This window comes from Mycobacterium sp. 852002-30065_SCH5024008 (assembly GCF_001665645.1).
Taxonomy (GTDB): Bacteria; Actinomycetota; Actinomycetes; order Mycobacteriales; family Mycobacteriaceae; genus Mycobacterium; species Mycobacterium paraffinicum.
Genome location: NZ_LZSZ01000022.1, coordinates 1 through 57,671 on the forward strand (window position 1 = coordinate 1; position 57,671 = coordinate 57,671).

31 protein-coding genes, 1 pseudogene and 1 riboswitch (1 of these 33 running past the window's edge) are annotated in these 57,671 nt (G+C 64.6%); of the genes and pseudogenes, 12 read left to right on the forward strand and 20 right to left on the reverse strand.

The window, feature by feature from the left end:
- The 8 genes and pseudogenes from A5781_RS02320 to A5781_RS02355 form a co-directional block, all read right to left on the reverse strand.
- Positions 1 to 533, reverse strand: a pseudogene (locus A5781_RS02320) (hypothetical protein); the annotation flags it as partial.
- A gap of 129 nt (positions 534 to 662) precedes the next feature.
- The gene (gene ileS, locus A5781_RS02325; protein WP_156624315.1) at positions 663 to 3,785 is read right to left on the reverse strand and encodes an isoleucine--tRNA ligase; all 3,123 of its coding nucleotides are present in this window, start codon (positions 3,783 to 3,785) and stop codon (positions 663 to 665) included.
- 339 nt (positions 3,786 to 4,124) lie between these two features.
- Positions 4,125 to 4,361: an Rv1535 family protein gene (locus A5781_RS02330; protein ID WP_067200575.1), complete on the reverse strand. Its 237-nt coding sequence runs from the start codon at positions 4,359 to 4,361 to the stop codon at positions 4,125 to 4,127.
- Positions 4,362 to 4,650: 289 nt separating this feature from the next.
- Positions 4,651 to 4,820: riboswitch (M-box (ykoK) riboswitch) on the reverse strand.
- A 214-nt stretch (positions 4,821 to 5,034) separates the two neighbouring features.
- Positions 5,035 to 6,159: a nitronate monooxygenase family protein gene (locus A5781_RS02335; protein WP_067200578.1), complete on the reverse strand. Its 1,125-nt coding sequence runs from the start codon at positions 6,157 to 6,159 to the stop codon at positions 5,035 to 5,037.
- Between the two features lie 32 nt (positions 6,160 to 6,191).
- Positions 6,192 to 6,773: a carboxymuconolactone decarboxylase family protein gene (locus A5781_RS02340; protein ID WP_067200682.1), complete on the reverse strand. Its 582-nt coding sequence runs from the start codon at positions 6,771 to 6,773 to the stop codon at positions 6,192 to 6,194.
- 83 nt (positions 6,774 to 6,856) lie between these two features.
- Positions 6,857 to 14,503 (reverse strand): non-ribosomal peptide synthetase, encoded by a 7,647-nt coding sequence (locus A5781_RS02345; protein ID WP_067200582.1) that lies wholly within the window; start codon positions 14,501 to 14,503, stop codon positions 6,857 to 6,859.
- A complete protein-coding gene (locus A5781_RS02350) occupies positions 14,500 to 24,747 on the reverse strand; it encodes a non-ribosomal peptide synthetase (protein ID WP_067200585.1) in 10,248 nt (3,415 codons plus the stop codon). Before A5781_RS02350 ends, A5781_RS02345 begins: the two co-directional genes overlap by 4 nt.
- A gap of 40 nt (positions 24,748 to 24,787) precedes the next feature.
- Entirely contained in the window at positions 24,788 to 25,018 is a 231-nt protein-coding gene (locus A5781_RS02355) for an MbtH family protein (protein WP_066950804.1), read from the reverse strand.
- Positions 25,019 to 26,038: 1,020 nt separating this feature from the next.
- On the opposite strand from A5781_RS02355, the gene A5781_RS02360 reads away from it, so the two are divergent.
- From A5781_RS02360 to A5781_RS02400, 9 genes are all read left to right on the forward strand, one after another.
- Positions 26,039 to 26,458, forward strand: coding sequence for an MmpS family protein (locus tag A5781_RS02360; RefSeq protein WP_067200685.1), 420 nt, complete (start codon positions 26,039 to 26,041; stop codon positions 26,456 to 26,458).
- Positions 26,455 to 29,346, forward strand: a complete 2,892-nt coding sequence (locus A5781_RS02365) for an RND family transporter (protein WP_067200589.1) — start codon at positions 26,455 to 26,457, stop codon at positions 29,344 to 29,346. Before A5781_RS02360 ends, A5781_RS02365 begins: the two co-directional genes overlap by 4 nt.
- Before the next feature lie 68 nt (positions 29,347 to 29,414).
- Complete coding sequence (locus tag A5781_RS02370; RefSeq protein WP_067200592.1) at positions 29,415 to 32,330, forward strand: RND family transporter; 2,916 nt, start codon at positions 29,415 to 29,417, stop codon at positions 32,328 to 32,330.
- A 59-nt stretch (positions 32,331 to 32,389) separates the two neighbouring features.
- Positions 32,390 to 33,664 (forward strand): glycosyltransferase, encoded by a 1,275-nt coding sequence (locus A5781_RS02375; protein ID WP_067200596.1) that lies wholly within the window; start codon positions 32,390 to 32,392, stop codon positions 33,662 to 33,664.
- Between the two features lie 258 nt (positions 33,665 to 33,922).
- Complete coding sequence (locus A5781_RS02380; RefSeq protein ID WP_067200599.1) at positions 33,923 to 35,146, forward strand: class I SAM-dependent methyltransferase; 1,224 nt, start codon at positions 33,923 to 33,925, stop codon at positions 35,144 to 35,146.
- A gap of 156 nt (positions 35,147 to 35,302) precedes the next feature.
- On the forward strand, positions 35,303 to 36,406 hold the full coding sequence (locus A5781_RS02385; RefSeq protein ID WP_067200603.1) for an NAD(P)-dependent oxidoreductase: 1,104 nt from the start codon (positions 35,303 to 35,305) through the stop codon (positions 36,404 to 36,406).
- A gap of 356 nt (positions 36,407 to 36,762) precedes the next feature.
- Positions 36,763 to 37,596 carry a TylF/MycF/NovP-related O-methyltransferase gene (locus A5781_RS02390; protein ID WP_197503657.1) on the forward strand — a complete coding sequence of 278 codons (834 nt, stop codon included), beginning with the start codon at positions 36,763 to 36,765 and terminating at the stop codon, positions 37,594 to 37,596.
- 143 nt (positions 37,597 to 37,739) lie between these two features.
- On the forward strand, positions 37,740 to 39,008 hold the full coding sequence (locus A5781_RS02395) for a glycosyltransferase (RefSeq protein ID WP_067200610.1): 1,269 nt from the start codon (positions 37,740 to 37,742) through the stop codon (positions 39,006 to 39,008).
- 160 nt (positions 39,009 to 39,168) lie between these two features.
- Complete coding sequence (locus A5781_RS02400) at positions 39,169 to 40,071, forward strand: class I SAM-dependent methyltransferase (protein WP_082939187.1); 903 nt, start codon at positions 39,169 to 39,171, stop codon at positions 40,069 to 40,071.
- A 213-nt stretch (positions 40,072 to 40,284) separates the two neighbouring features.
- Here A5781_RS02400 and A5781_RS02405 read toward each other — a convergent pair whose 3' ends face one another.
- Entirely contained in the window at positions 40,285 to 41,367 is a 1,083-nt protein-coding gene (locus A5781_RS02405; RefSeq protein ID WP_067200617.1) for an acyltransferase, read from the reverse strand.
- A gap of 235 nt (positions 41,368 to 41,602) precedes the next feature.
- On the opposite strand from A5781_RS02405, the gene A5781_RS02410 reads away from it, so the two are divergent.
- Entirely contained in the window at positions 41,603 to 43,243 is a 1,641-nt protein-coding gene (locus A5781_RS02410; RefSeq protein WP_067200620.1) for a GMC oxidoreductase, read from the forward strand.
- A gap of 45 nt (positions 43,244 to 43,288) precedes the next feature.
- Here the strand turns inward: A5781_RS02410 and A5781_RS02415 are convergent, their stop codons facing one another.
- Together A5781_RS02415 and A5781_RS02420 are read right to left on the reverse strand one after the other, a co-directional pair.
- On the reverse strand, positions 43,289 to 44,299 hold the full coding sequence (locus A5781_RS02415; RefSeq protein WP_369817668.1) for a Gfo/Idh/MocA family protein: 1,011 nt from the start codon (positions 44,297 to 44,299) through the stop codon (positions 43,289 to 43,291).
- A 59-nt stretch (positions 44,300 to 44,358) separates the two neighbouring features.
- On the reverse strand, positions 44,359 to 45,066 hold the full coding sequence (locus A5781_RS02420; protein ID WP_082939188.1) for a class I SAM-dependent methyltransferase: 708 nt from the start codon (positions 45,064 to 45,066) through the stop codon (positions 44,359 to 44,361).
- A gap of 380 nt (positions 45,067 to 45,446) precedes the next feature.
- On the opposite strand from A5781_RS02420, the gene A5781_RS02425 reads away from it, so the two are divergent.
- The gene (locus tag A5781_RS02425; RefSeq protein ID WP_067200631.1) at positions 45,447 to 46,730 is read left to right on the forward strand and encodes a glycosyltransferase; all 1,284 of its coding nucleotides are present in this window, start codon (positions 45,447 to 45,449) and stop codon (positions 46,728 to 46,730) included.
- 119 nt (positions 46,731 to 46,849) lie between these two features.
- Here A5781_RS02425 and A5781_RS02430 read toward each other — a convergent pair whose 3' ends face one another.
- The 5 genes from A5781_RS02430 to A5781_RS02450 form a co-directional block, all read right to left on the reverse strand.
- Positions 46,850 to 47,881 carry a sulfotransferase family protein gene (locus A5781_RS02430; RefSeq protein ID WP_369817667.1) on the reverse strand — a complete coding sequence of 344 codons (1,032 nt, stop codon included), beginning with the start codon at positions 47,879 to 47,881 and terminating at the stop codon, positions 46,850 to 46,852.
- A gap of 262 nt (positions 47,882 to 48,143) precedes the next feature.
- Positions 48,144 to 49,256 carry a glycosyltransferase family 1 protein gene (locus A5781_RS02435; RefSeq protein ID WP_067200637.1) on the reverse strand — a complete coding sequence of 371 codons (1,113 nt, stop codon included), beginning with the start codon at positions 49,254 to 49,256 and terminating at the stop codon, positions 48,144 to 48,146.
- A complete protein-coding gene (locus A5781_RS02440; protein ID WP_082939189.1) occupies positions 49,253 to 50,218 on the reverse strand; it encodes a GDP-mannose 4,6-dehydratase in 966 nt (321 codons plus the stop codon). Before A5781_RS02440 ends, A5781_RS02435 begins: the two co-directional genes overlap by 4 nt.
- 135 nt (positions 50,219 to 50,353) lie before the next feature.
- Positions 50,354 to 51,340 (reverse strand): class I SAM-dependent methyltransferase, encoded by a 987-nt coding sequence (locus A5781_RS02445; protein WP_231990565.1) that lies wholly within the window; start codon positions 51,338 to 51,340, stop codon positions 50,354 to 50,356.
- Between the two features lie 365 nt (positions 51,341 to 51,705).
- Entirely contained in the window at positions 51,706 to 52,812 is a 1,107-nt protein-coding gene (locus tag A5781_RS02450) for a glycosyltransferase family 1 protein (protein WP_067200645.1), read from the reverse strand.
- A 207-nt stretch (positions 52,813 to 53,019) separates the two neighbouring features.
- Here A5781_RS02450 and gmd point away from each other — a divergent pair, with 207 nt between their 5' ends.
- Positions 53,020 to 54,042, forward strand: coding sequence for a GDP-mannose 4,6-dehydratase (gene gmd, locus A5781_RS02455; RefSeq protein WP_067200648.1), 1,023 nt, complete (start codon positions 53,020 to 53,022; stop codon positions 54,040 to 54,042).
- A 487-nt stretch (positions 54,043 to 54,529) separates the two neighbouring features.
- Here the strand turns inward: gmd and A5781_RS02460 are convergent, their stop codons facing one another.
- From A5781_RS02460 to A5781_RS24740, 4 genes are all read right to left on the reverse strand, one after another.
- Positions 54,530 to 55,321 (reverse strand): ABC transporter permease, encoded by a 792-nt coding sequence (locus A5781_RS02460; RefSeq protein WP_231990566.1) that lies wholly within the window; start codon positions 55,319 to 55,321, stop codon positions 54,530 to 54,532.
- Positions 55,321 to 56,061 carry an ABC transporter permease gene (locus tag A5781_RS02465; RefSeq protein ID WP_067200651.1) on the reverse strand — a complete coding sequence of 247 codons (741 nt, stop codon included), beginning with the start codon at positions 56,059 to 56,061 and terminating at the stop codon, positions 55,321 to 55,323. The genes A5781_RS02460 and A5781_RS02465 overlap by 1 nt, the downstream gene beginning before the upstream one ends.
- Positions 56,058 to 57,005: a daunorubicin/doxorubicin resistance ABC transporter ATP-binding protein DrrA gene (locus A5781_RS02470; RefSeq protein ID WP_067200653.1), complete on the reverse strand. Its 948-nt coding sequence runs from the start codon at positions 57,003 to 57,005 to the stop codon at positions 56,058 to 56,060. Before A5781_RS02470 ends, A5781_RS02465 begins: the two co-directional genes overlap by 4 nt.
- A 207-nt stretch (positions 57,006 to 57,212) precedes the next feature.
- On the reverse strand, positions 57,213 to 57,671 hold the 3' portion of the coding sequence (locus A5781_RS24740; RefSeq protein WP_082939190.1) for a glycosyltransferase family 2 protein. It continues 1,272 nt past the right edge of the window; 459 of the gene's 1,731 nt are visible here — the last part of the coding sequence; its start codon lies off the right edge, out of view — the gene reads right to left on this strand; the stop codon is at positions 57,213 to 57,215.

A 57,671-nucleotide genomic window follows, 5' to 3' on the forward strand; every position in this document is an offset into this window, starting at 1 on the left:
GATGTGTATAAGAGACAGACGCCCGGATCGGCCGGGGCAGGGGGTGCGGCCGGGGCCGCCGGCGCCGGTGCGGGCACGATCACGACGGGCGCATCCCCACGGCTGACGGGTCCGGGCGAGACCTGAGCGGCGTCAGCAGGGGCGGCCGCCGACGGCGGGGCCGGCGCCACGGGCGGCGGCGCAACCGCGCTGGGGGCCTGGGGCGTCACCGAGCCGACGCTGGAATTCGGAACCACGACGGCGGGCTTGTGCTCCTTGGAGCCCGGCCCGTCGACGAGCAGCAGGCCGAGCCCGGCGACCGCTCCGAGCGCCGCGACCACGGCCCCGGCGAGCAGGGCGTTCGTCCCCCTCGAGCGCGGCTTCGCGATCACGGTCGTGGCCGGAGAATCCTCAGACTCGACGGGTTGGACAAGGGAATCGTCCTCGATCGTGGGGTCGCCCAGCGGGCTCGACGCCCACGCCTCGGCGACGGTCAGATCTTCGTACGGGAGGGCGGCGAAGGTCGTCGACCGGAAGTCTTCGATGGTGCTCATGGCGTGTTCCTTAACTGTGGTCGCGACCCCCGGTGGGCCGCCGTCACAGGTACGAGCAGCCAGCCCGGATGCCTCGGACACTTTTTTCGGAACTTTTTTCGAAAACCCACGACCGGGGTTCTGAGCCCGCTACACCTTGGCGATGCTCACCCGCACGCCGTCACCGATGTCGGCGCCGCCGGCCGGCTCGCCGAATTCGAAGCTGGTGGCCAGGATCTCACCGGCGATCAGCTCGCGGTGCGTGCGCGCCCAGTCCGCCCGCTCGGCCGGCACCGACATCACCACGGAGATCCGATCGGACACGTCCAGGCCGGTGGACTTGCGCAGCTCCTGCAGCTCGCGGATGCGGTCCTTGGCCCAACCCTCGGCCTCCAGCTCCGGGGTGACGGTGCCGTCCAGCACCACCAGCCCCGCCCCGTCGGGCAGCGCCGCGGTGAACTCGGGGTCTGCGGCGACCAGCCGCGAGCTGTACTCCTCGGGTTGCAGCACCGCGGGGCCCGCCGTCAGCGTGCCGTCGGGGTTGACGACGCCCTCCCCCGCCTTCACGGCCTTGATGGCGGCCTGCACCTCCTTGCCCAGCCGCGGCCCGGCCACCCGGGCGTTGACGGTGAGCTCGAACCGCCCGTAGGTGTCGATGGCGTCGGTCAACTCGACGCTCTTGACGTTGAGTTCGTCGGCGATCAGGTCGGCGAACGGCGCCAGCCGCTGCGGATCATCCACCGCCACAGTCAGTTTCGGTAGCGGCAGGCGCACCCGCAGCTTCTTGGCCTTGCGCAGGGACGACGCCGCCGAGCACACCTCGCGGACCTGATCCATCGCGGCGACCAGGTCGGGGTCCGCGGGCACCACACCTTCTTGCGGCCAGTCGGTCAGGTGCACCGAGCGCCCGCCGGTGAGACCGCGCCAGATGATCTCGGTGACCGACGGAAGCAGCGGCGCGGCTAGCCGGGCCGTCACCTCGAGCACGGTGTGCAGGGTATCGATGGCGTCGGCATCTTCCTCCCAGAACCGTGAACGCGACCGCCGCACATACCAATTCGTCAACGCCTCGGTGAACTGCCGCAGCTGCTCGCAGGCCCGGGAGATGTCGCAGGTGTCCATTTCCCGGGTGAGGTTGTCACGCAGTTCAGCGAGCTTGGCCAGGATGTAGCGGTCCAGGACCTGCCGCGAATCGGCGCGCCAGGTGCCGACTTTGGGCGCGTAGAGGGCCAGGAAGCTGTAGGCGTTCCACAACGGCAGCAGGACCTGGCGCACACCCTCGCGGATGCCCTGCTCGGTGACGATCAGGTTGCCCCCGCGCAGGATCGGCGAGGCCATCAGGAACCACCGCATGGCGTCGGAGCCGTCGCGGTCGAACACCTCGGACACGTCCGGGTAGTTGCGCAGCGACTTGCTCATCTTCTGCCCGTCGGAGCCCAGCACAATCCCATGCGCCACACAGGTTTTGAATGATGGCCGGTCGAAGAGCGCGGTGGCCAGCACGTGCAGCGTGTAGAACCAGCCGCGGGTCTGGCCGATGTATTCGACGATGAAGTCGCCCGGGTAGTGGGTGTCGAACCAGTCGCGGTTCTCGAACGGGTAATGCACCTGGGCATACGGCATCGAGCCCGAGTCGAACCACACGTCAAGCACGTCGGGGATGCGCCGCATGGTGCTGCGGCCGGTCGGGTCGTCGGGATTGGGACGAGTCAGCTCGTCGATGTAGGGCCGGTGCAGGTTGGTGGGCCGCACCCCGAAGTCGCGCTCCAGCTCGTCGAGGCTGCCGTAGACGTCGATGCGCGGGTAGGCCGGGTCATCGGACTTCCACACCGGAATCGGACTGCCCCAGTAGCGATTTCGGGAGATCGACCAGTCGCGGGCGCCCTGCAGCCACTTGCCGAACTGGCCGTCCTTGACGTGTTCGGGGTACCAGGTGATCTGCTGGTTGAGTTCGACCATCCGGTCGCGGAAGGCCGTGACGGTGACGAACCAGGACGAGACGGCCCGGTAGATCAGCGGATTGCGGCAGCGCCAGCAGTGCGGATAGGGGTGCTCGTAGGTCTCGTGGCGCAGCAGCACCGCGCCGTTGGCCGCCGCCGGGCCGGTGCCGTTCTTCAGGTCGCGGATGATGTGCGGGTTGGCATCAAAGACGTGCTGCCCCTGGTAATCCGGCACGGTGGCGTCGAAGCGGCCCTTGGAATCGACCGGGGTGACGGGCACGATGCCGACCTTGTCGGTGGTCGCCATGTCGTCCTCGCCGTAGGCCGGGGCCATGTGCACGATGCCGGTGCCGTCCTCGGTGGTGACGAACTCCCCGGGCAGCACCTGAAAAGCCTTGGGGCTGTCCATGAAATACGGGAAGGGTGGCACATAGCGCGTACCGAGCAGCTCCGCCCCGGAGCGGGCGCTCAGGATCTCGGGTTCTTCGCCGAGCTCGCGGGCGTAGGCGGCCAGCCTCGGCTCGGCCAGCACGAAACGCTGATCGCCGGCCCGGACCTCGACGTAGCTGACCTCGGGGTTGACCGCGACCGCCAGGTTCGACGGCAGGGTCCACGGCGTCGTCGTCCACACCAGCAGGTGCGCGCCGTCCAGCGCACCGCCGACCACTTTGAATCCCACGGTGAGCGCCGGGTCTTGGCGGCTCTGGTAGACGTCGTCGTCCATGCGCAATTCGTGGTTGGACAGCGGGGTTTCGTCGCGCCAGCAGTAGGGCAGGACGCGGTAGCCCTCGTAGGCCAGGCCCTTGTCCCAGAGTTGCTTGAACGCCCAGATCACCGACTCCATGTAGGACAGGTCGAGCGTCTTGTAGTCGTTGTCGAAGTCGACCCAGCGGGCCTGGCGGGTGACATAGGCCTGCCACTCGTCGGTGTAGCGCAACACCGATTCCCGGCACGCGTCGTTGAACGCGGCGATCCCCATGTCGTCGATCTGCGATTTGTCGTTGATGCCCAGCTGGCGCTCGACCTCGAGTTCGGCGGGCAACCCGTGGGTGTCCCAGCCGAAACGACGCTCCACCTTGTAGCCGCGCATGGTGCGGTACCGCGGAACGATGTCCTTCACGTAGCCGGTGAGCAGGTGCCCGTAGTGCGGCAGCCCGTTGGCGAAGGGCGGGCCGTCGTAGAAGACGTATTCCGGGGCGCCCTCGCGGTGGGCGATGCTGGCCCGGAAGGTGTCGTCGCGGGCCCAGTAGTCGAGGACCTCGAGTTCGAGGGCCGGGAAGTCGGGCGCGCCGCCGGCCAGTTTCGGATAGGCCTTGACGTCAGCGTTCTCGATCACGTGGTGCGTCGTCTCCTGTGCCTCAGTGCCGTTGGGCACTGGTAGCGCCTGTTGGGGACGACGACGCGCTGCCTGCGCGAGCGCCGCGGTACCACCCCGCTTGCCACGCTGCCGCGTGGCCGCTCGTTGGAGGCTGTGACGGGCCCACCCGTTCGGTTCTACTGAGCTGGCCAGAGAAAGAAGCCGGCTGTTCTTCCGAAGGCTCCCCGGTGATGCCGGATCAACGCCAGTGGGTCGATTCTACTCAGGCGGAGCACCCCAAGGGGCTACCTGGCCTCAGGAAACACCTGCGGCCGGGTAGCCCCTTGGAGCCACGGTTGGTCGCTGTTCATCGGATCAGGCCTGCACCTCGAGCACACCGACGCGCCACAGGGCCGCGTAGACGTGCCGCAGGGGCACGCTCAACAGGCGGGTGGCGCCCTCCACCAGCGGGTCGCCGGCGACAACGGGCTGCTTGTTGACCTGGCGGGTGGCCTTCTTGGCCGGGGCCTGAGCCGTGTCAGCATCGCGCACCACCGTCAGTGTGCGGGCGGGCGCTTGGGTTACCACTTCGTCGTAGAGAGCTGCGGTCATGGTCGCCTCCTGGAGGGGATTTCTAACGGGGACTAACTGGACTGACGCGTCCCGTCCCGTCGCGGTTCCGATCCCAGAACGCTTGGCCGATAAGCCACTTAGCGTTACGACGCTCAGCTGAGAACGTCGTGCCGGAGACCGGATCGGGACGAGACGGAGTTCGGACTTCGGTCCGGACTGTCGCTGGAACTCATGTGTCCCTCACCTCCTCGCGGTCACGAACGCGTGCGGTTTTCCGCACGCGAATTGCGCGCAGCATGAGGAGCGAAAACCCGACGATCGCCGGAGATCCGCACCCCTCTCGTCAGAGCTTCGGCACCACACGACGTGTCCGGTATTCCGGAAGCCACCTGGGCTCAACCCTTAAGCCGGGAGGAGCTGTCCTGACCCGGGGCGTCTTTCGACGTTCGGGGTCAGTGGCCTGTATTCGTGTAGACGCCTCACCTAACGAGGTGCTTACCCGACCGATAATGCACGACGGGTCCGACCGGGTCAAACTCCTCGGGGCCACGTTTCGCGATCTTTACGTTTTTCCGGGGCGGCTCCACAGGATTCGGCCAGGTTCGAGCTTTTGACCTGCGGGTATGACGCGGCCGGTCGGCACCGATTGTTCATCTTTTGTTTGCCGGCCCCGGCCGGAAGGGGTGTCAAAACCCTTGCGGGGAAAGCCCTGTCACTTCTCGACGAGGCCCTCGAGCCGCCCGATGGTGTCGATGAACTCCTCGACCATGTCGAGCACCACCGTTCGCGTGGGGCGAACCCGGTCGAGCGCCCCGACCACCTGTCCGACGAAGTAGGTGGCCAGCTCGCGCGCCTTGGCGCCGGAATGCGCGGCCGCGGAGTTGATGCGCATCTGCGGCTCGGTGACCAGCGCGGTCTGCAACGGCATGCCGAGCGGGTCGGGCTTTTCCGGGCGCTCCCATTCCTCGGTCCAGGCCGTCCGCAGCATCCGCGCCGGCTTGCCCGTCATCGACCGCGAGCGCACCGTGTCCGAGGAGGTGGCGGCCAGGAACTTGTCCTTGACCACCGGCGGCGTCTCGGCCTCTTCGGTGGTCAGCCACACCGACCCACACCACACGCCTTCGGCGCCGAGGGCCAGCGCCGCCGCGATCTGGCGGCCGCGGGCGATGCCGCCGGCGGCGAGAACGGGGACCGGCGACACGGCATCGACGACCTCGGGAACCAGGACCATGGTGGCGACCTCGCCGGTGTGTCCCCCGGCCTCGGTGCCCTGCGCGACGATCAGGTCAACCCCCGCGGCCGCGTGCCGTTGCGCGTGACGCGTGGTGCCGGCCAGCGCGGCCACCAGCACCTCGCGGTCGTGGGCGCGTTCGACGAGGTCCGCCGGGGGCGGGCCGAGCGCGCTGGCGATCAGCCGGATGTCGTGGGCGAACGCCACCTCCAGCAGCGGCTCGTAGCCCTTGGGCGAGATGTTGAGGCCGCCGGCGGAGGCGCGCGCCTCCTGGGCCGGCGCCGTGATTCCGTAGCGGGCGAGGATGTCGTCGACGAACGCGCGGTGCTCCTCGGGGAGCAGCGCCCGCGCCTGTTTGGCGTCGATGCCGCCTTCGTCCGCGCCGACGTATTTGGGCGGCAGCAGCAGGTCCACCCCGAACGGCTTGCCCCCCGTCTGCTCCTCGATCCAGGTCAGTTCGTTCTGCAGCCGCTGGGGGCTGTGCGCCACCGCGCCGAGGATGCCGAACCCGCCCGCATTGGTCACCGCGGCCACCACATCGCGGCAGTGGCTGAAGGCGCAGATGGGGAACTCGACGCCGAGCATTTCGGCGACTCTGGTACGCATTGCCCGACGCTAGATAGCTATCGATCGATATGTCAATCGACGACGGTGTCCGCGGGCGACCGGCCGTCCGGCGGCCAGCTCGCCACGCCCTCCTCAAGCGGGACCTGGAGGCTGTGCAGGAGCGACGCGACCATCCGCCACGCGCCGATCGCGGTGACGAGCTCGATGAGAACCGTTGTGTCGCCTTGCAATTCACGCTCGCAGGCCGCCCAGCTCGCGGCGCTCACCGCGCCGTCGCGGACCACGTCGTCGGTGGCGGCCAGCACGGCGCGCTCGGTGGGCCCGAACCCGTCGTGTGCCTGCCAGTCGCGCACGCCGAGCAGGTCGTCGGGGGCCACGCCCAGCCTCGAGGCGACGCGCCAGTGCTGCGTCCATTCGTAGTCGCATGCGGTGAGCCAGCCGATCCGCATGATCACCAGCTCGCGCAACCGCGGCTCGAGCGCACCGTGCCAGAGCATGGTGGCGAGCAGGTCGTTGATGGCGCGTGCCAGCGGCGGGTGGTTGAGCAGCACCTGGAAGATGCTCAGTTCGGCCATGTAATTCGGCACGGCCGCTTCGTCGGCGGCGGCCGTGGCTTCGTCGAGCGGCAACCTGGGCACGCGAGCTGTTGTCATGGTGAGCACTTGAGTGTACTGGCGGGCACCGTCCCGATCATCGGCCTGAAAGCCGTTGCCGCAGCCGTGTTTACGAGCAACGCTCAGAGCAGACCGAGCAGCTGCAGGTCGGTGACGTATTTGACGATCACCTGCGGCGAGACGTGCGGGATGTCGTTGTCGGCGCCGATCTTGGCTTCCTGCACCGCGGCCCGGAAACGGTCGGCCGGGGCGAAGGACCCGCTGGCGGGCTCCGGCGCCTGCAGCTGGTTGTAGCCCGGCACCTGCAACATCTGCAGCACCGAGTGCTTCCGCTGCCGCTCCGGCAGCTCGCGCAGCGCGGCCTCGAATCGCTGGAGCCACTCCCCGAAGTCGTCGATCCGCTCGATCGGATAGCCGGCGTCGATCAGCCAGTCGACATACTCGTCGATGCCGATGCCGTCGTCGTGCGGGTTCATCACGTGATACGTCTCGAACCCGTCCATCACCTGGGTGCCCAGCGTGGTGACCGCCTCGGCGACGAACTCCACCGGCAGCGCATCGAAGTGCGCGCGTTGCCGGTTGCCCTCGTCGTCCAACTGGTAGAACGAGCGCGGCGCGATGCCGGTAGCCACCAGGCTCAACACCATCCGGGTGAACATGTCCGACAGGTTGAACTGGCCGGCGTAGCTGGTGTCGGACAGGATCATGTCGGAGCGGAACACCGAGACCGGCAGCCCGCACAGGTCGTGGGCCTCGCGCAGCAACACCTCGCCGGCCCACTTGCTGTTGCCGTAGCCGTTGGCGTAGCTGCCGTCGATCTTGCGGATCGGGCTGATGACCCGGATGTCGGCGTCCTCGGTGAACACCGCCGGGTCGATCTGGCGGCCCACATCGGAGGTCGACACATACGCGTACGGCTTCAGCTTGGTGGTCAGCGCCACCCGGATCAGCTCCGCCGTGCCCACCACGTTGGGCCCGAACAGCTCGCTGTACGGCAGCACGCCGTTGACCAGGGCCGCCGAGTCGACGATCAGGTCGACGGTGTCCGCAAGCCGCTGCCAGGTCTGCTCGTCAAGGCCGAGGTTCGCCGCGTCCTTGTCACCGGCGATGACCTCCAAGTGGTCGGCCGCCAGCCCCTGGAAATACTGCAACAACTGCGGGTCGCCGCTATCGAACGTCTTCTCCAGCCGCTGCCACGCCTCCTCGTCCGAGCCGGCGCGCACCAGGCAGATCAGCTTGCCGTCCACCAGCTCCAGCTGCTCGAGCCACTGCAGCGCCAGGTACCGGCCCAGGAAGCCCGTCGCCCCGGTCAGCAGGACCGTCCGCACCTCCGCGCTCGGGCCGGGCAGCGACGGCGCGCTGCTCAGCGTCGTGGCGTCGATGAACTTGTCCAGCGTCAGATCGCTGGCGTAGACCTGGGTCGCGTCGCGACCGTGCACGGACGCAAAGCTGGAACCGCCGCCCTCGACGTCGTCCACACCGCTGGCATCGCGTTCCGCCCGCTGGCCGAGGCGTCGCACCGACGGCGCCTCGAACAGGGTGCGCACCGAGAGGTTCGCGTCGAGAGCCGTGTTGATCTCGGCGATCACCCGCATCGCGGAAAGCGAATCGCCGCCGAGGTCGAAGAAGGAATCTTCGACCGAAACCCGCTGCAGCCCAAGGACTCCTGCGAAGATCTCGGCCAAGGCCTCTTCGATGGGGGTGGCCGGGGCCCGGTACTCACCACCGGCCTTCTGGTACTCCGGGGCGGGCAGGGCGCGCTTGTCGAGCTTGCCGTTGACGGTCAACGGCAGCGCGTCCAGCACTACCACCGCGACCGGCACCATGTAGGCCGGCAGCCGCTCGCCCAACCGGCCCCGGATCGCGGCCGGATCCGCGGACCCGGTGATGTAGCCGACCAGCCGCTTGTCGCCGGGTCGGTCTTCACGGGCGATCACCGCCGCCTGCTCGACCCCGTCCAGAGCGGCCAGGGCCGCCTGGATTTCGCCGAGCTCGATGCGGTAGCCGCGGATCTTGACCTGCTCGTCGACGCGCCCAAGGTATTGCAGCTGGCCGTCGGCGCCCCAGCGCACCAGGTCGCCCGTGCGATACATGCGCGCACCGGGCGCCCCGAACGGGCATGCCACGAACCGCGAGGCGGTCAGACCCGCCCGGCGCGCATAGCCGGAGGCCACACCGCGGCCTGCGATGTAGAGCTCGCCGACGACGCCTTCGGGCGCCGGCCGCAGCCACTTGTCCAGAACGAACAGCGCCGCCCCCGGGACCGGGGAACCGATCGGCGCTCCCGTGTCGGCGCTCAACGGCGCGCTCATCGCCGCGTACACCGTGCCTTCGGTCGGGCCGTAGGCGTTGATCATCACCCGGCCAGGCGCCCACCGGTCCACCACCTCGGGCGGGCAGGCCTCACCGGCGACAACCAGGGCCGTCGCTTCCAGGCCCTCCGGCGAGAGCATTCCCACCGCCGACGGGGTCTGGCTGAGCACGGTGACGTTCTCCGCGACCAGCAATTCGTGCAGGTCCTTCGGCGAACCGGCCACGGATTCGGGCACCACGACCAGCCGGCCGCCGTGCAACAGTGCGCCGAATATCTCGTGCACCGACACGTCGAAGACGAGCGAGTGCCACTGCGCCCACACGCCCGGGTCCGGCAGGTCGGCGTGCAGTTTCTCCAGCAGCTGGGTGGCGTTGTGGTGGGTGACCGCCACGCCCTTCGGGACACCCGTGGTGCCGGACGTGTAGATCAGGTACGCGATGTCCTCCGGCGACGGCACCGGCAACGCCGTGGCGGGCTGGGTGTCCACCGGCGCGTCGTTGACATCGATGACCAACAGGTCGGAGCCGTCCACCCGGGGCCGCAATTCGGCGGTGGTGACCACGGCGACCGGTGCGGCGTCGGCAAGCACGAACTCGATCCGCGGCGCCGGGACCGCAGGGTCGATCGGCAAGTACGCCGCCCCGGTCTTCAGCACCGCCAGGATCGACACGATCGCCTCGGCCGACCGGGAGAACAGCAGCGCCACGCTTTCGCCCGGGCCCGCGCCGTGCTCGGCGAGCAGGTGGGCCAGCCGGTTCGCGGCCTCGTCGAGTTCCCGATAGGTCAGCGTGCGGCCCTCGAACGTCAGCGCCGGGGCCTCCGGAACACGGGCCACCTGCTCGGCGAACAGCGCCGGGATCGACGCCGTAGCGCCCACCGGCGCGGTCAGCACCGCCCGGTTGCCCCACTCGTCGAGGCGGGCGCGCTCGCCGGCATCCAACACGTCCATCGACGACAGCCGCTGGCTCGAGTCGGCGGTCATCGCCCCCAGCACCCGCTGGAACCGCTCGATCATCGACTCGATCGCGGCGGTATCGAACACGCTGGTGTCGAACTCGACGCGTAGGCCCAGTTCCCGCCCCGGAAGCGCCATGACCGACAGCGGGTAGTGGTTGTATTCGCGGTTGGTGACGTCGGTGATCGCCAGCTCGTGGAAACCCAACGGCACGCTGGTGTCGATCGGGTAGTTCTCGTACAGGAACAGCGTGTCGAACAGCTGGTCGTGACCGGTGACGCGGTGGATCTCGTTCAGCGCCAGGTGCTCGTGCTCGATCGTGTCGTTGTGGGCCCGCTGCAGCTGCTGCAGCAGCTCGGACACCGTGGTGCCCGCGGTGACGTGGGCGCGTACCGGCACGGTGTTGATCAACAAGCCCACCATCGACTCGGCGCCGGCCAGATCCGCAGGCCGACCGGAGACCGCGGTGCCGAAGGCCACGTCATGCTGGCCGGTCAGCCACATCAGCAACTGCGCCCAGGCGCTCTGCAGCACGGTGTTGATCGTGGTGTGGCACGAGCGGGCGAGCTCGCCCAGCGCGCGCGTGGTCTCCGCGGGCAGCCGATACGACTCGACCCCTCGCCGCCCGAGGCCCAATCGGGCTGGCGGACCGACCAGGGTGGGGGCATCGAACCCGGCCAGCACCTCGGCCCACGCCGCGCGGGCGGCCGTGCGGTCCTGAGCCGCGAGCCACGTCAGGTAGCTGCGGTAGGACGCGGGCGCGGGCAACCTGTCCCCGTAGTAGCTGGTGAGGATCTCGCGCAGCATGATCGGCAGCGACCAGCCATCCATCACGATGTGGTGGTTGGTGAGCACGAACCGGTGCCGGTTGTCGGCGGTGCGGATCAACGCGGCCCGGAAGGCCGGCCGGTTGGCGAGGTCGCTGACCGCGCCGCGCTCGGCGGCGCAGAGCTGTTCGATCTTCTCCTCGGGGTCCAGGTCTTCCGCGCCGAGCTGGATGTACCGCCACGCCATGACGGGGTCGGCCGGGACGACCTGCACCGGCTCGCCGAACTGCGGGCAGAAGCGGGCCGCCAGGTTGGGATGCCGGTTGACGACGGTGTGGACGGCCTCGCGCAACCGATGCGGGTCGAGGTCACCGGTGACGGTGATGCCGAGCTGCACCGCATAGACGTCGTCGCCGAGGTCGTGCGCAAAGCTGGCGTGGAAGAGCAGCCCCTGCTGCAACGGGGTCAGCGGCAAGACGTCGGCGACCGCGTATTGCTGGCAGAGGTCGTCGAGCTGCTGCTGGTTCAGGCGAGCGGGGGCGATGTCCGACGGGGTCAGACCGCCACCGCCGCTGCGCACGTGCGCGCAGATGCCGGCCAATGCCTCGAACCACAGCTGGCTCAACCGGCTGACCTGCTCGTGGTCCAGCGCCGAGGGCGCCCACGTCCAGTTGGCCTGCAGGTGCGGGCCGGCCTCGGTGTCCATGGTCCCGGCGTTGAGGTCGACGGTGTGCATCAACGGCATGGGCAGCGCCGCGCTGGCAGCGCCGGTGAACGACAGGCTGTCCTGGCTGATCCGCCACATCTCGCCGGGCAGATCCGCCGCCGCGCCCAGTCGTCCCAGGTAGTTGAACCCGATCACGGGGTCCGACCCGTCCAGGTCCACCTCGTCGTTCATGTACCGCAGCAACCCGTAGGTCAGCGGGTCCGGGAGCGCGCGCAGCTGCTCCTTGGCCTTCTTGACCAGGACCCCGAGCGCGGGGTCACCGGCCATCACCTGCGCCCAGTCCAGTTCGCCGACAGTCAGCGCGACGGGGTACTTGGTGGTGAACCAGCCCACCGTGCGGGACAGGTGGACGTGCGGGCCCAGTTCCTCGTGGCGGCCGTGGCCCTCGACGTCGATGCCGATCGGGGCGCCGGTGCCCACGAACCGCGCCCAGGCCAGCCCGAACGCGATCAACAGGATGTCCTGCACGCCGGCGCGGAACGCCGAGGGCACCTCACCCAGCAGCTGCCGGGTGGTCTCCACATCCAGCGACACCGACAGCTGCTTGGCCGTCTCGTAGGTGTCCACGTCTGGACGCACCGCCGGCAACAGCGCCGGGGTCGCCGCGACCTGCCGCCACGCCTCGGCCTGCTCGATCACCTCGGGGCGCTGGGCGTGCTCCTCCAGCATCGCGGTCCACCTGGCGAACGACGTCCCGGCGGTCGGCAGCGCCACCGGCTGGCCACTGTGGTGCTGGGCCCACGCAATGTTCAAGTCTTCCAACAGGATTCGCCACGACACCCCGTCAACGGCCAGGTGGTGAATGATCAACGCCAGCTGGGCCGTGGATTCCGCCCACACGGCGCGCAGCATGGTCCCCGCCGCGGGGTTGAGCTGCGAGCGCGCCGCCACCAGCGTCGCGTCGGACAGCGCGTGGACGGTGTCCATGCAGGCACCGGCATCGACCGCGCCGACCTCGGGCACCTGCATCGACCAGCCTCCGGCGCCGTCGTCGTCGACGCGCATCCGCAGCGTGGCGTGCCGGTCCAGCAGTGATTGCAGCACCACCCGCACGTCATCGCCGGTGACGCCGGCCGGGGCCTGGACCACCATGGTCTGGTTGAACTGGTCGGTCGGGCCGTCGACTTGCTGCAGCCAGCGCATGATCGGGGTTCCGACCACCGGGCCGATGCCCTCGTCGACGACGTCGTCGTCGGAGGCCACGCCGGCCACCCGGGCCAGCCGGGCCACGGTCTGCTCGACGAAAACGTCGCGCGGGCGGCACACCACGCCGGCCGCGCGGGCGCGTGCCACCACCTGCATCGACAGGATGCTGTCGCCGCCAAGGTCGAAGAACGAGTCGTCGACGCCGACCCGCTCCAGCCCGAGCACCTGGGCGTAGATGGCGGTCAGCGTCTCTTCGACGGCCGTGGACGGCGCGCGGTAATCGCCGTTGGTCTTCTGGTACTCGGGCGCCGGCAACGCCCGCTTGTCGAGTTTGCCGTTGACCGTCAGCGGCAGCGCGTCCAGCACCACGACGGCGGCCGGAACCATGTAGCTGGGCAGCCGCTCGCCCAGCTGGGTGCGAATCTCGGCCGGGTCGGCGGTCCCGGTGATGTAACCGACCAGACGCTTGTCGCCGGGGCGGTCCTCGCGGGCGATCACCGCCGCCTGGTCAACGCCGTCCAGCCCCGCGAGGGCGGTCTGGATTTCGCCCAGCTCGATGCGGTAGCCGCGGATCTTGACCTGCTCGTCGGCGCGGCCGAGGTACTGCAGCTGGCCGTCGATGCCCCAGCGCACCAGGTCGCCCGTGCGATACATCCGCGTCCCCGGCGCCCCGAACGGGCACGCCACAAACCGCGAGGCCGTCAAACCCGCCCGGCGCACATAGCCGGAGGCCACACCGCGGCCGGCGATGTAGAGCTCGCCGACGACGCCCTCCGGCGCCGGGCGCAACCACTTGTCGAGCACGAACAGCGCGGCGCCCGGTACGGGCGAGCCGATCGTCGGCGCCCCCGACTCGGCGCTCAGCGGCGCGCTCATCGATGCGTAGACCGTGCCTTCGGTCGGGCCGTAGGCGTTGATCATCACCCGACGCGGCGCCCACCGGTCCACCACCTCGGACGGGCACGCCTCGCCCGCCACGATCAGTGCCGTCGAATCCAGCCCGTCGGGCGACAGCATCCCCACCGCCGACGGGGTCTGGCACAACACGGTGACCTTCTCCGCGACCAGCAACGCGTGCAGGTCGTCCGGCGAGCCGGCCACCGACTCGGGCACCACCACCAGGCGCCCGCCGTGCAATAGCGGGCCCCAGATCTCCCACACCGACACGTCGAAAACCAGCGAGTGCCACTGCGACCAGACACCCGCCTTCGGCAGGTCGGCGGGCAGCGACTTCAGCAGCTGGGTGACGTTCTGGTGAGTGACCGCCACGCCCTTGGGGGTCCCGGTCGTGCCCGAGGTGTAGATCATGTACGCGATGTCCTCGGGGGCCGGCCCCGGTAGCCGCGAGCTGGGCTGTTCGGCCACCGCGGGATCGTCGACGTCGACGACCAGCAAGTCGAACCCGTCCAGCCGCGCCCGCAACTCGGCCGTCGTGACCGCGGCGACCGGCGCCGCATCGCCGAGCATGAACTCCATTCGCGCCGCCGGGACCGCAGGGTCGATCGGCAGATAGGCCGCGCCGGTCTTGAGGACCGCCAGGATCGACACGATCGCCTCGGCGGACCGCGGCAGGAGCAGCGCCACGCACGCCCCCGGACGCGCGCCATGGTCGGCCAGCAGGTGCGCGAGCCGGTTCGCGGCCTCGTCGAGCCCCTGATACGTCAGCGTGCGGCCCTCGAACGTCAGTGCCTGAGCCTCCGGTACACGCGCGACCTGCTTGTCGAACAACGCCGGAATGGACGCAGCCCCCTTCACCGGCGCGGTCAACACCGCCCGGTTACCCCACTCGTCGAGGCGGTCGTGCTCGCCGCCATCCAGCAAGTCGATCGACAACAATCGCCGCCCTGCACCGACGGTCATGACTGCTCCTCCAAATCTGCGGTCATGGCTTCCAGCACCCGCCGGAACCGCTCGATCAACCTCTCGATTCTGCCTTGGTCGAAGACTTCTGTATCGAATTCGACGCGAAGACCCAGTTCGTGACCCGGCACAGCTTGCACCGACAGCGGGTAGTGGTTGTATTCCCGGTTGGTGAATCCGCTAATAGCCAGCTCGTCGACGGCCGAAAGGGCTGCGGTGTCGATCGGATAGTTCTCGTACACGAACATGGTGTCGAATAATTGGTCGTGTCCCGTTACACGATGGATCTCATTCAGCGCCAAGTGCTGGTGCTCGAGCGTGTCGTTGTAGGCGCTCTGCAGCTGGTTTAGCAGGTCCGCGATGGTGGTTTCGGCGCCGATCGTCGCCCGCACCGGCACCGTGTTGATGAGCAGCCCCACCATCTGGTCGGCGCCGGCCAGCTCGGTCGGGCGCCCCGAGACCGCTGTGCCGAATGTCACGTCGTGCTGGCCGGTCAGCCAGATCAGCAGCTGCGCCCAGGCGGCCTGTAGCACGGTGCTGACGGTGGTGCGGCACGAGCGGGCCAGCTCGCCCAGCGCGCGCGTGGTCTCCGCCGAAACCTGGAATGAGGAGACGCCGCGCGGGCCGAGGCTCATCCGGCCCGCCGGACCGACCAGGGTGGGGGTGTCAAACCCGGCCAGCACCCGCCGCCACGCCGCCTGGGCGGCGCCGCGGTCCTGCGCGGCCAGCCAGGCGACGAACTTGCGGTACGGCACCGGGACCGGCAGCTGCACCCCGTAGTAGGCGGCGAATATCTCCTGCAGCAGGATCGGCTTCGACCAGCCGTCGAGCACGATGTGGTGGTTGGTCAGAACGAACCGGTGCCGGTTGTCGGCGGTGCGGATCAGCGCGGCCCGGAACGGCGGGCGGTCCGCCAGATCGCACACCGCGGCGCGTTCGGCCGCGCAGACCTGCTGGATCTGCCCCTCGGGTTCGGCGTCTTCGGTGTCGAGTTCGACGTAATGCCACGACAGCGCGGGCTCGGCCGAGAGGACCTGCACCGGCTCGCCGAAGTCTTCGACGAAGTGCGCCACCACGTTCGGATGCCGCTTGATCATGGTGTGCACCGCGTCGCGCAGCCGGTGCGGGTCGAGGGCACCGTTCACGCTGATGTCGAGCTGTACGGCGTACAGGTCGTCGCTGCCGTGCGCGCTGCCGGTGTGGAACAGGAGTCCCTGCTGCAACGGGGTCAACGGCAACACGTCGGCGACCGGGTAGCGCTGGCACAGCTCGTCGATGTCCCGCTGAGTCAGCCTCGCGGGAGCGAGGTCCGACGGCGTCAGCCCGCCCCCACCGTTGCGGACGTGGCTGCAGATCCCGCTCAGGGCGTCGAACCACAATTCGCTCAGTCGGCCGACCTGTCCCTCGTCGAGCGCCGAGCGCGCCCAGGTCCAGTTGGCCTGCAGAAGCGGACCCGCGGCGGTGTCCAGCGTGCCGGCGTTGAGCTCGACGGTGTGCGGCAACGGCATGGGCACCGCCGTCGCCGCGCCGGCCGACGCCAGGCTGTCCTGGTCGAGCCGCCACAACTCGCTGGACAGGTCGCCCGCGCCGCCCAGTCGCCCGAGGTAGTTGAACCCGATCACCGGGTCCGACCCGTCCATGTCGACGTCTGGGTTCAGGTAGCGCAGCAGCCCGTAGGTCAGCGTGTCCGGCAGGGCGCGCAATTGTTCCTTGGCGTCCTTGACCAGGGCCCCCAACTCGGCCTCGCCGGCGATGACCTGTCCCCAGGACAGGCCGCCGACCGCCAGCGCGACCGGGTACTTGGTGGTGAACCAGCCCACCGTGCGGGACAGGTCGACCTGCGGGCCGAGTTCCTCGTGACGGCCGTGGCCCTCGACGTCGATGCCGATCGGCGCGCCGGTGCCGACAAACTGCGCCCAGGCCAGCCCGAACGCGATCAGCAAGACGTCCTGCACGCCGGCGTGGAACGCAGCGGGCACCTCGCCCAGCAACAACCGGGTCGTGTCGGAGTCGAGCGACACTGAGAGCTGACCCGCGCTGACGTAGGTGTCGATGCCGGGCCGCACCGCCGGCAACGGCGCCGGCGTCGACGCGATCTGCCGCCAGGCCTCCGCCTGGTCGACGACCTCCGGTCGGCGCGCGTGCTCCGCCAGCAGCGACGACCACCGGGCGAACGACATCCCGCCCACCGGCAGCGCCACCGGCTGGCCGCTGTGGTGCTGTGCCCACGCAATATTCAAGTCTTCCAACAGAATTCGCCACGAAACCCCGTCAACGGCCAGGTGGTGAATGATCAACGCCAGCTGGCCCGTGGAGGGCACCCACACCGCGCGCAGCATCGCACCGCTGGCCGGGTTCAGCTGTGAGACCGCCGCCGACAGCGCCGCATCGGACAACGTCTCCACGGTGTACACACACCCGGCGGCATCCACCACGCCGACCTCGGGCACCCGCAGCGACCAGTCCCCCGCGCCGTCGTCGTCGACCCGCAGCCGCAGCATGGCGTGCCGGTCCAGCAAAGCCTGCAGCACCAGCACCACGTCGGCTTCACTCACCCCCGCCGGGGCCTGCACCACCATGGTCTGGTTGAACTGCTCGACCGGACCGTCGACGCTCTCCAGCCAGTGCATGATCGGCGTCGCGACCACTTCGCCGATGCCCTCGTCGACGACGTCGTCGTCGGTGGCCACGCCGGCCACCCGGGCCAGCCGGGCCACCGTCTGTTCGACGAAGATGTCGCGCGGGCGGCACACCACGCCGGCCGCGCGGGCGCGTGCCACCACCTGCATCGACAGGATGCTGTCACCGCCGAGGTCGAAGAACGAGTCGTCGACCCCGACGCGCTCCACACCCAAGACCTGGGCGTAGATGCCGGCCAAGATCTCCTCGACGGCCGTGCTCGGCGCGCGGTAGTGATCGGCGTCGGAGTACTCGGGCGCCGGCAGCGCGCGGGTGTCGAGTTTGCCGTTGACCGTCAGCGGCAGCGCCTCGAGCACCACGACCGCGGTGGGCACCATGTAGGTCGGCAGCCGCTCGCCGAGCTGGTTGCGGATCTCGGCCGGGTCGGCGGTTCCGGTCACGTAGCCCACCAGCCGCTTGTCGCCGGGGCGGTCCTCGCGGGCGATCACCGCCGCCTCGTTGACCCCGTCCAGCGCCGCCAGCGCCGCATGCACCTCACCGAGCTCGATGCGGTACCCGCGGATCTTGACCTGCTCGTCGGCGCGGCCCATGTATTGCAGCTGACCGTCGGCACCCCAGCGCACCAGGTCCCCGGTGCGATACATCCGCGCCCCGGCCCCGCCGAACGGGCACGCCACGAACCTGGTCGCCGACAACCCCGACCGGCCCACATAGCCATACGCCAGACCGCGCCCGGCCACGTACAACTCACCGACCACACCCTCGGGCACCGGCCGCAACCACCCGTCGAGGACGAAGAAGCCCAGATGCGCCAGCGGCAGGCCGATCGGGCTGGCGTTGGTGTCGACGTCCCCGTCGACGATCTCGCGGAACGAGGCGTGCACCGTGGTCTCGGTGATGCCATACATGTTGATCAGCCGCGGCAGACCCGGGTGGTTGTGCAACCACTTGCCCAGCCGATGCGGCTCGAGCGCCTCGCCACCGAACACCACCGTCTGCAGCTTGAGCTGTTGCCCGAGCTCGGGCGCCAGCGAGTCCGCGGTCTGCAGCGCGTAGAACGCCGACGGCGTCTGGCTCAACACGCTGACCTGCTCGCGAACCAGCATGGCGTGCAGCTCTTCAGGCGAGCGGACCACATTGTCGGGCACGATCACCAGCCGGCCGCCATACAACAGCGACCCGAAGATCTCCCAGACCGAGAAGTCGAACGCCAGCGAGTGGCACTGCGTCCACACCTGCCCGAGCGCCAGCTGCGCGTCCAACGACTCCAGCAGCTGGGTGACGTTGCGGTGCGGCACCGCCACACCCTTCGGGGTGCCGGTGGTGCCGGACGTATAGATGATGTAGGCGATGTTCTCCGCGGACGGCGCCGGCAGCCCGTCGGTGGGTTGGGTCGCGACGGCGGGGTCGTCGAATTCGATGATCTCCAGGTCCGACCCGTCCAGCCGCGACCGCACGTCCGCGGTGGTGATGGCCGCGATCGGCGCGGCGTCGCCAAGCACGAATTCGATCCGCGCCGCCGGCACCGTGGGGTCGACCGGCAGGTAGGCCGCCCCGGTCTTGAGCACCGCCAATATCGCCACCACGGCCTCTGCCGTCCGGGGGAACAGCACCGCGACGCGCTCCCCCGGGCCGGCACCGCGGCTCACCAGCAGGTGGGCCAAACGGTTAGCGGACTCCTCGACCTCGCCATACGACCACGAACGGTCGCCGTGGGTGATGGCCGCCGCCTCCGGTGCGCGGGCCGCCTGGGCGGCGAACAATTCCGGAATCGAGGCCAGCTTCGGCGCCGACTCGGCCAGCACCGCCCGATTGCCCCACTTGTCGAGCCGGCCGTGCTCGGCGGCGTCGAGCAGGTCGATCGAGGACAGGCGGCGGGAGGGATCGGCGGTCATGTCCACCATCACCTGCTGCAACCGCTCGATCAGCGTGTCGATGGCGGCGGCGCTGAACACCTCGGTGTCGAATTCGACGCGCAGGCTCAGTTCGTGGCCCGGAGAAGCCACCACGGACAGCGGGTAGTGGTTGTACTCCCGGCTGCTGAAATCGGTGACGGCCAATTCGTGGACGCCCAACAGCGAGCCCGCGTCGATCGGATAGTTCTCGTAGAGGAAAAGAGTGTCGAACAACTGGTCGTGACCCGTGACGCGATGGATCTCGGGCAGCGCCAGGTGCTCGTAGTCGACGGTGTCGTTGTGCAGGCGTTGCAGCTGGTCGAGCAGCTCGGCGACGGTGGTCGTCGCGGTGATGGTCGCGCGCACCGGCACCGTGTTGATCAGCAGGCCGACCATCGCGTCCGCGCCGGCCAATTCGTGGGGCCGCCCCGAGACCGCGGTGCCGAAGGCCACATCGTGCTGCCCGGTCAGCCACGTCAGCAGCTGCGTCCACGCGCCCTGCAGCACCGTGCTGATGGTGGTGCGGCACGAACGCGCCAGCTCGCCCAGCGCTTTCGTGGTCTCGGCGGGCACATGGAACGCGGCGACGCCGCGCCGCCCGATCTGTCCAAGGGGCCCGACGAGGGTGGGGGTCTCGAAGCCGGCCAGCGCCTGCGCCCATGCCCCTTGCGCGGCGGCGCGGTCCTGGTTGGTCAGCCAGGTGACGAAGCTGCGGTAAGCCGGGGCGGCGGGAAGGCGCTCCCCGTAGTAGCTGGCGAAGATCTCCTGCAGCAGGATGGGCAGCGACCAGCCGTCGACCACGATGTGGTGAATGGTCAGCACGAACCGGTGCCGGTCGGGTGCAGTGCGGATCAGCGCGGCCCGGAACGACGGCTTCTCGGCGAGGTCGCACACCGCGGCGCGCTCGTCGGCGGCCAGCCGCTCGACCTGCTCATCGACATTGCCGTCGTCCAGTTCGACGTACCGCCACGCCATCTGCGGATCGGCCGGGATGACCTGCACCGGCTCCCCGAAATCCTCGGAGAACCGGGCAACCAGGTTCGGGTGCCGCTTGACGGCGGTGTGCACCGCCTCGCGCAGGCGCGCCGCGTCGAGGGCGCCCCTGACGGTGATGCCGAGCTGCACCGCATACAGGTCGTCCATGTCCTGCGCGAAGGCGGTGTGGAACAGCAGTCCCTGCTGAACGGGGGTCAGCGGCAGCACGTCGGCGACGCTGCCTTGCCGGCAGAGCTCGTCGATCTGTTGTTGGCTGAGTCGCGCGGGCGCGAGGTCCGACGGGGTCAACCCACCGCCGCCCGCCTTGACGTGCGCGCAGATGCCGGCCAGCGCCTCAAACCACAACTGGCTCAACCGGTTAACGCGCTCGTGGTCCAGCGCCGACGGGGCCCACGTCCAGTTGGCCTGCAGGTGCGGGCCGGCCTCGGTGTCCATGGTGCCCGCGTTGACTTCCACCGTGTGCGCCAGCGGCATGGGTACCGCGGTGGCCACGGCAGCAACGGCCAAGCTGTCGTGGCTGACCCGCCACAAGTCCTCAGAGAGGTCCGCGCCCGCGCCGAGCCGCCCGAGATAGTTGAACCCGATCACCGGGTCCGCCCCGTCCAGGTCCACCTCGGCGTTCAGGTAGCGCAGCAAGCCGTAGGTCAGGCCGTCGGGCAGGGTGCGCAGCTGTTCCTTGGCGTCCTTGATCACCGCGCCCAGCACCGTCTCGCCGGCCACCACCTGTGACCAGTTCAGCCGGCGGCTCTTGAGCGCCACCGGGTATTTGGTGGTGAACCAGCCGACGGTGCGCGACAGGTCCACCCGGGGAGCCAGTTCTTCCTGGCGCCCATGGCCCTCGACGTCGATGGCGATCGGCGCCGCACCCGTACCCAGGAATTCCGCGAACGCCAGCCCGAAGGCGATCAACAAGATGTCGCCCACGCCGGCGTGGAACGCGGCAGGCACCTCGCCGAGCAGCAGTCGGGTCGTCTCGACGTCCAGCGACACCGAGAGTTGACCGGCAGTCACATAGGTGTCGACATCGGGTTGCACCGCCGGCAACGCCGCCGGGGTGGCCGCCACCTGTCGCCACTCGTCCGCCCGGGCCACCACGTCGGTGCGCTGGGCGTACTCCTCCAGCAGCGACGACCACCGGGCGAACGACGTCCCCGGCGCCAGCAAGGCTATCGGCTGCCCGCTATGATGCTGCGCCCAGGCGATGTTGAAGTCTTCCAACAGGATTCGCCACGACACACCGTCGACGGCGAGGTGGTGGATGATCAGCGCCAGCTGGCCCGTGGGCTCGGCCCACGCCGCGCTGACCATTACCCCGGCGGCCGGGTTCAACCGCGACCGCGCCTCCGCCAACGTCTCTTCGGACAGTGTCTCGACGGCGTGCACGCAGCCGCGCGCGTCCACCGCACCGACCTCGGGCACGTGCAGCGACCAGCCGCCCGCACCGTCGTCGTCGGCGCGCAGCCGCAGCGCGGCGTGGCGATCCAGCAGGGCCTGCAGCACCGCCACCACGTCGGCCTCGCTCGCCCCCGCCGGCGCCTGCACCACCATGGTCTGGTTGAACTGCTCGATCGGCCCCTCGATGCTTTGCAGCCACCGCATGATCGGGGTGGCCACCACCGGCCCGACGCCGTCGTCGGCGACACCGCCCGCGCCGTCGGCCGCCACCTCGGCCACCCGGGCCAGCCGGGCCACCGACTGCTCGACGAACACGTCGCGCGGCCGGAACAGGATCCCCGCCGCACGGGCGCGGGCCACCACCTGCATCGACAGGATGCTGTCGCCACCGAGGTCGAAGAACGGCGCGTCCACACCGACCCGCTCCAGCCCCAGCACCTGGGCGTAGATGTCGGCGAGAATCTCCTCGACCGCGTCGCCCGGGGCGCGGTATTCGGCAGTGGCGTATTCGGGTGCCGGCAGGGCTCGCTTGTCGAGTTTGCCGTTGCCCGTCAAGGGCAGGGCCTCGAGCACCACCACCGCGGCGGGCACCATGTACGGCGGGAGGCGATCGGCCAGCGCGGCCCGGATCGCGGCCGGATCGGCGGTTCCGGTGATGTATCCGACCAGGCGCTTGTCGCCGGGGCGGTCCTCGCGCGCAATCACGGCAGCGCTTTCCACGCCGTCGAGGCCCTTGAGCACCGATTGGATTTCGCCGAGCTCGATGCGGTAGCCGCGGATCTTGACCTGCTCGTCGGAGCGACCGAAGTATTGCAGCTGCCCGTCCTCGCCCCAGCAGACCAGGTCGCCGGTGCGGTACATCCGTGCTCCGGGGCCGCCGAAGGGGTTGGCCACGAACCGGGAAGCCGTCAACCCGGCGCGGCGCACGTATCCGCAGCCGACGCCGCGGCCCGCCAAGTACAGCTCACCGACCACACCGGCCGGCACGGGCTGCAACCACTTGTCCAGCACGAACATGGCCGCGCCCGCGATCGGTGAACCGATCGGCACCACAGCGGATCCGGGGGTCAACGGCTTGCTGATCGATGCGCACACCGTGGTTTCCGTCGGGCCGTAGGCGTCGAGCATCACCCGCCCGGGCGCCGCCCACCGATCCACCACGTCGGCCGGGCAGGCTTCGCCGGCCACCACCAGCGCGGTGGACTCCAGCCCCTCCGCGGGCAACATCGCAACCGACGAAGGGGTCTGGGTGAGCACGCTGACCTTTTCCGCGGCCAGCAGGTCGTGAAGGTCTTCCGGCGAGCTCGCCACCGACTCGGGCACCACCAGCAGGCGCCTGCCCCGCAGCAGGGCGCCGAAGATCTCCCACACCGAGAAGTCGAAGGCCGCGGAATGGCACTGCGTCCACACCTGCCCCTTGGGCAAGCCGGCGTCGAGCGACTCGATCAGCCACGTGACGTTGAGATGAGGAATGGCAACGCCTTTGGGGGTTCCGGTGGTTCCGGAGGTGTAGATGATGTAGGCGATGTTGTCCGCGGCCGGCGCGGGCAGCGCGGTGTTGGGCTGGGTCTCGACGGCCGGGTCGTGCACATCGACGACCAACAGGTCGCGCCCGTCCAGCCGAGAGCGCAGGTCCGCCGTGGTGATCACCGCGCTCGGTCCGGCGTCGGAAAGCACGAATTCCATGCGCGCCGCGGAGTGCGCCGGGTCGATCGGCACGTAGGCAGCACCGGTTTTCAGCACCGCGAGCATCGCCACGATCGCGTCGACGCAGCGGGGGAACATGACCGCCACACATTCATCCGGACCCACGCCATGGCCGGCGAGCAGGTGTGCCAGCCGGTTGGAGGCCTCGTCGAGTTCGCCGTAGGTCAACGACTTGGCGGCGCAGGTCACCGCCGGCGCCTCGGGCGAGCGCTGCACGTGCTCGCCGAACGCCACCGGGATTGACACCGGGGCGGGCGCCGGCTCGGTCAGGGCCGCCCGGTTGCTCCACTCGTCGATTTGGGCCGGCTCGTCGGCGGCCAACAGATCGATGGAGGCCAGCCACCGCTCCGGATCGGCGGTCATCTCCTCCAGCACCTGCTGCATGCGCGCCGCCAAGTCGGCGACGCCGAAGTCCGCGAACGGTTGCCCCGGTCCCGCGGTGCTGAGGAAGAGCTGGTCACCTGCGCCCATGAAGAACAGGCTGAAGTGCCCCACGGGCCCGTGGTTTGTGTACGTCGCCGTCGCCGGGGAGCCGGCGAGGTCCAGCGTGAGCCTCATCGGGAGGAAGTTGATGCCAACCCGGTTCGCCGCCTGCCGCAGGCCGTCGCTCTCGAGGGTGTGCACCGGGAACCGCTGATGTTGCAGCAGCTCCCGGATTCGCGTGTCGACGTGTTTGCAGAAGTCGGCGACGGTAGCCGTGGGCGCGGTGTTCAAGACCAGCGGCACCACCCCGGCGAACATTCCGGGAAGTGTTTTCGACTCCGGACGCACTCGCCGGCTCACCGGGAAGTCGAGTGCCACCTCCGAACCGCTCCCCGACCACGCGCGCACCAAGAGCGCGCACGCCGCGGTGGTGACGGAGAACCGGCGGATGCCCAGCTTCTTGGACAGCTCCTTGATCCGGGTGGTGATGGACGGGTCCAACTGGACGGAAGCTGACGGCGAGTAGTGGTCTTTGCCGCTCGTGGTGTCGGCTGCCGGCCGATCGACCCATGCGGTTTCCGGCGGAAGGTTGTTGCTCCAATACGCCTGATCGTCCAGATAATCGGGCGACGCTTCGTATTGCGACTCGATGTCGACCAAATCCTGCGCCGAACCGAAATAGGCATCGGGAATTGGCTTTCCGGCGACCATCGCCGAATAAATCGTCGAAACCCGACGGCATACCAGCGCCATACCCAATCCGTCGACTGCTATGTGGTGGCAGCAGCCGAACAAGTAGAACTCGGCAGCCTGTGTTTGGAATAACACGAATTTGAACAGCTGGCCGTTCAATGCCATCGGCGTGCGCTGGATCGACGAGGACATCGCGCGGGCTTCCCCCACCGGGTCGGGCGAGGAAGTCAGGTCATGGAACTCGAGCTCGAAGTCCGGGTAGTCGATCGGCTTCTGCACAACCTGGCCGTCGACCTCGAAGAACGACACCCTGCCGGCCTCGGCCTCGGCAACGGCCTGACGGAGGGCGCGCTCGAGGGCATCACGATCCAGCGAACCCTCGATTTTGATCAAGAGCCCGAGCTGCCACTCCGTGCCGACGTAGCCCGTTTCCTGCGAAAGCCAGATGTCCAGCTGTCCGCGCGTCAGCGGAAGTGCGCGATCACCAACTCCCATCGAGTCCCCCAAAGCTCCACCCGCCCCATACCCCGACTCGTTACTGGTCAAAACCCCGACCCGTTGCGAGCTTGTCGCGCAGACTCTTTGGCCGAATGTCGGGCCAATTCTGTTCGATGTACTCCAAGCACGCAGCGCGGTCCGCCTCGCCGTACACCACTCGCCAGCCAGCTGGAACATCGGCGAAGGCCGGCCACAGGCTGTGCTGCTCTTCGTCGTTTACCAAGACGAAAAAACTGCCGTTGTCGTCGTCGAATGGGTTGATGCTCACGGTTCTCCAGGATGTCTAGTTGACATGAGTGGAACGGTTCCAAACCCTACTGGAGGCACCATCGTGCGTCCGAGGTTTGGACAAAGTTCCCGGTGTGACCTGTCAGGCTCTTAATGCAGCTTAAGAATTGGGCGGGTGCGGGCTGCGCAGCTGCCGCCGTTGGCTGCTGTGACCTGCAACAATTGCTCACCGGGGCGGTTCGCGATCGGGCGTGGTCGGCCTGCTAGGACGATGAAATTTTGGGTGGTTGTCGCCGCCCAGGGTACCGGCCCTGGAGCCGGCGCGAAAATCACCGAGACGCGAACCCGCGGCGGCGGCGATTCCAGCGCAGCAAACGGCGTAACGAGTGGCCGCTCTGGGACGCCCGCCCAGCCCAGTGCTGGGTCGACCGGCGCGCGACGGAAGTGCCGCCCCCGAACCCATTGACTCCGGCCGGTGATCGTCGTTAGCTGACTACGGCCGCTGATCCCTCGGCGGCCTCGGCCGCAGGGCGGACCGCGGGGTGGGCGGTCGCCGTTCCGGCCCGAGTGGGGCACTCGGTGCCAACCGGGCGAACCATCCGGGCTGGCGGGCTAGAAAATGCCGTTACGCATGCGGTTTGCATTACGATCCCGTATCTCAATGCCGAAGCGGCTGATACGGACACCATTGGCGTGGTTTACTCATGAAGACCTGGTCGCGCTCCCGGGGGGCGGGGCTCGTATGGGGTGCCGAAGCACGACTAGTCTGCGACGTACACCGCATTGGAGTGCCCTCACCTGGCGCGGCCCACGATGTAACAGCTTGATCGGGCCGGCGGAATAACAAGAGACGTGTAAACGGGTAGAAGGGGGTGCGGTGACCGAACCCGACCTGCGGGCCCGGCCCGGTTTCGCCAGCACGAAAGGCAGCGACATTAGCCAGCCGCCAAGTCGACGACGCCGTTTTTTGCCATTTGCTCGCCGAGCTTCGGCCGAGCCGGGGGGACAGCGCGCGCCGCGGGAATACCGCCGAAGTCAGGGAATCGGGATTTTCAGAGCGCTGAAGCACGTGTGGATCCCGCTGGTCATTTTGGCGGTCGTTGTCGCCGGCGGGATAACGGTGACGCGGTTGCACGGGATATTCGGTTCCGAGAAGCGGCCGTCTTATGCGGACACCAGACAACAAGACACCAAGCCTTTCAACCCCAAGCGTGTGCAGTACCAGATCTTCGGGCCGCCGGGGACGATGGCCGACATCAGCTATTTCGACGTCAACGGCGAGCCGCAGCACATCAACGGCATTCCACTGCCGTGGACGTACGACATCGCGACCACCCTGCCGTCCATCGTGGCAAATGTTGTGGCACAAGGGAATAGCGATACGCTCGGCTGCCGTATAGTGGTCGACGGTGTGGTCAAAGCCGAGAGGATCTCACACGAGTTGAACGCGTTCACCTACTGTGTCCTGACGGCCACATGAGCACCCAACCAGTGGTTGAAGAGCGCGCCAGGCAGCCATTCTTCGCACGGATGATCCATCGGTTGTCCGTGCCCATTATCTTGGGCTGGCTCGGCATTGCGGTCGTGATGACGATCGGCGTCCCGTCACTCGAGCAGGTCGAGGCGGAGCATGCAGTTTCGCTGAGTCCGATTGGTGCGCCGTCGTTCAAAGCGATGGAGCGTCTTGGCACGGACTTCAAGGAAACCAATACCGGCGCCTTGGCAATGATTTTGCTGGAGAGCCAGCAGCCCCTGAACGACGATACGCACGCTTATTACGACCGTTTGGTTCGTGACCTGCAGAACGATCACAAACATGTGCAGCACGTCCAGAATTTCTGGGGCGATCCCCTCACCCGGGGGGCCGCGCAGAGCCAGGACGGCAAGGCCGCCTACGTGCAGATCAACCTGAACGGCAGCGCGGGCGGCAGCTCGGGCGACGAATCAGTTGCCGCGGTCCGGAAAATCGTGCAGGCCGCGAACCCGCCCGCCGGTCTCAAGGTCTACGTCACGGGACCCGCGCCAATCGTCGCGGATATGAACGTCGCCGGCCAGAAGACCGTCCTGTTGGTGACGGCGGTGGCCCTTGCCGTCATCTTCGTCACGCTGCTCCTCGTCTACCGTTCCATCGTCACGGTGATTCTTTTGCTGTTGATTGTCGGGCTGGAATTGCAGGTGGCGCGGGGAATGGTCGCGCTCCTCGGCCATCTGGGGGTCGTCGGCCTGACGACCTTTGCCGTCAACCTCTTGGTAGCCGCGGTGATCGCGACGGGAACCGACTACGGAATCTTCTTCGTCGGTCGATATCAAGAGGCGCGCTACGCCGGCGAGAGTAAAGAGGCTGCTTTCTACACCACTTTCAACAGCGTCGCCAAAGTCGTGTTGGCTTCCGGTTTGACAATCGCCGGTGCGGTGCTCTGCCTCAGCTTCACCCGTCTGCCGTATTTCCAGCCGCTCGGCATTCCCTGTGCGGTGGGCATTTCCATCGCGGTCCTGGTGGCGCTCACACTAGGGCCCGCACTTCTCGCGGCCGGCGCCCGTTTCGGGCTGTTCGACCCCAAGCGGGCGATCACGGTTCACCGCTGGCGCCGGATCGGCACGGCCATCGTGCGGTGGCCGGCCCCCATTCTCATCGCAACGCTCGCGGTCGCTCTGATTGGACTTTTGACGTTGCCGAATTACCGGCCGAGCTACGACGACCAAAAGTTCATTCCAGCGAGCATTCCCGCCAACGTCGGGTATGCCGCAGCGGAGCGACATTTCCCCGGGTCGCGAATGATGATGCCTGAGATTTTGTTGGTCGAGACCGACCACGACCTGCGTAACCCGACGGACATGCTGGTGATCAATAAACTGGCCAAGGGCGTGCTCGCGGTTCCGGGTATCTCGACGGTACAGACGGTGACGCGACCCGAGGGAGTCCCGCTTCAGCACACCACTATCCCGTGGATCGTGAGCATGGGGCAGGCGAGTCAAATGCAGAATATGGCGTTCCAAAAAGATCGCATGAACGACATGCTCGTGCAGGCCGAAGAGATGGGCAAAATGATCGCCATCATGGAACACATGGTGGATCTGATGCAACAGCTCGTCGCCACCACGCATCACATGGTCGGGACGACGCACGAAATGCAGGACATTACCTCGGAGCTGCGTGATCATCTTTCGGATTTCGAGGACTTTTTCAGGCCGCTCCGCAGTTACTTCTACTGGGAAAGGCATTGCTACGACATTCCCGTCTGCTTCTCGCTGAGATCTGTCTTCGATAGTCTCGACGGTGTTGACGAGATCAACGACAAGCTTAAAGAGCTCGTACAAAACCTCGATGAGCTGGACATGATCCTGCCCCAGCTGGTCATGCAGATCCCGCCAATGATCGAAACCATGAAGAGCATGCGCAGCATGATGCTGACGATGCACAGCACCATGTCCGGCGTCATGGGCCAGATGGATTCAAACGCCAAGGATCCCAGCGCGATGGGACAGGCTTTCGACGCGTCCAAGAACGACGACTCCTTTTACCTACCGCCAGGCATCATCAACGGCTCGGAGTCCTTCAAGCGAGTCGAGAAGGTGTTCATGTCTCCGGACGGTAAGGACGTCCGGCTCCTCATTTCGCAACGGGGCGATCCGGCGACGCCCGAAGGCCTCTCCCGGGTCGAAGCGATCAAGACGGCGGCCGAGGAGTCACTCAAGGGCACTCCGCTGGAAAATTCGAAGATCTACCTGACAGGTACCGCGGCTATCACCAAGGATTTGGTGGACGGGTCGAAATTCGACCTCTTGATCGCCGGCGTATCCGCCCTCTGCCTCATTTTCATCATCATGCTGATCATGACGCGGAGTTTCATCGCCGCAATGGTGATCGTCGGTACGGTATTGCTTTCGTTGGGCGCGTCCTTCGGACTATCCGTGCTGATTTGGCAATACATGCTCGGCATCCAACTGCACTGGACTGTGCTTTCGACCTCGGTAATCGTCCTGCTGGCGGTGGGTTCTGACTACAACCTGCTGCTGGTCTCCCGGATGAAGGAGGAAATTGCCGCGGGTCTCAACACCGGCATCATCCGCGCAATGGCGGGCACCGGCAAAGTGGTGACGAATGCCGGCCTGGTGTTTGCGTTCACCATGGCGTCCATGGTCGTCAGCGACCTGCGCAGCATCGGCCAGGTTGGCACCACGATCGGCATCGGCTTGCTGTTCGACACGTTGATCGTGCGCGCGTTTATGACGCCGTCTGTCGCCGCCCTGCTGGGGCGCTGGTTCTGGTGGCCGCAGACCGTGCGTCCCCGCCCCGCCAGCACGATGCTGCGACCGACAGGGCCCCGGCCGCTGGTGCGTTCGTTGTTGTTGAATCAGCCGCGATAAGTGGCGGGAATCCACTTCGGCATGGGGACGACAAGCGTGGGGAGCATCGTGGCACAGGGGCAGGCCGCATGAGCGTCGGACAACGGCGGCCTCCCTTCTTCGCGCGGTCCGTCCGCAAGCTCGCGATGCTTGTCATCCTGGCGTGGGTGGCGCTGACGCTCCTGGTGAGTTTCGGCGTGCCGTGGCTGGAGACGGTCGGCCGAGAGCATTCCACACCGATGGCTCCCCAGGACGCGCCGGCGGTGCAGGCCATGCAGCGCATGGGAAGGGATTTCAAGGAATCCGACTCGGACAGCTTCGCGATGCTCGTGCTGGAGAGCCAACAGCCACTCGGCGACGACGCTCACACCTACTACGACCAACTCGTTAGCAAGTTGAAGGCCGACAAGAAGCATATCGAGCACGTGCAGGACCTTTGGTCTGATCGGCTAACGGCGGCCGGCGCGCAAAGCCCGGACAGCAAAGCCGTCTACGTCCAGCTGAACCTGGCCGGCAATCAGGGCACAACCCTGGGCCAGGACTCCATTGCCGCGGTCCGGCACATCATCGCCCAGACCCCGCCGCCCCCCGGCCTCACCGCCTATGTCACCGGTCCGGCAGCGCTTATTGCCGATATGCAGCACGCCGGCGATTCATCCATCCTGAAGATGACGCTGATAGGCGCCGTGATCATCTTCACGGTCCTGCTATTCGTCTACCGGTCGATAATCACCGTAATTTTGCTGTTGCTCACGGTCGGCATCGAAGTATTCGCGGCACGCGGGATCATCGCGTTCCTCGGCGACCACAGTCTCGTACAACTCTCCACGTTCGCCATCAATCTGCTGGTGGCGCTCGCAATGGCCGCCGGAACCGACTACGGAATCTTCTTCTTCGGCCGGTACCAAGAGGCCCGTCAAGCCGGTGAGGACCGCGGAACCGCCTACTACACCACCTACCGCGGGGTGGCTCCCGTCGTCCTGGGCTCCGGCTTGACGATCGCCGGAGCGATGCTGTGCCTGAGTTTCACCCGAATGCCCATTTTCCAGACCATCGGCGTGCCGTGCGCCGTGGGCCTGCTCGCTTCGGTCGCAATCGCCTTGACCCTGGTCCCGGCGGTCATTACCGTCGGGAGTGGCTTCGGGCTATTGGATCCCAGGCGCACGATCGGCTTCCAGCGCTGGCGCCGGGTCGGCACGGCGATCGTCCGCTGGCCCGCGCCCATCCTCGCCGCGACGATCGCCATCGCTCTCGTCGGTCTCGTGACATTGCCCGGCTATCAAACGAGCTACAACGACCGCGCCTACATCCCCAAAAACGTTCCAGCCAATGTGGGCTATGCGGCCGCCGATCGTCATTTCAGCCAATCCCGGATGATGCCGGAAATCCTGATGATCGAATCAGACCACGATATGCGGAATCCCGCTGACTTTCTCGTGCTGCACAGACTGGCCAAAGGGATCTTCCAGGTGAAAGGCATTTCCCGGGTTCAGGGCATAACCCGGCCGGAGGGAACGCCGATTCAACACACGTCGATACCGTTCCTGCTCAGCATGCAGCAAGCGACCATGTCGCAAGATATGAAATATATGCAGGCGCGAACAGATGACATGCTCAAGCAGGCCGACTTGATCGCTACGCAAATCGCGACAATGAAGCGCCTATACGAGTTGCAGAAGCGCATGACTGAGATCACCCATGACACTATTACGAAGACGAAGGAAATGACGGTCGTCATCTCTGAAATTCGGCAGCATTTGTCGGACTTCGAAGACTTCTACCGCCCGCTTCGAAGCTATTTCTACTGGGAAAGGCACTGCTACGACATCCCGATTTGCTGGTCGCTGAGGAACATATTCGAGACGTTCGACGGCGTCGACATTCTGGCCGATAAAATGCAGCAAGACCTCATTCCAGATCTCGAAAAGATGGACGTGCTCATGCCCCAGTTGCTTGAGCAATACCCGACGATGATCGCGATAGCAGAGGACATGCGATCGATGATCTTGACGATGCACAGCACCATGGCCGGCACCCTCGGACAGATGACCGGCAACGACAAAGACGCGGTCGCCATGGGAGAGGCGTTCGATGCCTCAAAGAACGACGACTCCTTCTATCTTCCCCCGGACATCTTCGAGAACGCGGACTTCAAACGCGCGATGAACAACTTCCTGTCCCCAGACGGGAAGGCGGCTCGCTTCATCATTTCGCACAGAGGCGATCCCGCGACGCCCGAGGGGGTCTCGCGGATCGACCAGATAAGGACGGCGGCAGAAGAAGCACTCAAGTCGACGCCGCTGGAAAACTCCAAAATCTACATCGCCGGCACGGCGTCGACCTTCAGGGACTTCAAGACAGGTTCCGAATACGACCTCTTCATTGCGGGAGTCGGCGCGCTCTGCCTCATTTTCATCATCATGCTCGTCATCACGCGCAGTTTCGTGGCGGCACTCGTCATTGTGGGCACTGTGGCGGTGTCGCTGGGCGCCTCGTTCGGAATGTCGGTGTTGATCTGGCAGTACCTTTTGGGCTTCAAATTGCACTGGATGGTGCTTCCGATGGCCGTGATCATCCTTCTGGCGGTCGGGTCTGACTACAACCTGCTGCTGGTTTCCCGAATGAAAGAGGAAATAGGGGCGGGTATCAAAACGGGCATCATTCGGGCGATGGGTGGTACCGGTAAAGTCGTGACCAACGCGGGCCTGGTGTTCGCTTTCACCATGGCCGCGATGGCGGCCAGCGACTTGCGCATCATCGGACAGGTCGGTACCACCATCGGCCTGGGCCTGATGTTCGACACCTTGATCGTGCGGTCATTTATGACGCCGTCGATTGCGGCGCTGCTCGGGCGTTGGTTCTGGTGGCCGCAGGTGGTTCGTCCCCGCCCGGCCAGCCAGATGCTGCGATCGGAGGCGCCCCGACCTGTGGTGCGGGTGTTGCTGTCGCGCAACATGCACGAAGACGACGCCCCAACGGCCGAGATCCCGAGGCCGGCCCGATAGGGCGATCCCTGTGCAGCGGCGCGTCGTAGGGCTCGTGGCCGATACGCTGAGGATTCATCATGAAATTTGCCCTGGCATGCTACGGAACTCGCGGTGACGTCGAGCCGTCAGCGGCCGTCGGCCGCGAGCTGCTCCGCAGGGGACACGAAGTCCGGATGGCCGTCCCACCCGACCTTGTCGGCTTCGTCGAGTCGGCCGGGCTGGCGGCCGTCTCCTACGGGCCAAAACTGCAAGACTTTTTGGACGAAGAGTTCTTGCGCAACATGTGGCGGGACTTCTTCCGAAGCGCCTGGACGATCCGCGGACCGCTGCGTGTGGTGCGTAGGGTCTGGGAACCGATCATCCAGTACTGGGGCGACGTCAGTGCGACTCTGATGTCACTGGCCGACGGGGCTGACCTACTGTCCACCGGCATCAATTTCGAACAGCCCGCCGCCAACGTCGCCGAATATTACGACATCCCGCTCGCCACGCTGCATCACTTTCCGATGCGGGCCAACGGTCAGCTGGTTCCGAGCGCGCCGCCGGCGGCGGTTCGATCCACGATGACGGCGACCGAGTGGCTGTTCTGGCGCTCGACAAAAAATGTCGAGAATGCGCAGCGCCGAAAGCTCGGCCTGCCAGAGGCAAAACATCGCTCGTCGCGACGGGTCGCCGAGCGTGGATCGCTCGAGATTCAGGCCTACGACCAAGTGTGCTTCCCCGGATTGGCAGCCGAATGGGCGAAATGGGGTAGCCGGCGCCCCTTCGTTGGTGCGCTGGCGATGGAGTTGACGACCGAGGCCGATGAGGAAATCGCGTCGTGGATTGCCGAAGGGACTTCGCCGGTCTGCTTCGGATTCGGCAGCATACCGGTGGAGTCACCGGCCGACACGGTCTCGATGATCAGCGCGGCATGTGCAGAGCTAGGTGAGCGGGCGCTGATTTGCTTCGGCGGGAACGACGTCAGCGACGTGCCGCATTACGACCACGTCAAAGTGGTAGGCGTCGTGAATTACGCTTCGGTCTTTCCCGCGTGCCGCGCGGTGGTCCACCACGGCGGCTCGGGCACCACGGCCGCGAGCCTTCGCGCCGGAGTGCCTACCTTGATCCTCTGGAGCTCGGCTGATCAACCCTATTGGGGGAATCAGGTCAAACGACTCAACGTCGGTGCCGCCCGGCGTTTCTCGGCCACCACCAAAGATTCGCTGGTCGCGGACCTGCGTCGGACGCTCTCCCCTGAATGCGCCGTTCGAGCCCGGGAACTCGCCCGGCGGATGACCGGACCCGGCGAAAGCGTCGCCAATGCAGCAGAGTTGTTGGAACATGCGGCGCAGCGGAAACGTATTGAGTGATCTCTACCTTCTCCTCCCGAACTAGCCGCGCTGGATGGGACAAGATCGCCACGCCAGTGCGCAATGCTGACCGGTCCAGGTAAGCCGGCGACTGCCGCGATCGCGCGGGGTGCCGAGAGGCCTTGTGACCCAGATCGCACATGGATGTCGTGACCGGTACAGTGGCGAATATGCTGGGCAAACTCAGACGGTCCTGACGACGTCGATTCGGGACTACGTCGTCACTGCTGGTACTGACATGCGCGATAGGGGTCAGGCTTGACTGAGCAAAGTTGCCGTATCTGCGATGGTGTTGTTCGTGAAGTGCTTGACCTTGGTCTGCAGCCCGTCTCGAATGCTTTTGTGAGGCCCGAGATGGCGGACGAGGTGCCGTTTTTTCGGCTTGCGGTTGGACTATGTACTTCCTGCACAATGGTGCAGCAGGTTAACGAGGTTCCACCACACCAAATGTTTCATGCGGAGTATCCATACCGCGCATCCGGTTCCTCACTGATCCGCAAACACGGCGAGGAGGTGGCCCGGCAGATCATTCAGACCTGTCCGGGCGGTCGGGACGGCTTCGTGGTTGAAATTGGCAGCAACGATGGCGTGATGCTGAAGACGCTGAGCCAGTCCGGGATTCGGCATTTAGGCGTGGATCCGGCTGCCGTGGCGGCCGACGTCGCACAGACCAACGGCGTCAATGTATGGAAGGATTTCTTCGACTCGTCGACGGCCACCAAGATCCGCGACGAGCACGGATCGGCGCAACTGATTTATTCGGCGAACGCGATCAGTCACATCTCTTACCTCGACGAGATATTCCTCGGGGTCGACATCTTGCTAGCCCCGGACGGATTGTTCGTATTCGAGGATCGCTATCTCGGCGACATCGTCGAGTGCGTCTACTTCGACCAAATCTATGACGAGCACATTTACCTGTTCTCGGTTCGCTCGGTGCGGGCGATGGCAGCTCGCTTCGGCTTCGAGCTGATAGATGTCGAACACCTCCCACTACATGGGGGTTCCATCCGCTACACGGTGGCCCGCCCGGGCAATTCGAAGCCGTCCGCCTCCGTCCTGGAATTCTTGGCGCGCGAAGAAGCCAAGGGGCTTGCCGAGGAGGCGAGCTTCCTCGAGTTCTCCGCCGCCGTCGAGCAAATCCGTACGGATCTCGTCACCCTCCTGCAGGATTTGCGTTCCGGCGGCCGACGCGTTGTCGGCTACGGGGCCACGTCGAGGAGCGCCACCGTGATGAACTATTGCGGTATTGGCCCCGACTTGCTTCCTATGGTGTGCGACTCGACGCCCGAGAAGCAGGGCCGTCTCACACCGGGCACGAAGATTCCGGTATGCCCGCCTGAGTACTTCTCCAATCCATACCCTGACTACGCGTTGCTGTTCGCCTGGAACCATGCCGAGGAGATCATGGCCAAGGAACGCCGGTTCCAGGAGAACGGTGGACGGTGGATCCTCTACGCACCGAAGGTCCATCTGGTGTGATGGCGATGGCCCGGGCCGAACAGCTGCTCGAAGGCTAACTGGGCTGGTCTTGCAGACCTCACCGATATGATCGACCCGGTTTCAGTCTCGGCAAGCAGTCCGCTCACCCAATTTCCTCTGCACTCGAATAGGAGGCGTCGGCTCTTGTCAGCGTCTGTGCTCATTACCGGTGGGGCAGGATTCATCGGCACCCTGCTTTCACGCCGTCTCGTCGAGGCCGGTTACGACGTCGCTGTAATGGATGTCCTGCTCCCCCAGGTGCACGGCGAGCGTCCCACCCTGAAGCTGGCGTCGGCGGTGCGATTTTTCACGGGCGACGTCACTCACGCGCCCGACTGGGATGCCGTGCTGCGATTGTTCCGCCCCTCGCAAGTCGTCCATCTGGCGGCTGAGACGGGAACGGCGCAGTCGCTGTCCCAGGCGACCCGCCATGGCTCGGTCAACGTTGTCGGCACCACTCAGCTTCTCGACGCCCTGAGTCGTGCGGACCTGGTGCCCGACCAACTCGTCTTGGCATCGTCGAGAGCCGTCTACGGCGAAGGCGCTTGGCAATCCGGCACCCACGTCTTCTACCCGCGGCCCCGGAGCCACGCCCAGCTGCTGGCCGGGATTTGGGATCCCGTGGGGCCTACGGGCGAACCCGCGGTGCCGCTTCCCCACCGCGCGGGTGAAACGGAACCCCGGCCAACCAACATCTACGGCGCCACGAAGCTTGCCCAGGAGCACCTGTTGGCCGCTTGGGCGGCCGCGCACGACACGAAGCTCAGCGTGCTCCGGCTCCAGAACGCCTACGGACCAGGCCAGTCGCTGACCAATCCGTACACCGGGGTAGTTCCGTTCTTCGCGCGGTTGTCGCGAGAGAAACTCCCATCGGAGGTATACGAAGACGGCCGGATCGTGCGAGATCTCGTCTATATCGACGATGTCGTCGACGCGCTGTTCGCGGCCGTGCAACAACCTCCAGCTGAATCACGTTGCCTGGACATCGGCTCGGGCGACGGCATAACCATCCATCAGCTGGCCCGGAAGATCGCCGCAATCTTCGATGCCCCCGAACCCGTCGTCGTGCCCAAATTCCGCGACGGTGATATTCGCGCCGCCAGCTGCGACATCGAGCCAGCGAGCAGCGAGCTCCAATGGCGTCCGAAGTGGTCGCTTGACGACGGGCTCCGGTCCCTGCTCGACTGGATTGACGAACAATCCGACGTGCCTTCGGCGGCAGGCGATCGTGCCACTTCGGGCGCCTCGTCGCCGCATTAAGGGCACCCCTCGCGGGGCTTATCTCTCACCTGCAGACACGGTTCCGCGCCTTCGCCTGGAGACGGCTATTCGAAGCCGTAGCCGACGGCAAACCAGCGCACCCGAGAGCTCCCGTGACCAGCCTGGCGCGAGGAGTGAGCTAATCTATGCACGCGCCTGACTCGTGGTTGAGCTATCGCGGACGGAACACGGCTACGGATGGGAATGCCTGCCAATGGCGCGAACCCACCGGTGTGACCAAGCGAACCCTGGCGACCCGGGTCAGAAAACTTAAAACGCGCATTGACGGCGTCGATGGGCGTCTAGGCTCACCACCGGGCACTTACTGGCATGCGAGACAGGGGGCGGTTTTGACCGTGACCGATAGCGACGTCCGATCTCTCTACCTCGATCAGATCCGGCGCGACCTCACCAGGTATGGCATGGACCAACTCGTGCCCGTGGGGTGGCCACTGCGGATGCGCGCCAGCGTGGGGTGGTTGACGTGGCTTCCCTTTCTCAAGAACCGCAGCTTGATGCTGGTGCGCAAACGCCCGTTCGACCAGAACGCACGCGACTTCGGCATGGATTGGCCGGCCGACGCCGAGACCATGATCGGAATGCGGCGGCTCACCAGTCTGCAGCATTGCGTCGAGACGGTACTGAATGAAGACATTCCCGGTGATCTGGTCGAATGTGGAGTATGGCGAGGCGGAGCGTCGATCCTGATGCGAGCCGTCCTGGCCGCCTACGGGGACAAGACGCGCCACGTCTGGCTCGCCGATTCGTTCGAGGGTGTGCCGCCCCCGGATACCGCGAACTACGAACAGGATAAGCTGCCGCGCTTTGCACTCGGGCTGCATCACGCTGCGCCGGTCCTGGCGGTGTCACAGGAGGAAGTGAAAGCGAATTTTGAACGCTACAACCTGCTGGACGATCAGGTCCGCTTTCTTCCGGGTTGGTTCAAGGACACGCTGCAGGATGCGCCGATTGACCAAATTGCAGTGCTGAGGCTTGATGGCGACCTCTACGAATCAACGATCCAAGCGCTCGACGCGCTCTACCCGCGGTTGTCGCCGGGCGGTTTCTGCATCATCGACGACTACAACCTTGCCGGATGTCGCCAGGCCGTCGCGGACTACCGTACTCAGCACGGGATCTCCTCGGAGATCGTGACGATCGACCAATGTGGTGTCTTCTGGCGTAAGTAGTGGACGTTAAGGCGCAGTCGCCGCGCTCGCCATCTGTGGGGGCGAAGTATGCCCATGCTGAAAGTGCTATCGGAGTACAGGTTTCTTCTGGACGCGCGCGCAACGCCAACATGGGCAGAGCTTCGAGACTTGGGGGCTAGACGATGAGGTTTGTGCTGGCGAGTTACGGAACTCGTGGCGATATCGAGCCTTCCCTGGTCGTCGGTCGTGAATTGGTGCGCAGAGGGCACGATGTCCTTATGGCTGTGCCGCCGGACTCGGTCGGTTTTGTTGAGGCGGCCGGGGTTTCGGCGACCGCCTACGGGCTGGACACGCGAACGTGGTTGGACGTTTATCGCAACTTCTGGACAGCTTTCTTCGGAGCCTTCTGGAAAATCGGACACCTTCGAAAGCTCTGGCACGAGATGTGGAGGCTCAGCGACGAGTCCTGGACCCAGATGAGCAAGACGCTGACATCGGTTGCGGATGGAGCTGACCTGCTGTTCGTCGGCCTCAGCTATCAGGAGGCCGCAGTTAGCGTCGCGGAATACCTGAACATTCCAATGGCCACGCTGCATCACGTTCCCGTCCGGGCCAACGGCGAGCTGCTGCCGATCCTGCCGTCGCCGCTGGCCCGTTGGGCAATGACGGCGTTCGACTGGCTGGGCTGGCTTTTGAATAGGAAAGTCGAGCAAGCTCAGCGCCGCGACCTGGGGTTACCGAAGGCGAAAGGCCCCGCGGCGCGACGGATGGCCGAAAGCGGCGCGCTGGAAATTCAGGCCTACGACGAGGCGTGCTTCCCCGGACTGGCCGCGGAGTGGGCCAAATGGGACGGCCAACGTCCGTTCGTCGGTGCGCTGACGATGGAGTTGACCACCGGCGCCGACGACGAAGTCGTGTCCTGGATTGCCGCGGGCGCTCCCCCCATCTGCTTTGGGTTCGGCAGCATGCCGGTGGAATCGCCGGCCGATGCGATTGACATGATCGGCTCCGCCTGCGCGCAGTTGGGCGAGCGTGCGTTGATCTGCGCCGGTTGGAGTGACTTCAGCGACGTCCCGCACGGCGACCACGTCAAGGTGGTCGGCGGCGTGAACTACGCCGCCGTCTTCCCGGCCTGTCGGGCGGTCGTCCATCACGGCGGTTCGGGCACCACGGCCGCAAGCCTGCGCGCCGGAGTCCCCACCCTGATCCTGTCGATGGACGTCAATCAGATGTTGTGGGGCGCCTGCGTCAAAAGGTTGAAAGTGGGCAGCTCCCGGCGTTTCTCGAGTACTACGCGCAACACCTTGGTTGCCGACCTGCGCCGAATCCTCGCCTCGGAATACGCGACCCGTGCCCGCGAGCTCGCCGCCCGGATGACCACACCCTCCGAAAGCGTCGCAAACGCCGCAGACGTCGTCGAGGCGTATGCCCGTTCGAGGCATCTCGCCTGAACTGGTGCGGTGCGGGCCCAAACCGCCGCGCTGCCGGGTAGCTGCCTGTTAGGATCCATCGACGCCGATCAACGATCTCGCCGAAACGGTACGATCGAATCGACAATTCGAGCTGCGAGACAAGACCGCACCGACCAATTGATCCACGACCAAGGAAAACATGACCAGCCTGACGACCAAACCGAAAGTTCGGTGGACGCCCCGAACCCTTACCATCCTATTTTTTTGGTGGCTCGGAGCGATGCGTCCTTCTGTGGTCCGGCATTACCTTACCGACGCTTTGCGCTATCGGCTGGTGAAGTCGGGGGTTCCGTCGCGCACGGCAAAGCACGTCGCTGAGGTGAGCGCGGAATTTGAGGCGAAAGCAGCCAAGGGACAATTTCAAGAGCGCTGGTTCGACATGAACATTGTGCCTTGGTGTGTCACCTTTCCGAAGGTCTTCGATCGTACGGACGCGGTGCGCATTCTCGAGATCGGGTCATGGGAAGGGCGTTCAAGCCTGTTCTTCCTGACCTACTTCACGCAAGGCCAGCTGACCGCGGTTGATACCTGGGCGGGCAGTGACGAATGGCATTACAACGCGACCCCAGACTTGCGGGACCTGGAAGCCAGGTTCGACAGCAACGTTTCCTCTGGTACGGGGCGGGTAACGAAGCGCAAAGGATCGTCGCTGACTGTTTTGCCACAATTGATCGCCGAACGGCAAGAGTATGACTTGATCTATGTCGATGGATCTCACTTCTCCGATGACGCGATCGTCGACGGGCTCAATGCATGGCGTTTGCTCAAGCAGGACGGCGTAATAATTTTCGACGACGTTATGTGGCCGGCTTACCCGCGAGCGCGGGCCAACACCGCATGGGCGATCCACCAATTCCTGAAATACCATGCAGGCGAATACAAAGTACTGCACGCCCAGTACCAAATTATCTTGCAGAAGAAGAGCGCATTTGTTGATGAGACCGCCGATTGGGTCAGCAAGCCACCCGCCCCAGCTGCAGTCTCAGATCCGTCGAATAACGGTCGTCAGCCCGAACAAACGCGTCAACAGGTGTCGGGTTAGACGCAGGGAGATTTATACCCCGCCAAGCCCACGCGGAGAACGCGCGGTATCCGGTCCATTCGATCCCCTGGTTGTTGTCGTCGGCAGCGGAGCCAGCCGTGGGTGACCGTCTGAGTCATTGGGCCACAGGTCATCGGAGTCGGCGCTAACCCGGAATCACGAGCGATTCAATTGCCCGGCTGAAGACGGCCGGCAGGAATGCAACCCAAACGCCTACCCGGAGGTCGCCTCTTGCTGGACGGTAACGGCCGGCGCCGGCAGATTTAGCCTCTTCTGGGCCAATCGAGACTTCAACGCCATCGCGCGCTTCTCGACCCCAAACCAGCTAAGAGCGGCCAAGGGCAGAGTGGCGCCGCCCGCAATGGCTGCGAAGACAAACGGATTCAAAAAGCTAAGCCCACAAATGACCAGCAACTGCTGCATCGGCCATCCGTAAATGTAGACGCCATACGAGAGATCTGTGCGCAATCTTAGGCGCGGGTTGTGGATCAGGGCGCCCGAAACGATGACCGCGTAAGCCAACGGAATGGCGCCGACAACCCGATAGTTCGGCATGAGCAAGGCGGAACCAATGGCGATAACCGCGCAGACCAGTACCAGCGACCATCGAGCGGGCAACACATCGCGGAACTGATGGATGAGCATTCCGGCTAGGAAGACAACGGCGAATCGTCCAATCATCTGCGCGATGGTTTGCATCCCGAAGACCGGGTAGGACACCACCGCGGCCAACCAGACCGCCAGTACGAAGGCGAGCGGGACGGCCCACCGGCGACGCAGCAGCCCGACAACGCCGGCAGCGGCGACTCCGATGTAGCAGAACAGCTCAAATATCAGAGTCCAGAGGGTGCCATCCCACACGTGCGGCCACGGGACGCCATCTGGTGTCCCTGCAATACTGGTGTGGTACACGTTCAGCACGGCATTGTTCAGGACGTATTCGGTTGGCGCAGCGGACATCAAAAAATTCTTGGGCGAACCGCCCTGGATTGCCACGCCGATCGGGGCGATGACGAACGCGACGACGATCAGGCAGACCCACAAGCCCGGAAAGATGCGTAGAGCGCGTGCGACGAAATACTCGCGAGGTCGCGGATTACGGTGCCAACTCGCCGTGATGAGGAACCCCGATAGGACAAAGAACCCGTCGACCGGTAATTCCCTAAGACTTCCCAGCTCAGGCGATGTGTGGCCGGTCAGAGGCCAGGAGTGTTGCAAGACGACCGCACTCGCCATCACCAACCGCCACAAATTCAGGGCGTTTCGTCGCGGATCGAATGCCTGACTCAGCTTCATGCGTCTCCACCTATCCCTGTTGCCCGTTCAGTGTTGCGCAGTTACCCGGGCATCACATGGAGGTTTGCAAAAGATCCGCGAGCAGGGTTGCGGCCATCACCGTAACACTCCGCTCGGTCCATGCATCGGTGGTTACCAATCTGCGGGTCGGCAAACTTCAGCTGCCCATCCTGGCAGATGATACTGTCGCCCAAACGGGGCAAAGATCAAGCAATCATTCGCTGAGGAACTGGATTTGGCTGACGGGGAGCTGACCGCGCGCGAGGCGGAAGGCGGCGTCTGGGACGTCATCGTCATCGGCACTGGCATGGGCGGCGGCCCCCTCGGCTACTCGCTGGCTCGCTCGGGGCGCAGGGTGCTGTTCGTCGAGAAGGGACGTTCGACTCTTCCGGGAGTACCAGGGACGATTCGCGCTTCGATGCCCGAAGTGGCCGAGCCGCTGGCGTGCCGTTCCGCTGAGACCTTCTATGACACGTTGGCCCGGTCCGGCCGCTCAACCGACGAGATTGAAGACATCAGCGGCCGCTCCCCACGGCGATTTGTGCCCTTCTTGGGCAGCGGGACGGGCGGGTCGTCATCCCTCTACGGCATGGTCTGCGAGCGGTTCTTCGCCCAGGATTTCACCCCCCGCCAGCACTTCCACGACCCGGGCGATTCCACCGTGCCGGAAGCCTGGCCGGTCACCTACGACGAGCTGCAACCCTGGTATGCCGCGGCCGAGAAGCTGCTGGGAGTTCGGGGCCAGCCGGACCCCCTGCGCCCCGAGGCCGCAGAGGCGGGTCTGCCTGCCGCACCGCCATTTTCGGCAGAAAATCAGCCGTTGGTTGACTACCTTGCAGCTCGCGGCCTGCATCCCTACCACTTGCCGATGGCCTGTGATTACACCGAAGAATGCTCTACCTGCCAAAGCTACCTCTGCAGCAAGTCCTGCAAAAATGACGCCGCCCGCAACTGCGTGCTGCCGGCCGTCGCCAATCACGGCGCCCACCTGCTTTCCGAATGTCGGGTCGTGCGCCTCGAAGCGGACCGCAGCAAGGTCAATCAAGTGATTTGCGAGAGTCCCTCCGGGACACTGGCGTTGAAGGCCAAGGTGGTGGTGCTGGCTGCCGGTGCGCTCGTGACGCCCGTGCTGTTGCTCAATTCCCGTTCGGCTGATTGGCCGCGCGGCTTGGCCAACGGCTCGGACTGGGTGGGCCGTAACTTGATGCGTCATCTTGTCGACATGGTCGAAATCTGGCCGCAGCCCGGCGTCAGGATGACGGGCGCGAACAAAGAGATCGGGCTCAACGATTTCTATTTTTGGGAGGGTCAAAAGTACGGCACCGTACAGTCATTCGGCTCGATGCCACCCCTTGAAATCATGACCAGCGCTCCCGGGTGGCGGGCGCGGGCACTGCGCCTGATGAACCCGGCTGTGCGTCGGGGTTATGAGCGGTTCTTCAACGGTGGACTGGTGCTTGCGGCGATCATGGAAGACCTGCCCTATCTGGACAACCGCGTCTTGCCATCCGATCAGCAAAATGCGGACAGTCGCCAGCGCTTGCGACTTCAGTATCATCTTCACCCGAACGAGATCGAGCGCCGCGCAGTGTTTTTGAGGCAGTTGAAGGAAGTGCTGGAGCCATTCCGCAAAATCACTCTGCGTGGCGCCGAGGACAACAAAGCCGTGGCCCACGTCTGCGGCACATGTCGCTTCGGTACCGATCCCGCGTCCAGCGTGCTGGACCCGCACAACAGGGCGCATGAGGTGGAGAACCTGTACGTGGTGGACAGCTCGTTCTTCCCTTCCAGCGCCGGCTTGAATCCGAGTCTTACAATCGCGGCCAACGCCTTACGGGTGGCAGCCCACGTCAACCAGGCGCATTTCGCCACCTGAAAACCGCGGGGCCACGCTGCGGCTCCGATTCGGTTGTCCCTTGGATTACTTGGCCGGCTGCCGAAGCGGAAGGCCAGCGGCGCGATAGATCGCGTCGATGACGGTCATGTTCTCGACAGCGGCTTCCGGCGTCGTCTTCACCGGCTGGCCCCTTAGCACAGCCGCGGCGAACGCATCGAGTTGATACGCGTACGACGGGCGGCGCGGGAAGCGCTCGGCTCGTTTGCCCTCGGATGATCGGACCGAGAGCCGATGGAAAGACTGGGGCATCACCGGGTTGAGCACCCGCAGCTCTCCGCGATCGCCAATCACCTTGGCGCTCAACTGCAGCAGATTGGCCGACCACATTGAGCAGCGCACCCGCCCGGTGTGGCCACCTTCGAACCGCAGTTCGGCCGTCATGGCCCTATCTACTTGGGGGTCACGCAGTTTGGCTTGTGCCGAAACGACTTCCGGCGTGGAACCGCCGAAGGTACGAACCATGTCGACGGCGTAACATCCGGCATCCATCGTCGCGCCACCGGCAAGGGAGTAGTTGTAGCGGATGTCGGAGAACTTCGGGAGGGGAAAGCACAGGGCCGCTTCCACCTGCTGCAGCTTGCCCAACTCCCCCGAGGCAATGATCTCCTCGACGCGCAGGCATAACGGGTGGTAGCGGTAATGGAATGCCTCTATCACCACCCGATCGGACTTCGCGGCTAATCCGGCGATCTCGCGGGCCTCGGCGGCATTGGCCGTGAACGGCTTTTCGCACAACACGTGCTTTCCCGCGGCAAGCGCAGCTCGGGTCCACTTGCCGTGCAACCCGTTTGGTAGCGGGTTGTAGACGGCGTCCACTTCTGGATCGTCGATGAGCGCCTCGTAGCTGCTGTGCACCCGGGCGATGCCATGGCTGTCCGCAAAAGCCTGGGCGCGCGACCCGTCCCGGGCAGCGACCGCGGCAACTTCGACCTCGGTGTTCTCCCGCGCCGGGTTGATGAGCGCCAACGGCGCGATGCGGGCTGCTCCCAGGATGCCGATCCGCACGGCGGCCCCACGTTCAGACACGGACCGGATGCTAGCACTGGCTCAGGCCAGCCGGGGCGACGAACCACTCCGAGGGATCGCGCCTTTGTTCAGGAGTTCGACGATATCCGGCGCTCTGAGGAAAGAAATTCGTCGAGGTACGCGGGTGGCTTCAGATTCAGCAACCGCTCACGGTCGGCGGCGAGATCCGCGTAGTCCAGCGCCTCGATCTGTTCCGGCGAGTAGGACAATCGTGATTCGGGAGTTCCCTTTCGCAAGATCCCAACGCCCCAGTCACAGTTCAACACGGCGATTCGCAGATCCTGACGGGTGCTTCGCAGGTAAACGATCGCCTTCCAGACGTCGCCACTCCAGTCGATCTCCCACCAGCGGTTCTGCCGGCGAAAGTCGGCGTACGAGTCCGCAGCGCAAGCGACGGATGCCCGCGTCGGGTTGCAGTCATGAAGGAAGATGACGCCGTCGTCGCGCAGATAACGCAGGGTGTTCTCGACGTCCTGCACCACCTGCCCATAGGTATGTAGGCCATCGATTAGGGCGACGTCGATGCGCCGTTGCTTGAGAAACGGCGCCTCGTTCGCGAAGAAAGCGTCGCTGGTTGTCTCGAAGTAGTGGGTGGCGGTCGCCTTGGCGTCGGCGCGCCGCCGAGTACGTTCCGACAGTTTGAACGCAGGGTCGACGGCAATCTTCTCCCGAGCGGTAATGCGACGAAACGCCGACCCACGCGAGACGCCAATCTCGAGGTAGACGGGGGCCGACCGTCCGTCGAGTGCCCGCTGCACGGCCTTGATCCGGTTCATACGACACCCCTCCCTAGACGCGTGCACCCAACATAGAGCACGCCTGCGCGCAAAAGCACCGTGTCATGTGCGTCTTGTCAAGAGCCTGCCCGTGCTGTGTCGACCTCAACCGTCAACGCCGGGCATGCCGTCACGTTTAACCCTCTCACCATCGGGCAGATTCATACCAGTAACGTATCCCAACCAGCACAGCTACAAGATCCAAACGGCTCGAGGGGTTCTGAGCATCGTCTCGCGATCCGCGATGCTTGACCGGGCCGCTTCCGAGGACCCACCCTGAAAAGAGCCACCCACACTGGTCAATAAGCTGCGCCCAAGACGCCCTGGATGTCATGATGGCGCAGACTTCGAGGACACAGAAGTGAAAAGGCGGGGACCCAATGAAGTTTGCCTTGGCGAGCTTTGGAACTCGCGGCGACATCGAACCCTCGGTCGCTGTCGGTCGCGAACTGCTGCGGAGGGGGCACGATGTGCGCATTGCCGTCCCGGCCAACCTGGTTAACTTCGTCGAGACGACTGGCCTCACGGCCGTCGCCTACGGGATCGATACGGTTGATGGGCTCCAGGAGGGGCTAGACGCCAACCGCGAATTCTGGACGTTGCTGTTCCACAACTTCTGGAAGGTCAACGACCTGCGCAATGCATGGCACGGACTATGGGATCCGGTCGCTGACATGTGGGCGCATATGAACAAGACGTTGGTGTCGCTGGCAGATGGCGCCGACCTGCTTCTGACCGGCCTCAATTTCGAGCAGGCCGCATTCAACGTCGCCGAGTACTACGACATTCCGTTCGCCACGCTGCACTTCTTCCCGATTCGGCCAAATGGGCAACTCATTGGGCCCCTGCCGGCGCCGTTGGTCAAGTTCGGGATGACGGCGATGGGCTTGTTGTCGTGGCATCTTCTGACGAAGAAGCTCGACGATCTGCAGCGTCGCGAATTGGGCCTGCCGAAGGCAAGAGGCACCTCGTGGCGACAGATTGCCAATCGCGGCTCGCTGGAAATCCAGGCCTACGACGAGGTCTGTTTCCCAGGGTTGGCGGCCGAGTGGACGAAATGGAATGGCCGCCGGCCCTTCGTGGGCCCACTGACGATGGAGCTGACTACGGACGCCGATGACGACGTCGCGTCTTGGATCGCCGCCGGAAAGCCGCCGATTTGCTTCGGCTTTGGCAGTTTCGCAGTCGAATCTCCTGCCGCCACTGTCGAAATGATCGCCGCCGCCTGCGCCGAGCTGGGGGAGCGGGCGTTGATTTGCTCGGGCTGGACCGACTTCAGCGATGTCCCCCATTTCGACCACGTCAAGGTTGTGGGCGCAGTCAACTACGCGGCAACCTTTCCGGCTTGCCGTGCGGTGGTGCATCACGGGGGTGCCGGCACTACAGCCGCAAGCCTCCGCGCCGGAGTGCCCACGCTGATTCTCTGGACAATGCCCGACCAGCCCATCTGGGGGGCCCAGTTCAAACGATTGAAGGTAGGGGCGTCTCGGCGATTTTCGACCACCACCCGCGAAACGTTGGTCAAGGACCTGCGGGAAATTCTCGCGCCGGATTACGCCGTCCGTGCACGCGAGCTCGCCGCGCGGGTGACCAAACCAACCGAAAGCGTTTCAATCACCGCCGATCTCCTCGAGAAATTCGCCCGCTCAAGGCGTGTCGACTGATCGGCGATTGCGGGTCGCCGGGACCGATAACACCCTTCCGTCGCACCAGGTGCGATCCGCGCACGACCGAGATCTGAGCGGAACCAAAGCTGCTGCGGGACAACGTGAAAGACAGATCGCTAAGCCCATGTGCCTTTTCGCCGGTGAGCCATCGCCACGAGCTCCATCAGCGGTTTCATGACGGCCGGCCGGAAAATTCGCGCGCGCACACCGCCGGAAAGTTTGCGATAATCCTCGTAGGCAGACCGGATATCACGCTCGCTCGCGCGATAGGACTCGAAAATACGATCCAGCATCCCCTCGTCAGGACATTCGTCCCGCGCGGCCACGCACAGCGCATCGTAAACCGCGGATATCCAGCGTGTGCCGAAACGGTCTGTCACCGGCCCGCGGTTCCTCTGGCGACGAAGATCAGGTGTGAGGAACTCATCGATCGCGTCCTCTTGTTGTGTATTGAGATCGATTGGCAAAGCTGCGGAAATCCGCTTAATCTCCTTGCGCCAGTCGTCGAGCAGGTTGGTGTACTCAACGAACACACGTGGCAAGCCACGGGTGTGTCGCTCGGCCAGCAGGCTGTATTTCAGCCATAAAGTACTTGACAGCTCCGGCGCGATTTTCCATGAAGCCGCGACCGACGAGATCACCTCTTCCGGGTGGCGCACCGTAATCACGGCCGCAATGTCAAATCCGGCCAGACTCGAAGCCTCAAACCACAATTTCGACAGCGTCGTAATCCTGGGATCTTTGACAACCACGAAGGGTGCGGCTGGCAGTGTGTTGAGATACGCCGTGATCTCGGCGACGCAGGCGGCCTTCTCCTCGGGGTCGAGGGCGCCGTCCTCCTGCAAGCGCAGGGACGGGTCGAACCAGGCGCTGCCGTGGCGGCGCAGGATCGCTTCGTTTATGCCGACGGCTTTGCGCGGCTCCCAGTGGCCACGTGGATTGCCGGCGTCGGCGCCCAACATGCCGGCCGGGAGCGTGCCACCGCACAACGAGAGAACGCGCGTAATTGCCGAGGTTCCGGACCGTTGTGTCCCCAACACAAACAGAACCACTGGACGGGTGCCACTCCGAGAGTGAGCGGCATTATTGGTAATCCCCACGGTGTCGACGACGCTTTCGGTAGGTCTGTCGTGCCGGGCAAAAGTCATACGAACGAAGCCTCTCAGGTCTCAAGCGGTTAGGCCGCGATGCTATCGCAGCATGGTATTGATTGCCGGGTACTGCGGGATTCGCGCAGCTCATTGTCTATTGCGCCCCGCTGGCCTGACCCGTCCACCAGCAAGCCCAGGATTGCGATACGACGGCGCCTACGGCTGCAATCGTGAACAGGGCAAGCCGCAGACTGCTGAGCTGCGCACCTCCAGCCAGCCCCGGCCTCGCGGGGATTGCGAGAGACCGGGTGTAGTGGTTTTAGATAATTTCCCGGTAGATTTGTGCGGTCTCCGCCGCGCACTTGTCCCAAGAAAACGCAGCGATCCGTGCGTATCCACGCGCCCGCAAGTCTGCCTGCAACTGCTCCCCCGTGGCGACACGTTCCAAAGCCACACGCAGATCCTCGGCGCTGTCCGGATCGAAATAGACACCCGCGTCCCCGACTACTTCTGGAATCGAGCCCGCATTGCTGCACACGACAGGGCAGCCATGACTCATGGCCTCGAGCGGGGGAAGCCCAAACCCCTCATACTTAGACGGAAAGATGAATGCGGAAGCCGCCTGATACCACGCCGCCAGCTCCCGATCAGACCCGGACTCAAAGCGCACCCGCTCACCGATACCCAACCGCCGGATCTCTCTCTGCTCACCAGGCAACAACGGATGCCCACCAAAAGCTACCAGCTCAAACTCCCGCAATATCGGCGAGCTGCTGTACGCCTGCAGCAGCGTGCTGAAGTTCTTGTATCCCAGACGATTTCCCACATACAGCAGCGAGGGCCTGCCCGGGCGGAAATCGGCCTTCGTGACGTTCGGTTCCGCTGTCATCGAATATCCAAGGTGCACAACGCTCGTACGCCCCGGATCGATGTCGAAAAGACGTATAAGGTCGCGACGCGTGTTTTCCGAGATGCAGATTATGTGGTCGGCCCGATCGACAGCGGCGCGCTTCGCAGCACTCCATTGTTGGGCGTTGGGGAACTCTTCCGGGAACAACTCGTAGATCATGTCGTAGACAGTCACCACGCGGCCCTGGGCCTTACCGACAGGCTTGAAGGCGTAGTAGGTCTCGTGCACGATATCCGGGTGGACTCCCCGCCATGCCAGCGGTGCAACATACTGATTCGCAAGCCAGAGACTTGAAACAAAACCCGGAAGACGCGCCAACGTGTAGGGCAGATGTGTGCCACGCGTGAACCCGCGGGCAGAGTCAACCGCCAGATAGTTGTTGATATGCAATGGAGCGACGACGCAAACTTCCGATACGCCCTGCGCAGGCAGGCGGCTAGCCAGCTCGAAGATATAACGCGGACCGCCGCCATATCCATATCGTTCCAGCATGAAGATGTGGTGATCAAATGCAACTTTCATAGCCGTTGGCCCCCCGTCAGCTCAGTCTTTACCATTGCCTTCACGACGTCGTTCATCCGGTAGGTCGGCGACCAACCGAGGACCTCGCGCGCCCTGGAAGCATCGCCCAAGCTCTGAGTGAGATCTGACGGTCGCTTCAGCGCTTCGGAAACATCCGTATGCTCACGCCAATCGAGGCCAACCTGCCGGAAGACACTTTCCGTAAAGTCCTCGAGGGTGTGGCTCTCGCCCGTCGCGATAACGAAGTCCGAACCGCTGTTTTGTTGCAGGGCGCGCCACATCGCGTCTACGTATTCGGGTGCCCATCCCCAATCTCGTTTAATACGAATATCGCCCAGCGTAAGACGCGCGCGCTCGCCCTTGGCGATGCGGACTGCCGCCGCCACGATCTTCTTTGTCACGAAACGCTCTGGCCGCAAAGGGGATTCATGGTTGAACAATATCCCGGTGCTCGCGTGCAGGCCATACACATCCCGGTAGTTAGCGACGAGCCAATATGCCGCCGCCTTCGCCACTGCGTACGGGCTAGCGGGGTGGAACGGAGTCTCCTCGGTTGCCGCGCAACCCTCGGTATCTCCGAAGCACTCACCCGAGCCAGCGCTGAAAAAACGCATAGGCTTTTCGAGGAAACGTATCGCTTCGAGCAGAGTACTTGTACCTACGGCAATACTTTCAAATGTTTCCACCGGCTGCTCGAACGAGAGGCCGACAGAGGATTGTCCGGCCAGGTTGTAAATCTCTTGTGGATCGACCCTGCGCAGGACCGTCATTACGCTTCGAAAATCGTTGGCCGCCATAGTCTCGAGCCGCACGCGGTCGCCGATCCCGAGCCGCGTCAAATTAGGGTGTCCGCCAACATTGGCGACGCGTGATGTACCGAAAACCTCGTAACCTTTGCCGAGCAGCAGCCGTGCCAGGTAGGCGCCGTCCTGCCCAGTTATACCGTAGATGAGCGCTCTCATGTCCTCGCTTCTACCCAGCTTTGGCAAGTTTCAGCGAACGTGACCGCATGCTCTTGGACCACTTTCCTTCGAGAGCACCGGCCGATTTTGTTGCGCTATCACGCTGATTTTCACCGTTTGCCCCACGCCGCCTCCTTACTTGGCACGCAAGACGAACCCGACTTGGTCACCACGGCCCTCCCGGTTGAGCTGCTCTGCGCGCTTCTCCCAATCCCAGAGTTGCTTCCATCCGAACGTCTGACGGATTTTCGGGTCGGTCAATGCCACATCACGCCGATAAGCTTCGCTCGCCATGAATTGGAAGCCAGCCGAATCATCGAAGGTCTTTTCTACTCGTAATCCGGCTCTATCGGCGGCGAGAGCCATCCCTCGCCGCGAGGGTATAACGATATGCCGCGGCGGATCGATCCCTACCCAGTTTTCCCTATAAATAGCCCAGGCTTCGGACGAAGGCGTCGGCAAGCGAACCAAGCAACTGCCTCCAGGCGCGAGCTTCTCGTGTGCGGCTTCAAGCGTCGCGACCGGGTCGGGCACATGTTCGAGCGAATGATTGAACATAATGAGGTCGAAGTCGCCGCTCATTTCGCTTAAGTATCGCTTCATCAACGGCACACCGCGAGGCGTTTCAGCATCGGCCTCAATGAAAGGATCTGCGCCGTACAAACTTTTGAATCCGACGGTGGCCAGCCGGTCAAGCAGAGCACCACCGCCACAACCCACGTCTAAAATTCGTGCATCGCGTTCAAGCCCAAGCTGACCGAGCATTCTGACGGCGTTGACAGCATCTCCGATGACGTAAGGAGTAATATTTTCGGACACGAGCGCGACTATTAGCGCGCCGACCAGCCGACCACCAGTATGCAACGTAAATCGGTCATGCTGCATCGTCATCCATCGAGATAACCTCGGTTTCGGTGGAACTTTGTAGGTGCAGTAATCTGATGGATAATGACGCATAAGCTCTTCGCCCTCGAGGATATCCAGGATCTGTAATGTATCGCATACGGCACAGCTATAATATTCGAACGACTCGCGCGTTCCGTAATACATCTCGCGAACTACAATAGGTTGATGGGGGCCCGTCGATCTGCACAGTCGGCACTCTTTGGTAATCCTTTTCAACTGGCCCTCCTTTAAAAAAAATTTGCACGAGGAGTCTCTAGATCTAATCGCCGCTTTCTAATTTCGTCTCCGGATGCATGACCCGTGTCTCCGGGACAGCTCCTCCGCAGGCGCACGTCGACCCGCTTGACACCTTCCACGATCGTGCGGCCAGCGTGGCTCGCAAGCCGATGCGGATTGTAAGGCGACCGATGGGCACGTCGTGGGTCACGTTGCACCGTGTCGGCCATCAAGCCAGCAATCCGGATCGGAAGTCAGCCGTTCGAAACAATCTACAGAGACTTCGGAATAGCTTGCCATATGCACATCAATTTTGTATCCGCATGCGGACGGTCGCCTCGGCACGCGGCCCAGTTGACCTACAGTCATACGATTTCGCGGTAGATTTGTGCGGTCTCCGCCGCGCACTTGTCCCAAGAAAACGCAGCGATCCGTGCGTATCCACGCGCCCGCAAGTCTGCCTGCAACTGCTCCCCCGTGGCGACACGTTCCAAAGCCACACGCAGATCCTCGGCGCTGTCCGGATCGAAATAGACACCCGCGTCCCCGACTACTTCTGGAATCGAGCCCGCATTGCTGCACACGACAGGGCAGCCATGACTCATGGCCTCGAGCGGGGGAAGCCCAAACCCCTCATACTTAGACGGAAAGATGAATGCGGAAGCCGCCTGATACCACGCCGCCAGCTCCCGATCAGACCCGGACTCAAAGCGCACCCGCTCACCGATACCCAACCGCCGGATCTCTCTCTGCTCACCAGGCAACAACGGATGCCCACCAAAAGCTACCAGCTCAAACTCCCGCAATATCGGCGAGCTGCTGTACGCCTGCAGCAGCGTGCTGAAGTTCTTGTATCCCAGACGATTTCCCACATACAGCAGCGAGGGCCTGCCCGGGCGGAAATCGGCCTTCGTGACGTTCGGTTCCGCTGTCATCGAATATCCAAGGTGCACAACGCTCGTACGCCCCGGATCGATGTCGAAAAGACGTATAAGGTCGCGACGCGTGTTTTCCGAGATGCAGATTATGTGGTCGGCCCGATCGACAGCGGCGCGCTTCGCAGCGCTCCACCGTCGGGCAGCGGGTAGCTCCTTCGGAAATAACTCGTGATGCATATCGTAGACAGTCACCACGCGGCGCCGGCCCCTACCAATGGGCTTCATAGCAAAGTAGGTCTCGTGCACGATATCCGGGTGGACTCCGCGCCATGCCAGCGGCGCGGCATACCGGTCCGCAAGCCCCACAGCACCCGGAACTACACCCGCAAGGAGCGCAGGATAGGACACATACTTCCCACGCGTGAACCCGCGGGCAGAGTCATCTGCAAGAAAGCCGTTGACATGCAAAGGCGCGACGACTGAAACCTGCGACACGCCATAAGCAGTCAGCCGGCCTGCCAATTCGAAGAAATAACGAGAAATGCCGCCATACCGCTGAAGCGAAAAGATTGCGTGGTCAAATGCCACCTTCACGGGTACCCGGCCTGATGAGATGTGCCCAGCATGATCAGATGCGTTCTGCCGCAAACTAGCACGCCTGTTGTTCAGCCCCTTCTTGCCTCGCCAACTACCATGAAGAGATGCGATGCCCCGCCATGCTACACAACGAGGAGTAGACGCCGCGATGATTCGACACCAGAAAGTTGCTGACGAGCAAGCACTGACCGGAGCAGGAATTCAGTGAAGCGAGCGTTCATAACAGGAATAACAGGACAGGACGGCTCCTACCTCGCCGAACTGCTGCTCAGCAAGGGATATGAGGTCCACGGGCTCGTCCGTCGAACATCGACGTTCAACAGGCGACGAATCGATCACCTCTATGTCGATCGACACCAGCCAGACGCACGATTGTTCTTACACTACGGCGACCTGCTGGACGGAACGCGCCTGGTCACGTTGCTGAGCACCATCGAACCGGATGAGGTGTACAACCTCGCGGCACAGTCACACGTGCGCGTAAGCTTTGACGAACCCGTACACACCGGCGACCTCACGGGCATGGGATCGATGCGCCTGCTTGAAGCCGTTCGGCTTTCCAGGGTGCAGTGCCGGTTCTATCAGGCGTCCTCGTCCGAGATGTTCGGCGCCTCGCCACCACCCCAAAACGAGCAGACCCCATTTTATCCGCGCTCGCCGTACGGCGCAGCAAAGGTATATTCTTACTGGGCGACGCGCAACTACCGAGAAGCATATGGTTTGTTTGCCGTGAACGGCATCTTGTTTAATCACGAATCGCCCAGGCGCGGTGAAACTTTCGTTACTCGAAAGATTACACGAGCCGTGGCGCGTATCAAGGCCGGCATGGAGTCGAACATCTACATGGGCAACCTCGACGCGGTCCGCGACTGGGGTTACGCGCCCGAATACGTAGAAGGGATGTGGCGGATGTTGCAGGCTCCTGAGCCCCAGGACTTCGTTCTCGCGACTGGGCGGGGTTACAGCGTGCGCGAGTTCGCCCAGACCGCCTTTGAACATGCCGGACTCGACTGGCAGAAGCACGTCAAATTCGACGACCGCTATCTACGCCCCACTGAGGTGGATTCGCTGATAGGGGATGCGAGCAAGGCCGCCGAAACACTCGGGTGGAAGGCCTCTGTACACACCGCCGAACTCGCGCGGATCATGGTGGACGCCGACATCGCTGCATTGGAATGCGACGGCACACCATGGATTGACAAGCCGACATTCCACGGTTGGGGCTAAACAACTGGATGGACTACCGTGTCGGCGCCCTTGACACCCCCGGATGGCCAGAAGAGATGAAAGACGGGTAGTTGCGATGCATCCATGCGTCCTCGACCGCGAGGTATACACGCTTACCGCGCATTCGATCGAGCTCCCCTAGCCGCCTTTCGTCTGCTTAGTTATTTCCAAGTTCACAGGCCGTCGTAACTTATCCGGGAAAATGAAAGTACGGGCGATGCGCTTGTGCGCCGATGGCCGGTGTGTCGCAGAAATACCGCCGGCTGCCCTTTTGTATGGATTCGAGATCTCATTGATGAAAAAAATGTTTCCGCGTGAGAAGCAGTGGCCGCGTCGTTGGCGCTTAGCGGATGGAAGGTACGCGGAAACGGGATCCTAGTGGTCTCGCACACGACATTTCTGCTACATCCGCTCGTGCGCTACATCGGTCGTGTCTCTGCGCCACTTAGGCGATTCTGCGCGAAGAGTGCGGTGGTAAGTAGACAGCTTAACCGTCGGACTCGGCGGCGCTCCGGTAGCCGCGGACGGCGATCGGGATGAACACCGCGAACAGCACGAGCGCCCAAAAAAGAGTTAGCGCCAGGGGCCACAATAGCGGACCACCGTGGGCCAGTCCCCACATCGCCTCAATGGGTGCCGACATCGGTTGCATGCGAACGAATGGCCGAAGCCAGTCAGGGTAGAGCATGATCGGAGTGGTACCAGGGTTGAGGAACGCCAGCGCAACGGTCCCGGCCGCCAGCCAGGTCATGAGGGCGACGCCATTGGTGCGGATGGCGAACGCCATTACCAACGCCGTGAACGCGACCACCACGATCGGGGGGATCAGGACGTACACCAGTACGGTGGCCCAGCCGTGCGTGAAACGCAGTCCCATCGCAACTCCGAGAGCGGTGATCAAGACAGTTCCCAGCAGAGCGCGCACGGCCTCGGCAGTCAATCGTCCGGTGAGCGCGCTTGCCCGGTGTACCGGCAGCACCCACATCCGGCTCAGCAGCCCCGAATCGCGCTCCATCGCGATGCCGAGCGAAGTGCTGAGGGCGCCGAAAACCCCGGACAGTACCGCACACACCGGAACCAGGCCGTAAACACTCTCGACGCCGGTGAGCTTGTGCACCCGCTCGTCAAGCACCGCCACGTAGACGAGTAAGAGGCAGACAGGGACGATCAGGGAGCCCACCAGCACAGCACGCTCACGGCGCCACTCGGTGAGGAGTCGACCAGCCTGCACCCAGCTCTGGATCAGCAGCGAGCCTTGCGTCGGGGCCTGGTGTACCACTAGGTCCGCCTCTGCAGCCGCAGCGTGATCGCGCCGAAGACCAGCACCATCCCCCCACACCAACCCAGGCTGGCCGCCAAATTGCCAAGCGCCACATGCCCGGAGCCTAAGCCCCGCAGCGTTTCCGCGACTAGTGACAGCGGCTGGTTACGTACGTAGGGGCGCAACCACTCGGGGAAGGTGTTCTCGGGCGCGATCCCGGTGGACAGCATGAAAAGCAACAGTTGGGGGACAAACAGTACGTGGCTGGTCCCTTGGGGGCTGCTGGTACTCGAACCAAGCGCGTCTGCGGCGAGTGCCACGGCTAGGCCCAGCAGCAACGCGATTGCGACAAAGGCCAGCGCGTACCCCAGTCCGCCGGTAATTCGGAACCCGAATGCGTAGCCGGCGGCGATCGCCACCGCCAATGCCAGCGCGGCACGGACCAGGGTCGCCACCATTCGGGCACTCACCGGAACTGCCGCGGCGATCGGCAGCGTCCGCAACCGCTCCCCCATCCCATGCAGGTGATCGCGTGCAGCACGGTCCGCGGTCAGCATCGCTACCAAGACCACTGCCTGAATGGCGACCGCGGGGACCAGGTACTGCGAATAGCTGACGTGTCCGGTGTCGACCAGGCCGTGCAGCGCCAGGGAAAAGCCGACCAGATATCCGACGGGTGAGAAGATTTCGAACACCAGCCCGCCGTCTCGCGCAGCGGCTAGCAGCGCGCGCTCGGTAAGGGCGCCCAGGGCGGTCATGGTCGGGCAACGGTCCGCTCGGTGAGGTACAGGAATGCCTCGTCGAGCGAAGGTTTGCGCAGCGAGATGTCGATAAGTTCGATGCCGAGTGCATCGACTCGCCGGAACACCTCACCCAGCGTGGCCACCCCGTCGGGGGCGCGCACCGACACGAAGTTCATGCCGGAGTCGATGTCGATCCCTTCGAGGCCGGACAGCGCCGCCGCAACCGTTGGCAGGTCAGCCGGATTGGCCGGGGTCACCTGGCAATAGCTGGCGCCCACCCTGCGCTTGAGGTCCTCGGCCGTACCGCTCGCGATGACCAAACCGTGGTCGATGACCACGATCGAGTCGCTCAGCACGTCGGCCTCTTCCAGGTACTGCGTGGTCAGCAGTACGGTGACGCCCTGCAGGGCCAGCGAGCCCACCAGCGACCACATGGAACGGCGGCTACGTGGGTCGAGCCCGGTGGTCGGCTCATCGAGGAAAAGCACTTTCGGAAGCACCACCAGGGCGCTGGCGAGGTCGACGCGCCGCCACATCCCGCCGGAGTAGGTGGATACCCGCCGATCGGCTGCCTCGACGAGGTCGAACTGTTCGAGAAGCTCGTCGGCGCGAGCCTTTGCCTGCTGGCGAGGCAGGCCCCGCAGTCGGCCAAACAGCACCAGGTTCTCCCGCCCCGTGAGTAAGGGGTCCATCCCGGTGAACTGGCCCGCCATCCCGATGCTGGCACGCACTCGGCCGGCCTGGCGAACGACGTCGTATCCACTGACGAAGGCACGGCCCGAAGTGGGGCGGATCAAGGTGGACAGGATGTTGATGGTGGTCGTCTTTCCCGCGCCATTGTGGCCAAGCAGGCCGCAGACGGTCCCGGCCGGAACTGAGAAGCTCACGCCGTTGAGCGCCGGCGTGTTTCCCCCAAATGTCTTCGTGAGGCCGACAACCTCGATCGCCAGTGGGCTCACCGCCCGAGTATTTCATGGTCGGTGTACGGATGTTGCCGTATGGCCCGTTGACGACGTATCGCGGATGGGGACGCCTTCGTCTGCGTCGCCACGCCGGGGGCTGAGCGTCCAAAGATCCGCTGCATTCCAACTACCCTACAAGAATCACTGCGCCTCAACGCATTTCGGGCCAGAAGTGACCAGCTGATTGTCAACTGCAGAAGTCGATCAACGGAAAGCCCGGGCAATGACTGCTCGCATCAATTTGTTCGCCATCGCCACGACGCGGGAATCTCGGTGTGCCGACAACGTGGCTTCGGTCTCGGTAAGCGGGTGAGCGATCACGGCCGGCCACTGCTTCTTCTGATTGATCGATGGTGGCTCAAGCTCCATGAGGCGCTTACGCGCGGCTGTGGCGTCCGTGCTGTCTCGCGCGAGCACCACGAGACCTGCGCGAAGCCACGGCAAAGTGGAAAGAGACCGCAGCGCCAACGACTCGAAATAGAGGGGGTACCAGCCAGCTGAGGCAAACAAGTCCAGCATGTCTGGAAGCGTTTCGTCAGACTCAAGCTGTGTGTCCGCCGTACGTGAAAGCACTATCCGGTCCCGCGCATGCCGCGTAATGTTTTCGACTACCGTGCAATCGAACTTCGCAGCTTTATGGTTCAGCCCCGCGCAAATCACGAG

Bases quoted from the DNA above. Each gene is read 5' to 3' on its own strand.
- A5781_RS02340 (WP_067200682.1), bottom strand. From the start codon at position 6,773: ATGACAACAGCTCGCGTGCCCAGGTTGCCGCTCGACGAAGCCACGGCC.
- A5781_RS02405 (WP_067200617.1), bottom strand. From the start codon at position 41,367: ATGAAGCTGAGTCAGGCATTCGATCCGCGACGAAACGCCCTGAATTTG.
- A5781_RS02395 (WP_067200610.1), top strand. From the start codon at position 37,740: ATGAGGTTTGTGCTGGCGAGTTACGGAACTCGTGGCGATATCGAGCCT.
- A5781_RS02400 (WP_082939187.1), top strand. From the start codon at position 39,169: ATGACCAGCCTGACGACCAAACCGAAAGTTCGGTGGACGCCCCGAACC.
- A5781_RS02465 (WP_067200651.1), bottom strand. From the start codon at position 56,061: ATGACCGCCCTGGGCGCCCTTACCGAGCGCGCGCTGCTAGCCGCTGCG.
- A5781_RS02430 (WP_369817667.1), bottom strand. From the start codon at position 47,881: ATGACTTTTGCCCGGCACGACAGACCTACCGAAAGCGTCGTCGACACC.
- A5781_RS02350 (WP_067200585.1), bottom strand. From the start codon at position 24,747: ATGGGAGTTGGTGATCGCGCACTTCCGCTGACGCGCGGACAGCTGGAC.
- A5781_RS02435 (WP_067200637.1), bottom strand. From the start codon at position 49,256: ATGAAAGTTGCATTTGATCACCACATCTTCATGCTGGAACGATATGGA.
- A5781_RS02335 (WP_067200578.1), bottom strand. From the start codon at position 6,159: ATGCGTACCAGAGTCGCCGAAATGCTCGGCGTCGAGTTCCCCATCTGC.
- A5781_RS02345 (WP_067200582.1), bottom strand. From the start codon at position 14,503: ATGACCGTCGGTGCAGGGCGGCGATTGTTGTCGATCGACTTGCTGGAT.
- A5781_RS02365 (WP_067200589.1), top strand. From the start codon at position 26,455: ATGAGCACCCAACCAGTGGTTGAAGAGCGCGCCAGGCAGCCATTCTTC.
- A5781_RS02420 (WP_082939188.1), bottom strand. From the start codon at position 45,066: ATGAACCGGATCAAGGCCGTGCAGCGGGCACTCGACGGACGGTCGGCC.
- A5781_RS02440 (WP_082939189.1), bottom strand. From the start codon at position 50,218: ATGAGAGCGCTCATCTACGGTATAACTGGGCAGGACGGCGCCTACCTG.
- A5781_RS02370 (WP_067200592.1), top strand. From the start codon at position 29,415: ATGAGCGTCGGACAACGGCGGCCTCCCTTCTTCGCGCGGTCCGTCCGC.
- A5781_RS02330 (WP_067200575.1), bottom strand. From the start codon at position 4,361: ATGACCGCAGCTCTCTACGACGAAGTGGTAACCCAAGCGCCCGCCCGC.
- A5781_RS02375 (WP_067200596.1), top strand. From the start codon at position 32,390: ATGAAATTTGCCCTGGCATGCTACGGAACTCGCGGTGACGTCGAGCCG.
- A5781_RS02425 (WP_067200631.1), top strand. From the start codon at position 45,447: ATGAAGTTTGCCTTGGCGAGCTTTGGAACTCGCGGCGACATCGAACCC.